The organism is Cribrihabitans pelagius (assembly GCF_048820915.1).
Taxonomy (GTDB): domain Bacteria; phylum Pseudomonadota; class Alphaproteobacteria; order Rhodobacterales; family Rhodobacteraceae; genus Cribrihabitans_A; species Cribrihabitans_A pelagius.
Map to the genome: position 1 here is coordinate 14,166 of NZ_JBMERR010000001.1, position 55,851 is coordinate 70,016.

The window sequence follows — 55,851 nt, forward strand, 5'->3', positions numbered from 1 at the left end:
CCCCCCCCCCCCCCCCCCCCCCCCCCCCCCCCCCCCCCCCCCCCCCCCCCCCCCCCAAGGCCGCACAAAGGCGCTCCGGCGCAGCCGGGGCACCTGCGGGCGCGGGAGGGTTCCGGCGGTTGAATGCGTCCGCGGCGGAGGCGGCAAGGAGGCGCGGCTGAGACCTGCGGGATGCAAGGTTTTGCCGAAAAGATACAGACAGCGGTGTCTGGCCGGCGCGTTGCAGCGAGACGCGAATTCCGCTGAGCATGGGCGGTTGCGCAAGCCGGGACCGTGCGCTTCGGCTTGCGCATTTGACAGGCGGGAGCTCCTGCAGGTGCGTCCGCCAACCTTGGGCAGCCTGAAGGCGACCGCCCGAAGCTTCGCTAAGTAAATGCTGTTCTGGCGGAGCGCATATGCCTTTGGGCAACCTTTGGCTGGCAGCCGTCTGTAGATGTCTGTGGCATTCGTCTCGCGCTGAATTTCCGCATGCATGGCACCGGGCGCATCCTCCAGCGGGCAAGCGCGTTCTAGCAGCGGGGTCGACCCTGTTTGCCCGTCGCCTGTTTCGGGGTGTCGCCAGTTAAGTTTCAATTCCGTGCCCGCAAGTCCGCGGCATCAGTACCGGGGCAGAGGTGTGACAGCTGCGCCGTGCGGAAGCGGCGGCCGGGGCGGCGATGGTCATGGAGCCGTGCAGCCTCGCGCGCTGTGCCTTCCCGTTCCGGCGGCATGCGCGGCGCGGCTCAACGCGGCCGAAGCCCCTTGCGTGAAGCGCTCGGCGTGAAGTTCCCTTAGCGAAGCCTTTGGCGTGAAGCGTCTTTGAGAGCAGCAGTCCGGCAGCTGCCGGCTTGTCTCTGCGGGCAGCCGGTAAGAGGCCTGTTTCTGGCCGGCGCGGCCTCTGACCGGACTGGCCCCAGCACCGGGGCCTTCAGATGAAACCCGGCGGAGTGGGGGCGCTGTCCCCAAGGCGCTTTGCGGTTCAGACTGCAGTGCATAGCGTCGGCATGTTTGAGGGGGCAGGTGCGTCAGGCGCGCCGCCGCCCGGGGCGCGGGGCCGCCGCATGGCACAATGCCCCGAACCGACGGTGCAAATCCGTGTCGGCGCGCAGCGCGTGCCTGCCGCCGCCCGGACTGCAAAGGCCAGCCAGGCTGCGCCACCGGCCCGCCGGTTTGCCGGAAGCCGGGCCAGCTTCGGCCTCGTTACTTTGCCGTGTACCGGGTGGAGAAAAGCCGGCTTTGGGTATGTGGCCGCACCAGGCGGTGCCATCGGCTGCATGCCGGTCCCGGCCGAACTGTACCGCAAGCCAGCGGCAGGCTGCTCTGCCCGCGGGTCCGAAGCCGCGCGGTGCCGACGGGTGAAATCGCACCCGCGCGGAGGGCGCGCGTATGCCCGGCGGCTTTGCGGCCGGGGTGCGGCCCGCCTGCTGCCAGTATCGCGGCACCGCGCGGGGGGCGGCAGGCCGCCTGGCGGCTGCGCCAAAGCCCGCGTCCCGGCTATGGGCCCGCCAACTGCTCCTGCTGCTCCGCCTTTTGTTCCCGTTGGCCCCCGTGCGGACCCGGGGCTGCGGTCAGGAAGCCTGCGCCGCGGCCGGGTCTTCGGGAAAAGGTTGGCGGGTGTCCGGCGGGGCGTGGTTGCTGATCTGCTCGTGGATAAGCGCTTTGCGCAGCGGCTTGGTCAGGTAATGGTCGAGCCCGGCGGCCAGGATGCCTTCGGAATCGCCGGTCATCGCGTGCGCTGTCAGAGCGACGATCGGCACATGGGCGCCGCTGCCAGCTTCGGCTTCGGCCTCCCGGATTTTCGCGGTGGCCTCCTTGCCGTCCATCACCGGCATGGAAATGTCCATGAACAAAAGGTCCGGCAGGAACTCGGACCAGGCAGAGACCGCCTCGATGCCGTTGTTGGCAAAGCGCAACTCGATGTCGAGATCCTTGACCATCTTGCGGAACACCAGCTGGTTGGTCTTGTTGTCCTCCGCCGCCAGCACCCGCATCCGGCGCAGCCCCGGGGCCGGGGCGGGCTTGGGCGGCGGCTTGGGCGCGGCGTGCGCGGCGCTGCCGGGGCCGGGCAGGGGCGGGTTGGGCGCGCCCGCGGCGGGCGCCGCCGGCGCGCCTGCGGTTTGCGGGCCGCCCAGCCGGGCCAGCTGGGAAAACAGATCCTCCCGCGGGACCGGGTTCTGCAGCACGCCCTGCACCAGCCCGCCAAGGGCCGCGTCGTGGGTGAGCTGCGGACTGGCGCTTTGCAAGAGCACCGGCACCTCGTGGAACGCGCCCTCCCGCAAAGCGCGCGCCAGCTGCACCCCGTCCAGCACGGGCGGGTTGTGGCCGCTGATCACCACATCGATGCTGCTGTCGATCCGCTCCAGTGCCTCGGCCGCGCTGCCGGCGGTGACAGCTTCGATTCCCAGCGTCAGCAGGTGTTTTTGCAGGATCTCGCAGTTCAGCGGCATATCGTCTGCGATCAGCACCCGGCGCAGGGTGGCGGGCAGCTGCGGCCGGGGCTTGCGGGCATCCTCAGCCAGCCGCAGCGGCAGGCGGAAGCCGAAACAGCTGCCGCGCCCTTCCTCGCTTTCGGCCCAGATCTCGCCGCCCATCAGCTCGATCAGCCGCTTGGAGATGGCAAGGCCAAGCCCGGTGCCCTCGAACTTGCGGTTGCGCTCGTCCTCGACTTGATTGAACTCGCCGAAGATATGACCGAGCTTTTCCGGAGGGATGCCGATACCGGTGTCCTCGATCGAGAAATGCACCGCGCATTGGTCATCCCCGGGCGAGGAAATGCCGGTCACGCGCAGTGTGACATGGCCCTCCCGCGTGAACTTCACCGCATTGCCCGCCAGGTTGGTCAGGACCTGGCGGATGCGGCCCGGGTCGCCGACAAAGCGGGTCGGCATGAACAGGTCGTAGTCCACCAGCAGCGCCACGCCCTTGTCGCGGGCGGTGGGCTGCAGCAGCATCACCACCTCGTGCAGGCTGCGTTCCAGGTCGAAAGGCTCAGGGTGCAGCTCCAGCTTGTCGGCTTCGATCTTGGAGTAGTCCAGAACGTCGTTGATGATCACCAGAAGCGCTTCGCCGGAGTTCTTGATGGTATTTGCATAAAGCCGCTGCTCGTCGCTCAGCTCGGTGTCGCTGAGCAGTTCGGCCATTCCGACCACGCCGTTCATCGGGGTGCGGATCTCGTGGCTCATGTTGGCGAGGAAGGCGGATTTGGCGCGGTTTGCCGCCTCCGCCCGCTCGCGCGCGGCGCGCAGCTCCTCCTCGTAGCGGACGGAGGAGGTGATATCGAGCGCCAGGCTCACCATATCGCCGCCGTGGCCGCGCTGGTCGAGCAGGCGCAGGAAGCGGCCGTCCCACAGCTCCAGCACCACCGGATCGGGCGAGGGCGACAGCCAGCGTTCGTTCATCATCGCGCGCCAGGCTTCCGGGCTCATGTCGCCCGTGTTGATCAGCCCCTCGTCGGTGAGCAGCTGCAGGATGCGCACGTAAGAAACCCCGGGGGTGACCTCTTCCAGCCCGTCGAAGATATTGAGATAGGCGGTATTGGCGCCGATCAGCTTGCTGTCGGCGTCGAAGAAGGCAAAGCCGTCCTGGAAGGCTTGGATCGAGTGCCACAGCCGCCGCTCTGCCGTCTCGATCTTCTCGTTTGCGGTGTGGAGGTCGGATTTGACCTTCTCGTTCTCGTCCCGGACGGTGGCAACTTCGGCCTGCTTCTGACCGATCTGTTTGGTCAGCGCCAGCGCGTGGCGGCCCAGCTTGCGGTTGGCGGCCGACAGCTCCGCCTGCTTGAGCTCAAGCAGGCGTTCCGCCGCCAGGCGGGCGCGCCGTTCCTCCGCTAACTTGCTGGCAAGGCTCATCCTTGCGACTCCAATATCAATCAAACAATCAGGTGCGCGGCCGGTGCCGCGCAGGGGCGGGCACCGGGGTTCCTGAGCCCTTGGTACGCAAGGGAATCTTGCTATGGCGTTAAGCGCCCGCCATCTGCGGAGCGGATCAAGCGGGGGCAAGGCCGCCGCGGGACCCGGGGTGTTTGACATTTTCCTCAAGTTTTCGGGCTTTTGTCTCTGCGGGTCCTGCGCGCGGGGCACTGTGGATATTCGTTGTCAATCCAATGCAAATACAGATTTCCCGGGGTCCGGCCCGCCAGTGCGGTTGCGGTTTCCGGCGAGCGCGCCCTGCGCCGCGCCGCAGGCGCGGCGCAGGGCCCAACGGGCGCGGTCTCCGTCAGGAGACCTGGCGCCGGGCGGGAGCGGCCGATTTGCAGTGCGGGCCGCGGGGGGCGTTCAGCGGCGGCCCTCGCGCAGCCAGCCGGTCACGATAAAGCCTGCCGCCAGCAGCAGCGCGAGCCAGGCCGGCAGCAGCGGCGCCTGGGCCACCGAAAGTGTCTCGTAAGCTTCGCGCGGGGTGAGGCCGATCCAGCCGCGGCCTGCGGCAGGCCGTCCGGCGCGCACGTTGCGCAAGGAGGGCAGGCCCTCCTCCAGCCGCAGGATGCCGCCGCGCAGCGGCGCGATCACCGGTTCAAGAATGGCGCCGGTGGCGATTGTTTCCTCAAACTCGCGCGGCGCCGCCGGGCCCAGCCCCGCCACCGCGCTGCGCCCGCCCTCGGCCAGCCGGTAGAGCCCGGGCTCCGGCCCCTTGTAACGGGTTTCCCACAGGCCGGGCGCGGTTTCGCGCAGCGCGAGCTCCACCGTGCTGCCATCCGGATTGGTGACGGTGACGGGCCCGGCGCGCTCGGAGAGGGTGCGGCGCTGGATGCGCATCTGCTGGCCCGTGGTTTCAGCCCAGAGCGCCTCTTCCTCCAGCTCCGGCTCCTTCATCATCCAATGCGCAAGCCGCCGCAGCAATTCCAGCTGCGGCCCGCCGCCCTCGTAGCCGCGGCTCCACAGCCAGGCGTGGTCCGAGGCCAGGAGCGCCACCCGCCCTTCGCCGGCCCGGTCGAGCACCAGGAGCGGCCGCTCGCCCGCGCCTGTCATCAGCACGTGGCCCTCGGGGCGGCGCAGCTCGATCTGGCGCAGCCAGCGGCCCCAGCTCCCGGCCCCCTCCAGCCCCGCGGTCACCGGATGGCGGCTGCCGAGATCGGAAATGCCGGGACGGAAGGCTTCCTCCAGCACCCGCGCAGAAGGTTCGGCCGGCAGGATCGCGGCGAGGGGCGACCGGTAGATGCTGTCGGCGCTGGCAAAATCCGGCCCCGCCGCCACCAGCACCGCGCCGCCGCCAAGCGCGTAGTTGGCCACGTTGTCGAGGTAGATCGCGGGCAGGATGCCGCGGCGCTTGTAGCGGTCGAAGATGATGAGATCGAAATCCTCGACCTTCTCCAGGAACAGTTCGCGGGTAGGGAAGGCGATCAGCGACAGCTCCTCCACCGGCACGCCGTCCTGCTTTTCCGGCGGCCGCAGGATGGTGAAATGCACGAGGTCCACGGCGCTGTCGGACTTCAGCAGGTTGCGCCAGGTGCGCCCGCCCGCATGCGGCTCTCCCGAAACCAGAAGCACCCGCAGCCGGTCGCGCACGCCGTTGATCTGCACCAGTGCTGCGTTGTTGCGGGTGGTGAGCTCGCCCTCCGCCTCCGGCACGCTGAAGCGGATCACGTTGCGGCCGCCGTGCTGCAGGGTGAGCGGCAGTTCAAAGGAGACGCCGACCGGCAGAGTGAAGCGCTGCGGTGCCGCGCCATCTACCGAGACGTCGAGATCGGCAAAGCCGCCTGGCGACGGCGCGGCGCCCTGGTCCTCGATGCGCAGCGTCAGCGTCACCGGCTCGCCGATGATGGCAAAGCCGGGGGCGTTCTTCACCACCAGGCGGCGGTCCCAGTCATCTGCGTGGCCCGTGAGCAGCAGGTGCAGCGGCGCGGGCAGGCCGGGGGCTCGGGCAGCGTCATGCACCTGGCCGTCCGACAGCGCAACGAGACCCGCCACGCGGGCCCGCGGCACATCGGCCAGCGCATCGGTGAGGGCGGACATCAGCCTTGTGCCCGCATCGTTCTCGCCATCCGGTACGGTGACCCAGCGCAGGTCGGTGCCGGGCCGGGCGGCGAGCTTCCGGCGCAGCTCGGCGCGGGCTGCCTCCAGCTGCTCCGGGCGGCCGCGCAGGCCTTGGCTGGCACTGCGGTCCTCGGCCACGATCACGATGTCGTTGAGCGGCGCGCGCTCTTCGCTCTGGTGCACCGGGCCTGCGAGCGCCGCCAGCAGCACCAGCGCCGCCAGCGCCCTGAGACCCCAGCCGGACAGCCCCTTCCACAGCGCCAGGACCAGTGCCGCAAGGGTCAGCGCGGCGGCGGCCCAGAGCACCGGCCAGGGCACCAGCGGGTCGAACAGGATGGTCTGGATCATCGCGCGTCCCCTCCTATTGGCCCAGCCGGTCGAGCAGGGCCGGCACATGCACCTGGTCGGACTTGTAGTTGCCGGTGAGCACATGCATCACCAGGTTGATGCCAAAACGGAACGCCAGCTCGCGCTGGCGTTCGCCCGCGTAGCCGCGGCCGACCGGCAGCAGGGGCCGCCCGTTTGCATCCACCGCCCAGGCCGCGGCCCAGTCGTTGCCGCCGATCACCACCGGCGTCACCCCGTCGTTGAGGTTGCGGAAGGGGATGCCCTCGGCCTGTTCGGCATCGGCGGGCGCGGCCTCGACCCAGATCGGGCCGCGGGCATGGCGGCCCGGGAAGTCCTGCAGCAGGTAGAAGGCGCGGGTCAGCACATGGTCAGAGGGCAGCGTTTCCAGCGGCGGAATGTCGAGCGGCCGCGCCAGCTGCTGCAGGCGGCGCGCCTCGGGGCTGCCGGCACCGGCCGCGGCGATGTCCGCATCGCGGGTGTCGAACAGGATCATGCCGCCCGCCCGCAGGTAGGCGTTGAGCCGCGCGTAGGCCTCGCCCGAGGGCTGCGGCTGGTCGCGGGTGACGGGCCAGTAAAGCAGCGGGAAGAAGGCAAGCTCGTCGCGCTCCAGATCCACCCCGGCCGGGGGCGCGGGCTCCACAGAGGTGCGGAAGAACAGCGTGTCCGAGAGGCCGCGCAGGCCTGCGGCGGCGATGCGGTCGGTCTCCGCATCGCCGGTCAGCACATGGGCAAGCACCAGCTCGGCGGCAAGCCTGGCCGGATCCGCCATGGGCTGCGCCTGGGCACGGGCGGCCTCCGGCGCGGCCACGGCCGCAAGGCCAAGCGCGAGCGCCAGCGCCGCCGCCCGGCCGCGCAGCAACAGGCCCGAGACGGCGAGCGTCGCCAGCACATCCAGAGCCAGAAGTCCCAGGGCCAGCGTCAGCAGCGCCCCGCCCAGCGGCCGCTCCCGCGGCTCCTCGTAGCCGCTGACCGGGATCGAGGCGGGCCAGCGCGCGGGTCGGAGCACATCGCCCGCGCGCAGCACGTTGCGTGCCAGCATCCGGCGGCCGCCGCTGTAGATACCGGGCCGCAGCTCCGGTCCTGCGGGGGCCGCGGCCAGGTCCGGACCCTTGACACCGGGCAGGGCTGTGGCTTCCTCCAGGCGGCCGAAGCCGTCCAGTATCTCGACCGGGGTCCAGGTTGTGCCCTCCAGATCCTCTGCCGACGGGGCCGCCGCGGCGGAGGAGACGGCGAGCCGCTCCAGCATCGCAACAAACAGGCCGGACAGCGGCAGGCTGCTCCACTCGGCGTTGGCGGTGACATGAACCAGCACCACCTGGCCCTGGCCCAGCGGCTTGCGGGTGACCAGCGGGGTGCCGTCGGCAAGTTCCGCGATGACCCGGCCTGCGAGGTCAGGATCGGGCTGCGCCACCACCTGCGAGCTGACAGTGACCTCGGACGGCACCGGGAGTCCGTGGAAGGGCGAGCCTTCCGCAAAGGGGGCCAGCGTCTTCGGCTCGCCCCAGCTCATCGCGCCGCCGATACTGCGCCCGCCCGCGCGCAGCCGCACCGGCATCAAGGGCTCCTCGCTGTCGCGGGCGGTGTCGCTGGCAGCGAGCCGCGGCCCGGCGAAGCGCAGAAGAAGCCCGCCGTTTTCCACCCAATCGATCACCGCCGCCTCCTGGTCCGGGGCCAGACGCGCCACATCGGCCAGCACGATCACGTCGGGGTTGGCGGGCAGGAGGTCTGCAAGAGGGCCTTCGAGCAGCTCCGCCGAGGGTTGCAGTGCCTGGCGCAGGTAGTGCAGCGGCGACAGGAGCGCGAGGCCCTCGTCAGCGCTGGCAGAGGAGATCAGCGCCACTTCGCGGCGGCGCAGGCTGTCGTCGGTGAGCGCCACGGCGCCGGCAGAGCGCTGGCCCTGCAACTCGAAGCGGGTCAGGCGGCCGCGCAGTTCGGCCGGGAGCGACAATCCGGCGCTGGCGCTGGTGGCGCCATCGGCCAGCCGCAGGGGCAGCGTGGCGAGGCTGCGCGGAGTGCCGCCGGGGTCGCGGCCCTGGGCCAGAACCGTGACTTCTTGCACCGGGCCTGCGCGGCTGCGCTGAATGGTGATCTCGATCAGCCCGTCCTTGTAGGTGGCAGGCATCAGCCCCAGCACCGGGGCGGGGCGTTCGTAGACCTCCACGTCGCCACGGCGGCTGAGCGCTTGCAGGATCTCCTGCCGTCCGGGGTAGGCGAGCGCGTCGCTGAACCACAGGGTGTCAAAGCCGCCCTCGGCTGCGTCGAGCACGGCCGTGGCTTCCTGCAGCTGCGCCGGCCCGGGCTGCCAGGGTTCCGGCACCAGCCCTGCAAGCTCCCGCTGCCAGTCGCTGGCGGCGCGGAATTGCAGCGGCTCCGGGGCGCTGAGCCGCAGCATCGCCACCGGGCGGCCCGCACGGCCGGCGTCTTCGAGCTGGGCGGCAATCTGGCCGCTGGTCTCGCGCCAGTCCGCAGCGCCGGCCCAGCTGGCATCCATCACCACCAGCAGCGGGCCGCTGCCTGTTTCTTCCCCGCGCGAGGGGTTCAGCACCGGGCCGGAGAGGCCGATGATCGCCGCCGCCACCGCCAGCATCCGCAGGAGCAGGAGCCACCATGGCGTGCGGTCGGAGAGGCTTTCGTCGTCCTTCAGCCCCAGGAGCAGCGTCACCGCCGGGAACGGCTGGCGCCGCGGCGCCGGCGGCACCGCGCGCAGCAGGAGCCACAGCACCGGCAGCGCCAGCAAACCCAGGAGCAGCCAGGGCGCGGTGAAGCCGATGCCCGCAAAGACGGTCATGGCGCGGTTCTTTCCAGGGCGTGATAGATCCACATCAGCGCGCTCTGCGCCGGGTGGCCGGTATGATGCTGCCCCATGCGCCAGCCCGCGCTCCGGCAGAGCCGCGCCAGCGCATCGCGGCGTTCCGCCAGCCGCTCCAGGTAGCGTGTTTGCAGGGCCGAGGCCTTCAGGGTTTCATGGGTGATGCTGCCCTCGATGCTTTCGAACCGGGTGCGGCCGGCAAAAGGGAAGGCCTCCTCCGCAGGGTCCAGCACCTGCAACAGAACGCCCCGCACGCCGCGCCCGGCGGCCTTGGAAAGCGCCTCTTCCAAAGGCTCAAAGGGGCCGAGGAAATCCGAGATGTAGAGCGCACGCGCATGCGGGATCAGCGCCCGGTGGCCGGGCGGGGCGTAATCGGCGTCTTCCTGCGCGGTCAGAGCCTCGGCCAGGCGCAGCACCTGAACATTGCCGCGCCGCGGCGGCAGCGCAGCTCCAGTGAGGCCCACCCGCTCGCCCGCGCGGATCATCAGCACCGCGGCGGAAAGCGCCAGCAGCCGCGCGTGATCGATCTTCTGCGGCAGGCTGGGGCTGGATGCAAACCGCATCGAGGCGCCGAGATCGGACCAGATGTGCACCGTCTGGGCGATCTGCCACTCGCGCTCGCGCACGTATTGCACGTCGCCGCGGGCGGAGCGGCGGTGGTCGATCATGCGGCGGCTGTCGCCGGGCTGGGCGGGACGGTATTGCCAGAAATCATCGCCGCTGCCCGCACGCCGCCGCCCGTGTTCGCCCATCAGCACCGACCCCGCCAGCTGGCGCGCCTGCACCAGCAGGGGCGGCAGCGCGCTGGCCTCCGCCTCGGCACGGTGACGCAGCCCTGCGGCAGCGCTGGAGGCGGCGGGCTGGTTCACGCGGCGGCCCCGCTCCGGGCCATGCCGTCAGCGGTCTCGGCAATCAGCGCAGGCAGGCTGTCGCCGCGCGCGCGGGCCGCGAAAGTGAGCTGCATCCGGTGGCTCAGCACCGGCTGCGCCATGTCGAGCACGTCTTCGGCGCTGGGCGCCAGCCGCCCTTGCAAAAGCGCCCGCGCCCGCACTGCGAGCATCAGGGCCTGCGCCGCCCGCGGCCCCGGCCCCCAGGCAACGGTTTGCGCCACCCGCTCGCCCGCCTCCGGCTCGTCCGGGCGGAAGGCGCGCACCAGGTCGAGGATCATCTCCACCACCGACTCGCCCACCGGCATCCGCCGCAGGAGCGTCTGCGCCGCGATCAGCTCCGCCGCCGAGAACACCGGATAGGCGGCGGCCTCCTCCACCCCGGTGGTCGCGATCAGGATGTCGCGCTCGGTGCTGCGGTCGGGGTAGTTCACGTCGATCTGCAACAGGAACCGGTCGAGCTGCGCCTCGGGCAGCGGATAGGTGCCTTCCTGCTCGATCGGGTTCTGGGTGGCGAGCACGTGGAAGGGCGCGTCCAGCTTCCGGTCCTCGCCCGCGACGGTCACCATGCGCTCCTGCATCGCCTGCAAGAGCGCCGACTGGGTGCGCGGGCTTGCGCGGTTGATCTCATCCGCCATCAAAAGCTGGCAGAACACCGGCCCCGGCACGAAGCGGAAGGCGCGGCTGCCGTCCGCCGCGGTCTCCAGAACCTCGGAGCCGAGGATGTCGGCGGGCATCAGGTCAGGGGTGAACTGTATGCGGTTGCCGTTGAGCCCCATCACCGTCGCCAGGGTCTCCACCAGCCGGGTCTTGCCCAGCCCCGGCAGGCCGATCAGCAGCCCATGGCCGCCGCACAGAAGCACCGAGAGGGTGAGGTCCACCACCCGCTCCTGGCCGATGAAGCGCCGCGTGATCGAATCGCGCGCCTGTTGCAGCTTGGCTTCCAGCGCTTCGATGCCGGCCAAGAGATCGTCGGGATCGGACATGACATTCCTCTTTCCGCGGATATATGGTGTTACTCTATCGCGCTGGAAGGAAATGGCAAAAGCAATGAGCGGACAAAACCCCGTGACACCTCCCGCCACACCCCCCGCCGCACCCGATGCCGAGGGGCTCGCCGCCGCGGCGAAACGTGCAGGCAGGGGCCGGGGCCTGCCGCCGGTGCACTTGTGGAACCCGCCGTTCAGCGGCGACCTCGACATGCGCATCGCCCGGGATGGCAGCTGGTACTACCTCGGCACACCGATCAACCGCTTTGCGCTGGTCAAGCTGTTCTCCTCGATCCTGAAGCTGGAAGAGGGCAAGTATTTCCTCGTCACCCCGGCCGAGAAGGCCGGCATCACGGTGGAGGATGCGCCCTTCGTCGCGGTGGATTTCAGCGCCGAAGGCGAGGGAGAGGCGCAGGTTCTGACCTTCACCACCCATGTCGGCGACAGCGTCGCGGCGGGGCCGGAGCATCCGATCCGCGTCGCCCACGATCAGCAGACCGGGGAGCCATCGCCTTACGTGATGGTGCGGGCCGGGCTGGAAGCGCTGATCGACCGCAAGAGCTTCTACCGGCTGGCCGATCTTGGCACCTGGCACGGCGGCCGCTTCGGGGTCTGGTCCTCGGGCGCGTTCTTTGCGCTGGAGGAGGGTTCCGGAAATGCCTGAGAACGCATCAGCCCGGCAGCATTCCGCCGGTTTGGGGCGTGCCGGCGCGCTGGGGTCCGGCGGCGGCTTCCCTTTGCCGCCGCCGCCGCCATGATACGCCCAGAGGCGTGGCGGAGGCAGGCGGATCAGGACCGGATTTCAGAGCGGGGTTAAGGAAAGTTTAATACGAACAATCCGCTGTTTTCCCGCCTTGGCGGCCTGCCGGCGCAGCGTTAGATCAGCGGAAAGAGGAGATGCCCCATGCCCAGGTTTGCGGCCAATATTTCCATGCTCTTCGCCGAACTGCCCTACCTGGACCGGTTCCCGGCCGCAGCGGCTGCCGGGTTTGAAGCGGTGGAAATCCTGTTTCCCTACGAGCTTGCGGCCAAGGAAACGCAGCGTGCCCTGCTGGCCAACGGGCTGGAGCTGCTGCTGATCAACGCGCCGCCCCCCAATTACACCGGCGGCTCTCCCGGATACGCCGCGCTGCCCGAAGGGGTGGAGCGCTTCCAGCGCGACATCCGCCGGGTGCTGCGCTATGCCGAGGTGCTGAAGGCGGGCCGCATCCACGTGATGGCGGGCTATGCCAAGGGCGCCGCGGCGCAGGAAACCTTCGTCCGGAACCTTCAATGGGCTGCCGATCTCGCGCCGCGCCAGCAGTTCAGCATCGAGCCGCTCAATGCGGGCGACCAGCCCGGCTATTTCCTCGACGACTACAACCTGGCGGTCGAGGTGCTGGAGGCAGTGGACCGGCCCAACGTGGGATTGCAATACGACGCCTACCACGCCCAGCTGATCCACGGCGATGCCGCCAAGGTGTGGGAAAGCTTCGGCCGCTTTGCCGTGCATGTGCAGATCGGCGCCGCGCCGGGCCGCTGCGAACCGGGAACCGGTCCGGTGGATTTCCAGGCGCTTTTCGCCGCCATCGACGCCAGCGGCTACGACGGCTGGATCAGCGCCGAATACACGCCCTCCACCAGGCGCACCGAGGACAGCCTCGGCTGGATGCGCACCGCCGCCTGAGCCGGTGCAGCGGGCGTGCGCAGGTGTGATTTGTCCTGCGGCTCCGGCGCGGATCAGGCTGGCGAGCGCCGTCGGAGTCCCCCTGACCATGCCGGTTGACCATGCGGCCTGCCCGGTTTGCCTCGTCCTGTCCAGCCTGATCTTAGGGGGTGATGTCCTGCCCCGTCACCGCGGTGGCAACGGCAAGGACGCGGGGCACTGTGCACGGAATTGCCGCTGCCTGGATCTGGACCTGGCTGACCGCCTGGCCCGTGGCCTTTGCCGCCGCCTTCACCGACGCGCCACTGGTGCGCCGCCTGGTTGCCCTGCTGGCGCGGCCCGCGGTTCCCGCATGACCGGCACGCTCCCGCCTGTTCCGCGCGCATTCCGGGAATGCGTCCTCGCGGTTGCGCCGCGCGCCGCTGGCGCGGCGCCAGGGGTTTGCAGAGAGGCCCATGAGTGGCGCACCCGCATTCAAGGTCGCGCGCTTTTGTCCCCGCTGCACGTCAGCGGCAATCCGAGCCCGCGGCGCGGAGGCTGCAGGGCTCCGCCTGTTCACAAGCGAAGCGCTCCCCCGGAGCGCTTCCAGCAGGCTTGGTCACCCTCTACGCGCGCAGCGTAGCCGAAAGCGGACCTTCCGTTGCAGTGTCGGGCAGAGGTCTCCCGCCCGTTCCGCCCGCATTCCGGGAATGCGTCCTCGCGGTTGCGCCGCGCGCCGCTGGCGCGGCGCAAAGGGGGGGCAGAGAAGCCCTTTACGGGCAGGACCGCCTTCAAGGGCGTCTGCCAGTGTATCGCGCTTCGCCGCGCGCCAAGGGCAAACCGCGCCTTTGCCGCGGTGGCTGGCGTCTCCCTCGACCCGCAACGATGCAGGGGCTGCGCTGCCGGTGCAACTGTGATCGGCCGCCGGCCGCGGGAAGGGCGCTCGGCCCGGAATAGGCGAACCTGGCCATCTGCCCCGCCCGCGCCGCGGCAGCGGCGCGCGGCCCAACGGCCGCTGCCGCATCTTTGATGCGGTGGGCGGCGGGCGGGAGGGCCCGGGTTGCGGCGGGCTGCCGGATCAGTGCGCTTCGGCCCAGTTGCGGCCCCGGCCTGCATCTACTGCCAGTTTCACGTCCAGGTGCACCGCCGGGTGTGCGGCGTCCTCCATCACGGCGCGGGCGGCGGCGATAGTCTCTTCTGCGGCTGTTTCCGGCACTTCGAACAGCAGTTCGTCGTGCACCTGCAAGAGCATCCGCGCGGGCAGGTGGGCGATGGCCTCCGGCATCCGCACCATGGCGCGGCGGATCACGTCGGCTGCCGTGCCCTGGATCGGCGCGTTGATTGCGGCGCGTTTGGCAAAGCCCGCCTTCGGCCCCTTGGCGCCGATCTCGGGCGTGTGGATCTTGCGCCCGAACAGGGTCTGCACGTGGCCGTGCTCCTTGGCGAACTCCACAGTCCTGTCCATGTACTTGCGGATGCCGGGGAAGCGCTCGAAGTAGCGGTCGATGAAGCCCTGCGCGTCCTTGCGCGGGATGCGCAGGTTGCGGGCAAGCCCGAAGCCGGAAATCCCGTAGATCACCCCGAAGTTGATCGCCTTGGCCTGGCGGCGGATCTCGGGCGTCATCTCTTCCAGGGGCACGCCGAACATCTCCGAGGCGGTCATCGCGTGAATGTCGAGCCCGTCGGCAAACGCCTGCTTCAGCGTGCCGATTTCCGCGATATGGGCGAGGATCCGAAGTTCGATCTGGCTGTAATCCAGCGCCAGCAGCACGTTGCCTTCCTCGGCCACGAAGGCCTCGCGGATGCGGCGGCCCTCCTCGGAGCGGATCGGGATGTTCTGCAGGTTCGGATCGGTGGAGGCCATCCGGCCGGTGCTGGCGCCGGTCTGGGCGTAGGAGGTATGCACCCGGCCGGTTTCAGGGTTGATATGGTCCTGCAGCGCGTCGGTATAGGTCGATTTCAGTTTGGAAAGCTGGCGCCAGTCCAGCACCCGTGCGGGCAGCTCGTGCTCGGTTGCGAGGTCTTCGAGTATATCGGCGCCAGTGGCATAAGCGCCGTTCTTGCCTTTTTTACCGCCCTCCAGCCCCATCTTGCCGAACAGGATCTCGCCTAGCTGCTTGGGGCTGCCCACGTTGAATGTCTCGCCCGCCAGCCCGTGGATCTCGGCTTCAAGGGCCGCCATCTTCTGGGCAAAGGCGTTCGACATGCGGCTGAGCGTGTCGCGGTCCACCTTGATGCCGTTGCGTTCCATGTCGGCGAGCACCGGCACCAGCGGCCGTTCGAGCGTCTCATAGACCGTGGTCACCCGCTCTTGGTGCAGTTGCGGCTTGAACAGCTGCCACAGGCGCAGGGTGATGTCGGCGTCCTCGGCCGCATAGGGCACCGCGTCGGCAATGGAGACCTTGTCGAAGGTGATTGCCGATTTGCCGCTGCCCAGCAGCGGCTTGATCGGGATCGGGCTGTGGCCGAGATAGCGTTCGGAGAGCGTGTCCATGCCGTGGCCGTGAAGCCCTGCGTGCAGAGCGTAGGACATCAGCATGGTGTCGTCGATCGGCGCTACCTCCACGCCGTAGCGGTGGAAAATCTTGGCGTCGTACTTCATGTTCTGGCCGATCTTGAGGACCGCCGGATCCTCCAGCACCGGGCGCAGCAGGGTGAGCGCCTCCTCGCGGTCCATCTGCCCCTCGGCCAGCGCGTCGGAAGCAAACAGACCGTCGCCGCCATCGGCCCGGTGGGCGAGAGGGATGTAGCAGGCCTCGCCCGGCTCGACTGAGAGCGAGATGCCGACCAGATCCGCCACCATCTCGTCCAGCCCGGTGGTCTCGGTGTCGACCGCCGCATAGCCGCGCTCGCGGATCGCAGCGATCCATTTCTCCAGCGCCGCGGCATCGCGGACGCATTCGTACTTCTCGGCGTCAAACGGCACCGCCTCGGGCGCCGCCGGAGCATCGCCTGCCTGGGCCTGCGCCGGGGCGGCGGGCTCGGGGATGGCCGGGGCCTCCGCGCCCAGCCGGTCCGCGATCCGTTTGGTCAGGGTGCGGAACTCCATCCGCGACAGGAACTCCAGGAGCTGATCGGGGTCAGGCTCCATCACCTCCAGATCGTCCAGCGTGAAGTCGAGCGTCATGTTGCAGTCGAGCTGCACCAGCGTCTTGCTCAGCTCGATCTGTTCGCGTTTCTCGATCAGGGTCTGGCGGCGCTTGGGCTGCTTGATCTCTCCGGCGCGGTCCAGAAGTTCCTCCAGCGAGCCGAATTCGTTGATCAGGAGCGCCGCGGTCTTGATGCCGATGCCGGGCGCGCCGGGCACATTGTCGACGCTGTCGCCGGCCAGCGCCTGCACGTCGACCACCCGGTCCGGCCCGACGCCGAATTTCTCGGCCACGCCCTCGGCGTCGATGCGCTTGTTCTTCATCGCGTCCAGCATTTCGACGCCGCCGCCGACCAGCTGCATCAGGTCCTTGTCGGAGGAGATGATGGTGACGCGGCCGCCCGCGTCGCGCGCCTGGCAGGCCAGCGTTGCGATGATGTCGTCGGCCTCGAAGCCCTCGATCTCCTTGCAGGCGATGTTGAAGGCGCGGGTGGCTTCGCGGGTCAGCGGGAACTGCGGCACCAGGTCCTCGGGCGCGGGCGGGCGGTTGGCCTTGTACTGATCGTAAAGCGTGTTGCGGAAGCTCTCGCCGGAGTGGTCGAAGATCACCGCCGCATGGGTGGGCGCCTCGGGGCCGGTGCTGTCCTCCACATATTTCTGCAGCATATTGCAGAAACCTGCGAGCGCCCCAACCGGCAGCCCGTCGGACTTGCGGGTGAGCGGCGGCAGCGCGTGGTAGGCGCGGAAGATGAAGGCCGAGCCGTCGATCAGATGCAGGTGGCAGCCCTTGCCGAATTGCGTATTGCTCATGGCCTTGCGCTCCTTGGGACCCGTTCGTGTTCTGTTTCCCGGGTTATCGGTGATCTGCCCGCCAAGGGCAATCCGAACCTCGCTGCCGGCAGGGCGGTGCCGCCGGGCGCGGGCGGCGATTTGCGCAAAGTTGCAGCTGTGTTAGGGAGACGGCCTCAATTCAGTGAAGGAGCGATATAATGCAGCTCAACGGCAAGACCGTGGTAGTGACCGGCGGCAGTGACGGGATCGGCAGGCACATCTGCCTGAAGCTGGCGGCCGAGGGCTGCCGGCTGGCCATCTTCGGCCGCAACCGGGAGCGGCTCGACGCTGTGGCGGAAGAGGTCCGCGCGCAAGGCGCGCCCGAGGCGCGCGCCTACGCTTTCGACCTCACCGATGCGGCGGCGCTGGAGCAGGCGGCCGCGGATGTCGTCGCGGATTTCGGCGGCATCGACATCCTGATCAACAACGCAGGGGTCTGGCACAAGGCGGGCCCGCTCGACAGTATTCCGGCGGAGATGCTGGTGCAGACGGTGCAGACCAACCTCACCGCGCTGATGCAGCTCACCCGCCACCTGCTGCCCAGCCTGCGCAACCGCGGCGAGGCGGCGGTCCTGAACGTGGCCTCGAAGTCCGGCGTCGTGGCGCAGGCGGGCCAGTCGGTCTATACTGCCACCAAATACGGCGTGCGCGGTTTCACCGATGTGCTGAAGGTGGATGAGGCGGAGACCGGCGTGCGGGTTGCGGGGCTCTACCAGAGCGGCACCAACACGGGCATGTTCGCCAAGGCGGGCGAAGAGGTGCCGAACGAGATTTTCACCGAGCCCGATGACCTTGCCGATGTGGTGGTCTTCATGCTGTCGCGCCCGCCCAAGCTGTGGATGCACGAGGTGCGGGTCGAACTCTGAGCGCGGCCGCCGCCTTCGGGCGGCGGCAAATTTCTTGCAAGAAATTTGGCCGGAAAATTTGAATTTTCCGGCCCCCGTGGCAGGCGGTGCGCGCCGTGGCCGGATCAGCCTTGCTTGGCCGCGAAGTCCCGGTGCACGAACTTGCAGTCGCAATAGGGACACTCCACGAAGCCCTCGTCTTCCGGGATGCGCAGGTAGACACGGGGGTGGCCCAGGGCGCCTTCGCTGCCGTCGCAGGCGACGCGGTAGCTGTCCACGATCTTGGTTTCCGGCGCGTCGATGGTCATCGCTGGCGATCCTCCGTGTTTTCGGTTAGGCGCTGTTATGAGCCAAGGCAAAACCGGGGGCAAGAGCGGCGATGAGTGATGAGGCGATCCGGATCAGGGCGTTGCGCAAAACCTATGCCGGCGGCAACGGCCAGCCCGAGAAACACGCGCTGAACGGGGTCGATCTGGACGTTCCGCGCGGCTCGGTCTTCGGTCTCCTGGGCCCCAATGGCGCGGGCAAGTCGACAATGATCAACATCCTCGCAGGCCTGGTGCGCAAGACCTCGGGCGAGGTGTCGATCTGGGGCTTCGACCAGGACCGCAATCCGCGCCAGAGCCGCGCCGCCATCGGGGTGATGCCGCAGGAGCTGAACCTCGATCCCTTCTTCACACCGCGCGGCGCGCTGGAAGTGCAGGCGGGGCTTTACGGCGTTGCAAAATCCGAGCGCTACAGCGACGAGATCCTTCGGATGATCGGGCTGGAGGACAAGGCCGGGGCCTATGCCCGCACCCTGTCGGGCGGCATGCGGCGGCGGCTCTTGCTGGGCAAGGCGCTGGTGCACCGGCCCAATATCCTGGTGCTGGACGAACCCACTGCGGGCGTCGACATCGAGCTGCGCCAGATGCTCTGGGACAACATCCGCAAGCTGAACGCGCAGGGCATGACCATCATCCTCACCACCCATTACCTGGAGGAGGCCGAGGAGATGTGCGACGAGATCGCCATCATCAACCAGGGCGAGCTGGTGGCGCGCGATACCACCGCGAACCTCCTGGGCCGGCTCGACACGCGGGCGATGGTGGTGCATCCGGCCGCGGCGGTCTGCGATCTGCCGGCGGGCAACGGCATCGAGGCCGAGCTGCGCGGCGACGGCGCCGTGGTGCTGCGCTACCACAGCCAGCAGACCAGCGCCGAGGAAGTTCTGGCAGCGGTGCGGTCGGCGGGGATTTCGATCCGCGACGTGAAGACGGAGGAGGCGGATCTGGAGGACGTCTTCCTGGCGCTGACCAAGTCACGCTGAACCGCGCCGACCAATTCGTACGGAGATCCCGGATGCGCATCCGTCCCTTCGAACCTCGCGACGCCGCCGATTGGGGGCGGATCTTCCACGATGCGGTGCACCGCATCGGCGCGCGCGACTACAGCCCGGAACAATGCGCCGCCTGGAGCCCTGAACCCGCGCCCTCTGAGGCGGTGCGGGCGCGGGCAGCCGACGGCCGCCGGATCTGGGTTGCCGCTGACGCGCAGGACGTGGCGCAGGGTTTCATCGAGCTGGAAGCGGACGGCCATATCGACTGCTTCTACCTCGCCCCCGACATTGCCGGCAGCGGCGTTGGGGCGGCCCTTTTGTGTGCAGCTGGAGGCAGAAGCCCGCATAAGCGGCATCCTGTCTCTTTACGTCGAAGCCAGCGAAGCCGCACGGCGGTTCTTTCTGCTCCAAGGGTTCACGGATGAGGGCCGCCGCGACTTCGAGCGCCGTGGCGTGATGATCCATAACTACGCGATGACGAAGCGGCTGTAACCCTGCCTCACCCCCGCCCGATCCGCGCCTGAAAGCAGTTGTTGCGGGCCGAGCGGACGTGGACATAGGCTACTTCCGGGTCCGCCAGGATCGCCTCTGCTGCGGCCATCATTGCGTCCTGTGCCACCACCTGCCCGGTGCCGTAGACGATGCGGTCATCCGTGCCATAACCCTTGATCAGATAGTCCGGCGCACGGCTGAAAACCTCGGGCAGGGCGCTGCCTTCGTGCCGCGCGCAGGGGTCTGCGCAGAGGAAGATGGGCCCGGTCTCCGCATAGGGCTGGAGCGCGGGGAAGGGCCGGTGGGCAAGCACCAGCATCTGGGCGCCTTCGGGGATATAGCGCAGGCAGTGGCGGCAGGGGTTGCCGCCGCCGTCCGAGAGCTTGCGCTCGGGCGGCTGGCCGTAGGCGTCGGCGCCGCCTGCCTGCAGGGCGCGGACGGTTTCGGTGGGCAGGGCGTGGATTGTCAGCATCGGAACCTCCTGTCTGTGCCGCGCCAGCCTGCCGCGGCGCCGCGCTTCAGGCGACCCGGAAGCTGCGCATACCGCTGGTGTGGGTTCGGAATACGCAGGCCGCAGCGCAAGGGCAGGCCGGAAGGGCTCCCGCCAGCCGCGCGCGCATCGGGGATGCGGCTTGCGCCCGTTGGGCCGGGCGCGGCCCTCACGGGCCGCGCGGGTCCCTGCCGGCAGGGACCGGGGGACGTTGGGGAGGGACTCGAAATGAGAACAAAACGAGAATATACTGCGGCCATGTTTGCCGAGTTCGCCTGCCTCTCCAATTTCACCTTCCTCACCGGGGCCTCCCACCCGGAGGAATACGTGACGCGCGCGCTGGAGCTGGGGCTGGGCGCGATCGCGATTGCAGACGAGAACTCGGTGGCGGGCATCGTGCGGGCGCATTCCGAATGCCGCGACATCGCGCGCCGGGTGCGGGAGCGGCAGGACTGGGACCGGGACAACAGCCCGATCGGCCCGCCGCGCCCCGAAGGTATCGCGCCGCCGCCGTCTTTCCCCCTCTATGATGTGCCGAGGCTGATCCCGGCAGCGCGGCTGATCTTCACCGATGCGCCGGAGGTGATCGCCGTGCCGGAGAGCCGCGCGGGGTGGCGCAGCCTGTGCCGGCTGATCTCCACCGGGCGGCTCCGGGCGGAGAAGGGCAGCTGCACCCTTCACCTCTCCGACCTGCTTGAATTCGCGGAGGGTCTCCACCTGCTGCTGGTGCCGCAGGCGGGCCGGCTGCCGGGCGGCGCGGGCGGATGGGGGCCGCATGTGAACGCGCTGACGCGCCGCTTTGCCGGGCGGATGCATCTGCTGATGACGCCCGCCTATGACGGCAGCGACGGCCCCCGGCTGGCGGCGCTGGCACAGCTGGCCGCGCGGCTGGGCCTGCCGCCGCTCGCCAGCGCCGCGCCGCGGATGCATCACGGCTCCCGCCGCCGCCTGGGCGACGTGCTGACCGCCATCCGCCTGCGCTGCAAGGTGGAGGCCTTAGGCCGCGCTGCCATGGCCAATGGCGAGCAGCGTCTGCGCTCGGAAGCGGAGATGCGCCGCCTGTTCCGCGGCCACGAGCACGCGGTAGGGAATGCCGCCCGCCTTGCCGCGCGGCTGACCTTTTCGCTGGACGAACTGCGCTATGACTACCCGGACGAGGCCGAGGGCGGCGAAACCCCGGCGCAGCGGTTGAGACGGCTGGCCGAGGAGGGCCTCAGTTGGCGCTATCCCGGCGGCGCGCCCGAACGGGTGCGGGGGATGCTGGAGCATGAGCTCGCCCTCATCGGCAAGCTGAAATACGAGCCCTACTTCCTCACCGTGCGCGACATCGTCGCCTTCGCCCGCTCCCGCGGGATCCTCTGCCAGGGCCGCGGTTCGGCGGCAAATTCGGTGGTCTGCTACTGCCTGGGCGTCACCTCAGTCAGCCCCGAGCTGGGCACCATGGTGTTCGAACGCTTCGTCTCCGAGGCCCGCGACGAGCCGCCCGACATCGATGTCGACTTCGAGCACGAGCGCCGCGAGGAGGTGATCCAGTGGATCTACGAGCGCTACGGCCGCCACCGGGCGGGCCTCTGTGCCACGGTGATCCACTACCGCGGCAAGCGCGCCATCCGCGAAGTGGGCCGCGCCATGGGCCTGACCGAGGACACGATCTCGGCGCTGTCCTCGCAGCTCTGGGGGTTTTTCGGCGGCAAGGGGCTGGAAGCGGAGCGGATGCGCGAGGTCGGGCTTGATCCCACCGCCCGCCGCCTGCAGCTGACGATGGAGCTGGTGGAGCAGATCATCGGCTTCCCGCGGCATCTGAGCCAGCATGTCGGCGGTTTCATCATCACCGAAGGCCGGCTGGACGCGCTGGTGCCGGTCGAGAACGCCACCATGGAGGGGCGCACGGTGATCTGCTGGGACAAGGACGACATCGACGCGCTCGGCATCCTCAAGGTCGACGTGCTGTCGCTCGGCATGCTCACCTGCATCCGCAAGGCGTTTGAGCTGATGCGCCAGCACCACCAGCAGGATTACACCCTGGCGACGCTGCCGCAGGAGGATCCGGAGGTCTACACCATGCTGTGCCGGGCCGACAGCATCGGCGTCTTCCAAGTCGAAAGCCGGGCGCAGATGAACTTCCTGCCGCGGATGCGGCCGCGCAACTTCTACGATCTGGTGATCGAGGTGGCGATCATCCGGCCCGGTCCGATCCAGGGCGACATGGTGCATCCCTACATCCGCCGCCGCAATGGCGAGGAAGCGGTGGAGTTCCCTTCGGATGCGCTGGGCGAGGTGCTGGGCAAGACGCTTGGTGTGCCGCTGTTTCAGGAGCAGGCGATGCAGATCGCCATCGTCGGCGCCGGCTTCACCCCCGAGCAGGCCGACCGCCTGCGCCGCTCGCTTGCCACCTTCAAGAAGCACGGCAACGTCAGCGAGTTCCGCAGCCTGTTCCTGCACGGCATGGCGAAGAACGGCTATGATGCGGAGTTTTCCGAGCGCTGCTTTTCCCAGATCGAGGGCTTCGGCTCCTACGGGTTTCCGGAAAGCCATGCCGCCAGTTTTGCCCTGCTGGTCTATGCCTCGGCCTGGATCAAGTGCCACTACCCCGGCATCTTTGCCTGCGCGCTGCTGAATGCGCAGCCGATGGGGTTTTATGCCCCGGCGCAGATCGTGCGGGACGCGCGCGAACACGGGGTGGAGGTGCGGCCCGCCTGCATCAACGCCAGTTACTGGGACAATGCGATGGAGCCGGACGGGCGCGGCGGGCTGGCGCTGCGGCTGGGGCTGCGCCAGATCCGCGGCTTGCGCGAGGAGGACGCCAGCTGGCTCACCGCGGCGCGCGGCAACGGCTACATGGAGGTGGAGGACGTCTGGCGAAAGGCGGGTCTGATGCCCGCGGTGATCGAGCGGCTGGCCGAGGCCGATGCCTTTGCCGCGCTTGGGCTCAGCCGGCGCGAGGCGCTCTGGGCCGCCAAGGCAATCACCGCCCGCAAGCCGCTGCCGCTGTTTGCCCGCGAGCTGGAGGGCGAGGGGATATACGAGCCGCAGGCGGATCTGCCGAAGATGGCGCTGGGTGAGGAAGTAGTGGAGGATTACGTCGCCATGCGGCTCAGCCTCAAGGCGCATCCGGTGGCGCTGATCCGGCATCTGCTGACGCCGCAGGACGCGGGCGCCAGCGCGGATGGCCGGGGCAGGTATTGAGTATTTGGGGCAAGATGACGGGGAGGGGGAGCGCTCTGCCCCCGGCCGCAATCCGCTACCCTCGACGCGGGCTGCAAGCCCGGGCCGCGCCCGGCCCTCCCCCCGGGAGGGCGCCTTGCGCCGTTCCGGCATATCCTTCGGTAGGAGAAGTGGTGTGCAGAGCGGTTCACCCGAGGGAGCGCGACGCCCTCCCAGGCTCGGGCGCGGCTCTCTGCGTGCCACCGCCTCCCCATGCGGCGCTATCGGCGGTTTCCCATCGCGGGGCGAGCCTGTAAAAGAGCCTCAATCACAGCAGTGCCGGAGCCCTCCCATGACCAGACCCAAACCTGTCGTCCTGTGTATCCTCGATGGCTGGGGCAGCGCCGAACCCGGACCCGCCAACGCGCCGTACCTCGCCCAGACACCTGCGTTCGACGCGATCATGGCCGAAGGCCCGACGGCCAAACTAATCACCCATGGGCCGGATGTGGGCCTGCCGAGCGGGCAGATGGGCAACTCCGAGGTGGGACACACCAACATCGGCGCGGGCCGGGTTGTGGCGATGGACCTGGGCCAGATCGACCTGGCGATCGAGGACGGCTCCTTCTTCGAGAATGGCGCGCTGCAAGCCTTCATCGCCAAGCTCAAGGACACCGGCGGCGCTGCGCATCTGATGGGGCTGGTCTCGGACGGGGGGGTGCACGGGCATATCACCCACATTCTCGCCGCGGTGAAGGCGATCACCGATGCCGGCGTGCCGGTCTGGCTGCACGCCATCACCGACGGGCGCGATGTGGCGCCGAGATCGGCCTACGGGTACTTCGGGGAGCTGAAGGACAAGCTGCCCAAGGGCGCCCGCATCGCCACCGTCACCGGGCGCTATTACGCGATGGACCGCGACAACCGCTGGGAACGCGTGCAGGAAGCCTATGACGCGATGGTCAAGGGTGAGGGGCGCAAGGTCCGCGACGCCCATGATGCCATCGACCACGCCTACAACCAGTCCGAAAACGACGAGTTCATCAGCGCCAGCGTGCTCGAAGGCTACGAGGGGCTGAAGGACGGCGACGGGTTCTTCTGCCTCAACTTCCGCGCCGACCGTGCCCGCGAGGTCCTGCGCGCCATCGGCGAGCCAGAGTTTGCGGAGTTCGAGACTGGGCCGCGCCCCGGCCTGGCGGGACTTCTGGGCATGGTGGAATATTCCGCCGCCCACAATGACTACATGACCACCTGCTACCCGAAGGCGGCACTGGTCAATACGCTGGGCGAATGGGTCGCGAAGCAGGGGCTGCGCCAGTTCCGCCTTGCCGAGACCGAGAAGTATCCGCATGTGACCTTCTTCCTCAACGGCGGCAAGGAAGAACCCGAGGAAGGCGAGGACCGGGCGATGCCGAAATCGCCCAAGGTGGCGACCTATGACCTCCAGCCCGAAATGAGCGCCCCCGAGGTGACGGAGAAATTCGTCGAGGCGATCGGGGCGGATTATGACCTGATCGTCACCAATTACGCCAACCCCGACATGGTCGGCCATACCGGCGATCTGAAGGCGGCGGTCAAGGCCTGCGAGGCGGTGGATCAGGGGCTGGCCAAGGTGGTCGCGGCGCTGGAAAAGGCAGGCGGTGCGATGCTGGTGACGGCCGACCATGGCAACTGCGAGGTGATGGTGGACCCGGAGACAGGCGGCGCCCATACCGCGCACACGCTGAACCTGGTGCCGGTGGCGCTGGTCGGCGGGCCCGAGGGCGCGCATTTGCGCGACGGGCGGCTGGCCGATCTGGCGCCCACCCTGCTGGACCTGATGGGGCTGGAAAAACCCGCCGAGATGACCGGGGAGAGCCTGCTGTCATGAAATTGCGGGCGGCACTTGCAGGCCTGTGGCTGGTGCTGGCGCCGCTGGCCGCGGCGGCGGAGCCTGCGGCGGCCGCCAAGGAGGCCGCGGCAGAGCTGGAGGCGGCCTCGGTCCGTTTGCAGAAGGCCGATGGCGCGCGCGACCGGGTGAAGGCGCTGACCGGCGCGGTGCAGGCCTATGAAGCCGGGCTTGCGGCAATGCGCGACGGCTTGCGCCGGGTGGCCCGGCGCGAAGCGCAGCTGTCGGCACAGCTTGCCGCCCGCAAGCGCGAGACCGCGGGCCTTCTGGGCGCGATCCAGGCCATCGAGACGGCGCCGCCACCGGTGCTGCTGTCGCACCCCGCCGGCCCGCTGGGGGCGGCGCGCTCGGCGATGATGCTGGCCGAGGTGACCCCGGCGCTGCATGCCCGCGCGCAGGCATTGAAGGATGATCTGGAGGAGGTTCGCGCGTTGCGCATTCTGCAGCAGAGCGCCGCCCGCACACTGGAGGAGGGGCTTCTGGGCGTGCAGCAGGCCCGGGTACAGCTTTCGGCCGCCATTGCCGACCGCACCAGCCTGCCGCGCCGCTTCACCGAAGACCCGGTGCGCACCGCCATCCTGATTTCCTCGACCGAGACGCTGTCGGGCTTTGCCGACGGGCTATCCGAGATCGCGGGCGGTGCGATTCAGCCGTCAGAGGCCGACATCAGCGCCAAGCGCGGCAGCCTGCCGCTGCCGGTCGAAGGCCTGGTGCTGCGCGGCTACGGCGAGCGCGACGCCGCGGGGGTGGCCCGTGCAGGGCTCTTGGTGGCGGCGCGCCCGCGCGCCCTGGTCACTGCCCCAACTGCGGCCACTATCCGCTACCGCGGCCCGCTGCTGGATCTCGGCAATGTCGTGATTCTGGAGCCGCAGCCCGGCACGCTGTTCGTGCTGTCGGGGCTGGCCGAGGTCTATGGCGAGGCGGGCCAGGTGATCCCCGCGGGCAGCCCGGTCGGGCTGATGGGCGGCGGCGACCCCGCACCGCAGGCAATTCTGTCAACAAGCGGTGAAGGGGGTGGAACTGGCCGGACAGAAACGATCTATATAGAAGTGAGAATGGACAACAGCCCGGTGGATCCCGAAACGTGGTTCCGCACTGGAAAAAGTGGATGAAGGCTACATGAGAAAATTTGCGATGGCCGCCATCGGCGGCACGCTGGCAGGCATTCTGGCGACAACCCATGTGGCTGGCCCCCTGCTGGCCCAGGAGGGCGCGCGCGAGGCAAACGTCTACGAGCAGCTCGACCTGTTTGGTGACATCTTCGAACGCATCCGCGCCCAATACGTGGAAGAGGTCGACGAGAAGGAGCTGATCGAGGCTGCCATCGGCGGCATGCTCTCCTCGCTCGATCCGCATTCCAGCTATCTCTCGCCGGATGACGCGCTCAAGATGCGGGTGCAGACCCGGGGCGAATTCGGCGGCCTCGGCATTGAGGTCACCCAGGAAGAAGGCTTCGTCAAGGTGGTCTCCCCCATCGACGGCACCCCGGCCGATGCCGCGGGCATGGAAGCGGGCGATTTCATCACCCATGTCGATGGCGAAAGTGTGCTGGGTCTGTCGCTGGACGAGGCTGTGGACCTGATGCGCGGGCCGGTCGGCTCGGAGATCGTGATCACCGTGGTGCGTGAGGGCGAAGCCGAGCCGTTCGACGTCTCCATCATCCGAGACACCATCAAGCTCACCGCCGTGCGCGCCCGCACCGAGGGCGACACCGTGGTAATGCGGATCACCACCTTCAACGACCAGACCATGCCGAACCTGGAAGAGAACCTGAAGGAGCAGATCGAGGACGCCGGCGGCATCGACGCGATCAACGGCATCGTGCTGGATCTGCGCAACAACCCCGGCGGCCTTTTGACCCAAGCGATCAAGGTGGCGGACGGCTTCCTGGAGTCGGGTGAGATCGTCTCCACCCGCGGCCGCAACCCGGAGGACGGCGAGCGCTTCAACGCCACTCCCGGCGACCTGGCGGAGGGCAAGCCGATCGTGGTGCTGATCAACGGCGGCTCGGCCTCGGCGTCCGAAATCGTCGCGGGCGCTCTGCAGGACCACCGCCGCGCCATCGTGGTGGGCACCAAGTCCTTCGGCAAGGGCTCGGTGCAGACGGTGATGCCGCTCAAGGGCGAGGGCGCGATGCGCCTGACCACGGCGCGCTACTACACGCCGTCGGGCCGCTCGATCCAGGCGCTGGGCGTCAGCCCCGACATCGTGGTGGCACAGCCCCGCCGCACCCCGAACGCCGAGGAGGAGGAGGAGCAGGGACCGACCCGCCGCTCGCGCTCCGAAGCGGACCTGCGCGGCAGCCTCAACAACGACAGCCTTTCCGAGGATGAAATCCGCCAGATCGAGGCCGAACGCGAGAAGGCCGATAAGGCGGCCGAACTCCGCGAGGAGGACTACCAGCTCGCCTATGCGATCGACATCTTGAAAGGTCTGGTGGCGCTGGGGCCGCATTAAGTCTCTGGTGGTAAGGGAATTCAGGGGCTGCGCCGTGCAAGGCGCGGCCCCTTTTCCATGCCGGCGCGGGCAGGGTGCCGCGCCGGCGCAAAATAGACGCCCGATCTCCGGCGCACAGTCCGCACGGCTTGCGCTAAGGTGGCGGCATTATGTTCGACCTTCCCGATTCCGAAACCCTCTACCAGGCCCTTCTGGCGCGCGATGCGTCTTACGAGGGGCGCGCCTATGTAGGGGTCAGTTCCACCGGCATCTTCTGCCGGCTGATCTGCCCGGCCCGCAAGCCCAAGTTTGCGAATTGCCAATTCTTTGAGACTCCAGCCGCCTGCATCGAGGCAGGCTTCCGCGCCTGCAAACGCTGCACGCCGCTGCAAGCGGCGGCCGGCAGCGACCCGGCGGTGCAGCGGCTGCTGGCGCTTCTGGAAGACCGCCCCGCGCACCGCTGGGGCGAGGGTGATCTCACTGCGCTGGGCTTTGATCCCTCTACCGTGCGGCGCGCCTTCAAGCGGCAGTTCGGGATGACTTTCCTCGCGATGGCGCGGCAGCGGCGGCTGCGCGAGGGCTTCACCGCGCTGAAGGCGGGCGAGCCGGTGATTGCGGCGCAGCTGGAGGCTGGTTTTGAATCGGCGAGCGCCTTCCGCGCCGCCTTTGCCCGGCTGGCGGGGCAGGCGCCGGGCAGCTTTCGCAAGGACGCGCTGTTGCTGGCAGACTGGATCGACACGCCGCTTGGCGCCATGATCGCGGTCAGCTGCAAACACCGGCTGCACCTGCTGGAATTTGCCGACCGCAAGGCGCTGCCGCGAGGTTGCCCGGCTGCAAGCGGCGCAACCCGGCGGGCTGGGATTCGGCACACCGCCCCCGACAGCGCAGGTCGCCGGGGAGCTGAGCCGCTATTTCGCAGGCGAGGGCGCGGGTTTCGAGACACCGCTGGCGCTGCATGGCACCCCGTTTGAGCAGGAAGTCTGGCGTGGCCTGCAGCGGATCCCGGCGGGGGAGACGCGCAGCTATGCGCAGCTTGCGCAGGCCATCGGGCGGCCCACGGCGGTGCGGGCGGTGGCGCGCGCCAATGGCGCCAACCAGCTGGCGCTGATCGTTCCCTGCCACCGGGTGATCGGCGCGGACGGATCGCTCACCGGCTATGGCGGCGGGCTGTGGCGCAAGGAGCGGCTGATAGGGATCGAGGCGCAGTACCGGGGCCGGCTGACCGCCTGAGCGGGAGGGTCTTGCAGCGGAGGCGCTCAGCCGCCGTCCCGGCAGTGGCGGCGGAAGGCGCGTTTCAGCATGTCCAGCTCGGCCCTGAGCAGTTCTACCTCGGCGCGCAGCCCGGCGTCCTCGGCGCTGCTGCCGGTCACGGTGAAATCGCCCAGCCGGGCTTGGCGCTCCGCGTCGAAGATCACGAAGCTCTGCACCCCGTCCCCCAGCGCCTCCGCCGGCACCGGCACCGACAGGTGCCAGGCGCCGCTGCCCTCTCCCTCTGCCACGGTGACGCCCTCCAACGGGCGGTCGCGGTGCATCACGGTTATTTCGGGCCGGCTCCGGGCATTGCTGAGCAGGCCCTCCCAGATGCCGTTGCTAAACCGGATCTTGGTCAGCGTCAGGTCACGCATCCCGGCCTCCATCAGATTGCCGCACGGCGCAGCCGCGCGAGGGTCAGGTCCCGCAGGACGATCTGGTTCATCTCCGGCGCCTCGAAGATCAGGTCCAGCCAGATCTTGCCGGTGCGCTTCTCGTTCAGCTGCGAATAGGCGAGATCGAATTCCACCAGGGCCGCGTGCGCCTGCCCCTGCTGCGGCAGCTCGCGCACCAGCTGTTCGGTGTTGGGCCCGTGCTCGATGTTGAGCCGGGCGAAGATGTCCAGCGGGTGCTCGGCCTCCACCGTGCAGCTCAGCTGCACCAGGTGGCCGCGGGTCAGTCCATTGGCGGCGTCGGCGGGCAGGTCGATGGTCAGCGACAGGAAGGAGCCATCGAATTCGAACACGTCCATGCGCAGGCCGAAGGGGGCAAGGTCCTCAAGGCGGCTGTTGCGCAGCTGGCGCAGGCACAGTTCGGCGCGGGGGCAGTCGTGGAACAGCTGCACGCCGCCGTTCAGCCGGGTGCCCGGCGCGGCCGAGGCGATGCCGCGTTCCGCCAGCGGCCGGCACCAGAGATCCGGCCGCCAGGCCCAGTCGGTGCCCTGCGCGCGCGGGAAGGCCTGCGAGCCCATCCTTGGCCGCGCCAGCCGGGTCTCGGCGCCGCGCAGGAACTCGTCGAGCTGATTGCGCAGTGCGCGGGCCTGGCTGCGCTGGCGGCGCAGCTCCCCCAGCGGTGCCGAGGCGGCCCCGGTCTCGGCTCTGCGCCAGCGCTGCAGGCATCGCGCATGCAGCAGCTGCTCAAATATCCCGCTCATGGTGTTCTGTCCTGCATTCAGTTCCTGCCTGCCCGGCCCCGTTTGCGGCAGTCTAGCGGCGAGGGGTTACCGAAACCAACCAGCAATCCGCGCGGCAAAGTTTGTTGTTGGGCCGGAGGCGAAGGATGTTGCTGCGGGCGAGGGCGCGCGCCGCCGTGGATGCGCCCGCGGCCGCAGCAGGTAGGCGGTCTGCTCCGGGGCTTCCGCAGGCGCCGCGGCTTCGGGGGCTTCGCCTTGCGGCGCCGGTTCCGCGCTGGCCGCCAGCGTGGCGCGGGTGAGTTCCTCCAGCAATTCCGCACCGCGCGGACCCAGCGCCCGGCTGCCCTCCGGCGCATAGAGCGCCAGCGCCACCAGATACCCCTCCATCACAAAGGCACCGCGCCAATGCACGGGGCTGGCCCCCTTGGCGGTATAAGCCGGGTGTTTCAGCCGCACCAGCGGCAGCGGTCCCCTGGTGCGGCTCGCCTGCAGCTCGGCGCCGGGGAACATGGCGGCGATGTCACGGGCCGAGGGCGCCTCGGTGCCCGGCGCGGCGGGTCCCGCGGCGGCGGTCAGCACCGCGCCCTTGCGGCCCGGCTGCCAGTTGCGCCCGCAGGGAACCAGGAGCGCAAATCCGCCGCTCGCGGTGGCGCTGCTGCTGCGCGGTTCGACGCAGAACCCCTGCGGCGGCGCCAGCCGCAGGCTGCCGCCGGCCATCTGCATCACCTGCGCACCACCCGGCCCGCCAACCCCCAGCGGGCCGCAGCCGGCCAGGGACAGCAGCAGCCCCAGCGCCGCCGCGCCGGGCAGCGTGCGGCCCAGGGAATGCGGCCGGATCTTGCCGGTTTTGAGAAAAACCCCGGAATTGCGGGTATTTGTCTTGCTCACGCCTGCCCCCTCCCGGCAGATGTTCCTATATTGGCAGCAGGAATAAAAGCGCCCCGCCGGCAGGACAAGCCCGCATTCCCCGGCTCGGGACAGCCCGGAGGCGGCGTTGCAGCGATGCCTGCTCCGGGCCGGGAAAGTAAACTGGTCTGGGCCAAGAGCAGCAGCCACTGGGAGGCACATATGCAGCCAACGCACAGCTATAGAGCCCACGAAGCGCTGGTGAGCGCCGCCCGGGAAAGGCCGCAGTTGTGGCGTCTGATGCTCGGCCTGCTGCTGGTGGCGCTGATCAGTTTCGGGCTGACGGTTGTGTTGCAGGCCGCGGTGACGGAGCTGTTCCCCGGCCCCTGGCTCGACGGTCTTGCGGATGGCAGCAACCCGGCCGCGATGCTGGTGCTGCTTGGCAGCTTCGGCTTTCTGGCGCTGGGCGTGGCGGCAGCGGCGCGGCTGCTGCACCGGCGCAGCTTTGCGTCGGTGACCGGCAGGCTCAGGCCGCTGGCGGTGCAGTTCGGCAGGGTCAGCCTTTTCCTCCTGGGCCTGGGGGCGGTGCTGATGCTGCTGCCGCCCTACGGCATAGGCGCGCCGATGACGCCGAACCTGCCGCTGCCGCTTTGGCTGGGGCTGCTGCCGCTGTCGGTGCTGGCGGTGCTGGTGCAGACCGGCGCCGAGGAGATCCTGTTCCGCGGCTATGCCCAGCAGGCGCTGGCCGCCCGCTTCCGCAGCCGTGCGGTGTGGCTCCTGGGGCCGTCGGCGCTGTTTGCGCTGGGCCACTACCTGCCCGCCGAAGCGGGGGAGAACGCGCTGCTGATCGCGGCCTGGGCCGGCGCCTTTGGCGTGCTGATGGCCGACCTTACCGCCCGGGCGGGCACTCTGGGCCCGGCCATGGCTGTGCATTTCTTCAACAACGCCGCGGCGCTCCTGCTGTTTGCCTCCCCCACCAGCCTGAACGGCCTGGCACTTTACCTCGTGCCCTTCGGCATGGCCGACAGCGAAGGCCTCAGACCCTGGATGGCGGTGGATTTCGCGCTGATGCTGATCAGCTGGCTGGCGGCCCGGCTGGCCATCAGGCGTTGATTGCATTTGGGCGCGGAGGGCCTTATCTGGAGGCAAACCGCCCCCTGGAGAGGCATCACTGATGAACTGGATCACCAACTACGTGCGGCCGCGGATCAACTCGATCTTCTCGCGCCGCGAAGTCCCCGAGAACCTGTGGCGCAAATGCGATGAATGCGGCACCATGCTGTTTCACCGCGAGCTGAGCGACAATCTGAACGTCTGCACCAATTGCGGCCACCACATGCAGATTTCCCCGCGCGACCGCTTCAAGGCGCTGTTCGACGGCGGCGTCTTCACCGACGTTGCGGTGCCCGAGCCGCTGGCCGATCCGCTGAAGTTCCGCGACCAGAAGAAATACCCCGACCGCATGAAGGATGCCAAGCGCAAGGCGGGCGAGAAGGAGGCCATGCTGGTGGCCGCCGGTGAAATCGGCCGCACGCCGATCATCGCCGCGGCGCAGGACTTCTCCTTCATGGGCGGCTCCATGGGCATGTATGTGGGCAACGCCATCATCGCCGCCGCTGAGGAAGCGGTGAAGCTGAAGCGGCCGCTGGTGCTGTTCTCGGCCGCGGGCGGTGCGCGCATGCAGGAAGGCATCCTGTCGCTGATGCAGATGCCGCGCACCACCGTGGCGGTGGAGATGCTGAAGGAAGCCGGTCTGCCATATATCGTGGTGCTGACCCATCCGACCACCGGCGGTGTCACCGCGTCTTATGCGATGCTGGGCGACGTCCATATCGCCGAACCCAACGCGTTGATCTGCTTTGCCGGCCCGCGGGTGATCGAGCAGACCATCCGGGAAAAGCTGCCGGAGGGCTTCCAGCGCGCCGAGTACCTCCTGGACCACGGCATGCTGGACCGCGTCACCCCGCGCACCGAAATGCGGGCCGAGCTGATCACCATCACCCGCATGCTGATGGGGCTGCCGCCGCAGGTGGTGGGCGAGCTGCCCGCCCCCGAAGCAAAGGCGCAGGAACAAGCGCCCGAAGCCGCAAATGCGCAAGGCGATGACGCTGCCCGCGAAGAAGCCGCGCAGTAAGCCGGTCTAGATACCCCTGTCCGGCCTCTTGGGCCGGGCGGCGCCCCGTGCCCGCGGCCCGGGGTAAACTGCACTTTCCTCCCGGACCGGACGCTGCGCCTCACGTCAGCTTGGACAGCCCCCGGACCGGCCGGCCAACAGGACCAGGCTGATGCCCCAGACCGCCTCCCAGACCTCCGCCAAAAACTCCGACGCGATCCTCGCCCGCATGATGGCGCTGCATCCCAAGATCATCGACCTGACGCTGGACCGGGTCTGGCGCCTGCTGGAGGCGCTCGGCAATCCGCAGGGCGCGCTGCCGCCGGTGGTCCACCTGGCGGGCACCAACGGCAAGGGCTCGACCCAGGCGATGATCCGCGCCGGGCTCGAAGGCGCGGGCAAGTCCGTCCACGCCTACACCTCGCCGCATCTCGCGCGCTTCCACGAGCGGATCCGGGTTGCCGGCAGGCTGATCTCCGAGGCGCAGCTCACTGAAATCCTCGACGAGTGCTACGCGGCCAACGGCGGCGAAAACATCACCTATTTCGAGATCACCACCTGCGCCGCTCTCCTCGCCTTTGCCCGCACGCCTGCCGACTACACGCTCTTGGAAGTGGGTCTGGGCGGGCGGCTGGATGCCACCAACGTGGTGGCCGCGCCGGTCTTGAGCGTCATCACCCCGATCTCGATCGACCACGAGCAATTCCTCGGCAACACGCTCGCCAAGATCGCCGGTGAGAAGGCGGGCATCATCAAACGCGGCGTGCCCGTGGTCGTCGGCCCGCAGCCTGACGAAGCCATGGCGGTGATCGAGGCCGCCGCCGCCCGGCTCGGCGCGCCGCTCATTGCCCATGGCCAGCACTGGCACGTGCACGAGGAACGCGGCCGCCTGGTGTTCCAGGACGAAACCGGCCTCCTGGACCTGCCCATGCCCGCGCTGCTGGGCGCGCATCAGGTCCAGAACGCGGGCGCAGCCCTGGCCGCGCTGCGCCACCTCGGCGCGGATGAGGCCGCTTGTGAGGCGGCAATGGTCAATGCGCAATGGCCCGCCCGCATGCAGCGGCTGAAGACCGGGCCGCTGCTGGAGGCGGCGCCCGAGGCCGAGCTGTGGCTCGACGGCGGCCACAACGCCGCCGCGGGCATCGCGCTGGCCGATGTGCTCGCAAAGCTCCCCGCCCGCCCGACGCATCTGATCTGCGGCATGCTCAACACCAAGGACGTGGGCGGCTACATGCGCCCGCTCGCGGTCCATTGCGACAGCCTCACCGCGATCTCGATCCCGGATGAGGTAAACACGCTCCCCGCTGAAACCACAGCCGCCGCGGCCCAATCCGCGGGCATCCCCGCCAGCACCGCGGAGAGCACGCTGGCGGCGCTGAAGGAAATCACCGCCCGCGAGCCGCAGGCGCGGGTGCTGATCTGCGGCTCGCTCTACCTCGCCGGCCACATCCTGCGCGAGCAACTCTAGAATTCCCAAGTGGGCTAGCTTCGCCTGTGACGTACTTTGAGAAAGGCGATTAAAGATAAGATCGGAACGGCCAATTCACCCAATGTAAAATCATCCCAATACCTGCCGGGGAAGTCGAAAGCGAAAACTACTTCAGCAAATGGTTCGTTCGTTAGCCATTGGGGGAAAATTTCGCGCGTATCGAATACTGAAAGTGCGAAGTAAAATAAGTAACTGGCAGAATAGAAAATTGAAAAGCTGCCAGAGACTCCCATATTCGCGGAAATAAGCACCCTCTCGTAGAAGTCAGAGTGCCCAAGCTTGAAGGTTTCAATGGCGAATATTAGGCAGAGAAAAGAGATGGCAGCATCCCAAGCATCGTACTGCAATGGATCGTTTACAACGATCAATTGCATGGAGATCACGGTTATTATAGCAGCATGCCGAGCAAAAATTAGATCCTGTGACATCAATAAACCCTAGCTCCGCCCCCAATCCTTGTCCTGCATCTCCCGCAGCCTGGATGCTGTGCGCTCGAATTCGAAGGCGCCGTCGCCCTCGACGTAGAGATATTCCGGCGCCGCCGCGGCCGAGCAAATCAGCCGCACCCGCGCCTCATAGAGCGCGTCGATCAGGGTGACGAACCGCTTGGCCTCGTTGAAGTTACTGCGCGACAGCCGCGGAATGTCCTCCAGCACCAGCACCTTCACCTCCTGGGCAATCGCCAGGTAGTCGCCGGGCCCCAGCATCTTGCCGCACAGGTCATAGAAGCTCGCCCGCGCCACGCCATTGCGGAAGGCGGGCAGGATCACCTCGCGGCCCTTCACCTCCAGGACCAGCGGCTGCGCGGGGCCGCCCGCAAGATCCTCCCAGATGGCGCGGATCTGCGTGCGGGCCTCGGCATCCGCAGGCGAGAAATAGACCTGCGCCCCGGTCAGCCGGTCCTGCCGGTAGTCGGTGGCGCTTTCCATCTCCCAGACCACCATCTTCTCCTTGATGAGGTCGATGAAGGGCAGGAACAGCTGCCGGTTCAGCCCGTCCTTGTAGAGCTCATCCGGGTGCCGGTTCGAGGTGGCGACAACGGTGACGCCCGCGGCAAACAGCGCCTCGAACAGGCGGCCGACAATCATCGCGTCGGTGATGTCGGTAATCTGCATCTCGTCAAAGGCTAGAAGCCGCACGCTCCCGGCGACCTCCTCCGCGGCCGGGGCCAGCGCGTCCTCGACGCCGTTCTGGCGCGCGTCATGCATCTTGGCGTGGATTTCCTGCATGAAAGCGTGGAAATGCACCCGCCGCGACGGCGCGCCGTCGAGGCTGTCGGCGAAGAGATCCATCAGCATCGACTTGCCGCGCCCGACCCCGCCCCAGAGGTAGAGCCCGCGCACCTCCTGGTAGGCCGCCTTGCGGAACAGCCCGCGTTTCACCGGCGGTGCCATGAGCCCTGCGGCAATCCGGTCGAACTCCGGCAGCACGGCCTCCTGGGCCGGGTCCGGGCGCAGGCCGCCTGCGCTGATCTTCTGCTGATAAAGCGTGCTGAGATGGGTCATGGGACCAGCCATAGCGCGGCGGAATCGCGAAGAAAAGCGCCGCTTGCGGCAGGGCCCGGGCGAGGCCGCGGCGATGGATCAAATTCTCTTAACCCGCGCGGCAATAATCCTGATTTGACGGAAGCCGGATTATCCGTAGGGTCGCAGGGCGCCGGGACTGGCCCGGCTGGGAGACACGACATGGACCGCCAGGCGCCGCTTTTCACCCCCGTTCTGATCGTCGGCTGCATCATCATCATGGTGAGCTTTGCGGTGCGCGCCTCCTTCGGGGTGTTCCAGATCCCGATTGCCGAGGAGTTCCACTGGCTGCGCTCGGAGTTCTCGCTTGCCATCGCGATCCAGAACCTTGCCTGGGGCATCGGCCAGCCGGTCTTTGGCGCCATTGCCGAGAAGGCCGGCGACCACAAGGCGATCATCCTGGGCGCGCTGACCTATGCCCTGGGGCTGGTGCTGAGCGCGGGTGCCACCACGCCGTTCGAGATGCAGTCCTACGAGTGGCTGGTAGGCTTCGGCATCGCGGGCACCGGCTTTGGCGTGGTGCTGGCGGTGGTGGGGCGGGCGAGCTCGGACGGAAACCGCTCTATGTCCCTGGCGGTGGTCACTGCAGCGGGCTCCGCCGGCCAGGTCTTTGGCGCGCCTGCGGCGGAGTGGATGCTCTCCTTCCTCAGCTGGCAGAGCGTGTTCCTGGTCTTTGCCGGCGTTGTCCTGTCGCTGCTGCTGACCCTGCCGCTGATGCGCGCGCCGGAACCTGCCACCCGCAGCGAACTGGAGGAGAGCATGGGGGCGATCCTGATGAAGGCCTTCCGCGATCCGTCTTATGCGCTGATCTTCCTTGGGTTTTTCAGCTGCGGCTATCAGCTCGCCTTCGTTACCGCGCACTTTCCCGCGTTCGTCACCGAGATGTGCGGCCCGATCATGCCGGGCGGAGTTCTCTACAATATCGGCATCACCTCGACCTCGGCGCTGGGTGCGGTGGCGATTTCGCTGATCGGTCTGGCCAATATCGGCGGCACGCTGCTCGCGGGGTGGCTCGGCAAGCGCTATTCCAAGAAATACCTGCTGGCGGCGATCTATACCGGCCGGACGCTGGCGGCGGCGGCGTTCATCCTGGTGCCGATCACCCCGCTGAGCGTGATCGTGTTCTCGGTTGTGATGGGGGCGCTGTGGCTGGCAACGGTACCGCTCACCTCCGGGCTGGTCGCCCATATCTATGGCCTGCGTTACATGGGCACGCTTTATGGCATCGTCTTCTTCAGCCACCAGTTGGGCAGCTTCCTGGGCGTCTGGCTCGGCGGGCGGATGTATGACATCTACGGCGACTACACCTTTGTGTGGTGGATCGGCGTCGCCGTGGGGGCCTTCAGCGCCATCGTGCATCTGCCGGTGCGGGAGCGCCCGTTGCAGGCCGCGGCGGCCTGAACCGGTGCGGGACGCGGAGTCGCGCCCGTGGCTTTCCGGGTATTTGGGGTCAGAAAGTGGCAGCGGGGTATCTGACCTTGCGTGCCTTGCGCCTGGGCGGGCGGTTTACTGCTGCGCTTTCCAGAGGTCGAGGATGTGGCGGCTGGCGATCAGGTCCAGATGCGCGCCGCCGCCGTTCTTGAACAGGGTGATCTGTCCGGGGTCGTAGGCGGGGAAGCGGTCGAGCCCGTAAAAGTCCGCCAGCACATCGCTGCGGCGGAGGGTGCCTGCCTCCAGCGGGATCTTGAATTCGCCGATGTGGTCGAGCGTGGTGGCGAAGCTGTCGCAGTAGATCCGCGCGCGCGTGAGCGCGGTGTCGTCCGTCTCGCGCATGTCCGGCCGGTAGGCGCCGATCAGGTTCAGGTGCTGGCCGGGCTTGAGCCACGCGCCCGTGATCACCGGGGCGGAGGACATGGTGCAGGTGACGATGATGTCCGCCGTGCGCACCGCCGGCTCTAGGTTCGGCGCATGTTCGGCTCCGGGGTATTGCGCGGTGAGTGCTTCGGCTTTGGCGGCAGTGCGGTTCCAGACCCGGATCTGCGCCTTGGGGTAGGCGGCGCCGAAGGCTTCGATCAGCGAGGCGGCCACAGTGCCGGCGCCTGCGATCAGGATCTCGCGGGAATTTGGGTTGGCGAGACGCAGCGCGCCGAGCAGGCTGTCTCCCGCGGTTTTCCACTTGGTGACGAGGTGGAAGTCCACCAGCGCCTCCGGTGTGCCGTCTTCATCGGAATAGAGGCACACCGCGCCGTTCACCATCGGCTTGCCCCGGTCCGGGTTTCCGGGGAAGACGGTGGCGGATTTCACCGCGAGCCCCAGCCCGTCGATCCAGGCGGCGCGGCTCAGCAGCGTGTCCCCGCCGCGGTAGAGGAAGGTATCGCCGATCTCCGCCTTCGGCAGCTTGTGGCCGCTGGCCAGAGCCTCGGCAAAGCGGGTCCAGTCCAGGAGTGCTTCGCCTTGTTCGAAGGTGATGTAGGGAATGGTCATGGGTGCCTCGTACGGTCTGGGTTGCGGGCCGTCTCAGGCGGCCTCCTCTTCGCTCAGCAGCCCCTCCTGCACCAGCCGCGCGGCAAAGGGTCCGGGGGTGGTGAACAGATGGGTCTGCCAGCCGCGCGCCTGCGCGGCCTCGATGTTTTCGGGACGGTCGTCGGTGAACAGGAGCCGCTCCGGCGCCACCCCGGTTTCGCGCTCCAGGATGCCATAGATCTCGGGTTCCGGCTTGATGGACTTCAGATGCGCCGAGACAAACGTGCGGTCGAATCCTTGCAGGAAGGGATAGGTCCGGCAGGCGATTTCGAAACTTTCCGCACCGAAGTTGCTGAGCGCGAAGACCGGAACGCCGCGGGCCTGCAGTGCCTGCTTCAGGCGGACGGTATGGGGGATCGCGCTCGGGACCATCTGCAGCCAGCAGTCGTGCCACCAGCGGATTTCCCGCTGCCAGGCGGGGTGCCGTTCGGCCAGATTGTAGACCGTGTCCCGGAACGGCGCGCCGCGGTCCATTTCGAGGTTCACGTCGTGCAGGGGGACCTCCTCGAACAGCTGTTTGCGGCGCTGCGCGCCGATGCGGCCGTCGTAGAAACGCTCCGGCTCCCAGGTGATCAGCACACGGCCAATGTCGAACACTACGGCGTCTGCGGGCATGGGGCGGGTCCTTGTGTCTATCCTGCGTCTCTACCCCGCGGCGCGCGGACGCGGGCGGGAGGGGGCGCGGTTGCGGCGGGTTTCGCGCCACACTGAAACAAGGCCTGCACCGATGATCAAGCTGCTTCCGGCCCAGACCGGCAGATCGGGCCATTCGCTGAACACCAGAACGCCCCAGAACACCGACATCGGCATCGCGATGTACTCGAAGGGCGCGGCGAGGGCGGCCTCGTTCAGCCGGTAGGCCTGGCTGACCAGATAGCCGCCCAGCGAGCCTGCGATGCCCGCGCCCGCCAGGAGCGGCCAGTCTTCCGGCGCGGGCCAGATCCAGGCGCGCAGCAGGAAGCCGAGCGCGGGGCTGTCCCCGGTGTCGAAGCGGCCGTCGCCGAAGGCGAGCCCGGCGAGGGCGCTGACGATCAGGAAGCCCAGCATCGGGTAGAAGGCCAGGGTGGCGGCGCGCTCGCTGCCGCCTGCGCGGCGGGTCAGCACATGCAGCGTGGCGTAGCCGCAGGCGCCGAGGAACGGCAGGATGGCAGCGGGCTGGAAGCTGCCGGGTCCGGGGCGCATGATGATCAGCACGCCGAGGAAACCCGCAAAGACCGCGCCCCAGCGCCAGGGGCCGGGGCGTTCTTTCAGGAACAGCGCCGACAGGGTGGTGACGATCAGCGGGGTGGCAAAGGCGATGGCCACTGCCTCGGCCAGCGGCAGGATGGCGAGGCCGGTGAAGAAGCAGATATTGGCAAAGAGCACGGCCAGGCAGCGCAGCGCGTGCAGCCGCGGCTGGTGGGTGCGCAGCAGGTGGTAGCCGCCCTCGAGCGGCACGATGATGGCGAGCAGCAGCACAAGGCCAGTGATCGAGCGGAACAGCACCACCTCGTAAAGCGGGTAGCCGCTGGAGAGGAACTTGAAGATCACGTCGATGATGGAGAAGGCGACCGCGGCCCCGGCGGCGGCCAGCAGGCCGGGAATGCTGACCTGCGTTTCGGTGCTCATGGGCGCTCCTGTGGCTTGCCTTTTGCGGGAGGGTGCGGGACCCGCCAATCAGTGGCGCGGATGCGGGCGGGGGGCAATGGGGCGGTGCACGGAAAATTGCAAATTTTCCGGCCAAAATTCCGCGCCGGAATTTTGCGCCGCAGAACGGAGGACGGGAGTTTGGGAGGGCGTTGAAGGTTTGCCGGTAAGCGGTTCAGGGACAGTTTGCCCTGAACGCGCCTCAACCAGTGCGTGGCGGCCTGATCCTGCCTCAAGACCTGCTCGCGCTTTGACGCAGAGCCATGGCCCGCTATCAGGCCTGTTTCGCCGCCCGCAGCTCGCGCTCCAGCGCGTCGAGGAAGCGGGAGCGGTCGGCCTTGGTGAAGCCCTTGCCGCTGCCGCCTGCGCCCAGCGGGTTGGCGGCGCGCAGGTCGGCCATCAGGTCGCGCATCGCCAGCTGCTGGCCGATGTTTCCTTCCGTGAAGCGCTCGCCGTTGTGGCGCAGCACGCGGGCGCCGGCCGCGATGCACTTGGCCGCCAGCGGGATGTCGCCCGTCACCACCACATCGCCCGGCCCGCAGCGTTCGGCGATCCACATGTCGGCCTCATCCGCCCCCGCCGCCACGATCACCGTCTCCACCAGCGGGTTCTGCGACGGGCGCAAGCCCCCGTTGGAGACCACGAACATGCGCAAACCGTGGCGGGAGGCCACGCGCTCGGCCTCCTGCTTCACCGGGCAGGCGTCGGCGTCGATGTAGAGCGCGCTCACTCTGCCGCCTTCTTGGGCGCCGCGGGTTTTGCGGCGGGCGCATCCGAACCAGCATCCGCCCGCGCCTCCTCCTTGGGCTTCTGGCCCGCCTTCTTCACCTTGAACTCTTCCGGGATCGGCATCCGGTTGAACGCATCAAGGCCTGCAATCTTGTAGGCTTCGGCCAGGGTCGGGTAGTTGAAGGTGTTCTGCACGAAGTAATCTACCGTGCCTTTGAGGTTCAGCACCGCCTGCGCGATGTGGATGAGCTCGGTCGCGCCCTCGCCGACGATCTGCACGCCCAGCACCCGGCGGGTCTTGAGCGAGAACAGCATCTTCAGCATGCCATGTTCCAGCCCCATGATGTGCCCGCGCGAAGTTTCGCGGAACCGGGCGACGCCGACCTCGTAGGGAATGCCGCGCTCTTGCAGCTCCTCCTCGGACATGCCGCAGGTGGAGATTTCCGGCACCGAGTAGATGCCGTAAGGATACCACGGGCTTTCCGGCAGGGTCGGTGTTTCCAGCGCGTGGCAGGCCGCGACACGGCCCTGCTGCAGCGAGGTGGAGGCCAGCGACGGGTGGCCGATCACGTCGCCTGCGGCGTAGATATGCGGCACCGCGGTCTGGTAGGTCTTGCGGTCCACGCTGAGGCGGCCGCGGTGGTCAGTCTCGAGCCCCACCGCTTGGAGGTTGAGCGCCGAGGTCGCCCCCATGCGCCCGGCCGCAAACAGCAGCATCTCGGCGCGCACGTGGCGGCCGTTGGCCATGCTCACCTCGACATGCCCGCCGCGGTCCTCGATGCTGTCCACCGCGGAGCCGAGCCGCAGGTCGACGCCGTTCTCGCGGATCTGATGGGTGAAATCCTGGATCAGGGTCTTGTCGATGAAGTCGAGGAAGGTCTCGCGCGGCTCGATCAAGGTGACGCGCACGTCGAGGGCCGAGAACATGGTGGCATATTCCACCCCGATCACCCCGGCGCCGATTACGATCAGCGAGCGCGGGATCTCGGCCATCTCCAGGAACTCGTCGCCGTCGACCACGGTCTTGCCGTTGAAGGGCACGTATTCCGGGCGGTAGGTCTTGGTGCCGGTGGAGATCAGGAACTTCTCGGCGGTGAGCCGGGTGGTCTCGCCCGCCTCGGTCGCGACTTCGATTTCATGCGGGCCGGTGAATTTCGCCAGCCCGTTCAGCGTGTCGACATGGTTGCGGTTGAACTGATGTTCCAGCACATCGACCTCGTGATCGAGCGTCATGTGCAGGCGCGCCTTCAGGTCTTCGGCGCCGATCTGGTCCTTTACCCGGTAGGAGCGGCCATAGAACGAACGCTCGCGCCAGCCGGAGAGGTTCAACACCGTCTCGCGCAGGGTCTTTGACGGGATCGTGCCGGTATGCACCGATACCCCGCCCAGCCGGTCCTTGCGGTCGATCACCAGCACCCGGCGGTGCAGCTTGCCGGCCTGGATGGCGGCAGAGCGCCCCGAGGGGCCGGAGCCGATGATGATCAGATCGTAGTCATATGCGTCGCTCATGGCCATGTCCCCGGTTTCAGTCCTGGTAGAGCGCATCGGCGTGGAAGGCGACATGCTCCTCCATGAAGGTCGACACGAAGAAATAGCTGTGATCATAGCCCTTCTGCAGCCGCAGGGTGGCCTGTTGGCGGCGTTCCGCCACGGCGTGGGCCAGGGCCTCGGGCTTCAGCAGGTCGATGAACTGGTCGGCGGTGCCGGTGTCGGTGAGGATCGGGCCGTCGAAGCCCTTCTCGCGCATCAGGAGGGTGGCGTCGTGCTTGGCCCAGGCGGCTTCATCCTCGCCCAGGTAGGCGGTGAGCTGCTTGCGGCCCCAGTCGGAGGCGGTGGGGTTGGCGATCGGTGCGAAGGCGGAGACCGACTTGAAGCGGCCGGGCAGGTTCATCGCCAGCGTCAGCGCGCCGTGGCCGCCCATGGAATGGCCGGTGATCGCCTGGCGCTCCAGGTCGACGGCGAATTTGTCGCCCAGCAGTGCCGGCAGTTCCTCGGCCACGTAGTCCCACATGCGGAAATGCGGCGCCCAGGGGGATTGGGTGGCGTTCACGTAGAAGCCTGCGCCCTGGCCCAGGTCGTAAGCTGCATCGTCCGCCACGCCTTCACCGCGGGGCGATGTGTCGGGGAAAACGATGGCAATGCCCTGCTCGGCGCACCAGCTCTGCGCGCCCGCCTTGGTCATCGCGTTCTCATGGGTGCAGGTCAGCCCCGAGAGATACCACAGCAGCGGCACCGGACCGTCCCTCGCCTCTTCCGGCAGGAACAGGCCGAAGGTCATGTCGCCTGCGGTGGCGCTGCTGGCGTGGCGGTAGACGCCCTGCACGCCGCCGAATGCTCTGTTTTCCGAGACGGTTTCCATTATGTGGCTCCTTGTTCTGCTGCCCTATCGCTAGCCGCTGGCGGGCGCAGGGTCCAGTGAGCGGGCGGCGGCGGCGGCGGTTTTTGCGGCAAATCCGTCGGCTGGGGGCTGCGGGCCGCCGGCTCCGCCCAGTTCACGCGGCAGAGATCCAGGCGATCGCCGCCGGAACCGTCAGGATCGACAGCATCGTGGAGATGAAGATCGCGGCGGAGGCGCGGTGCGGTGCCACGCCGTAGTGCTGCGCCAGCATGTAGACATTGCCCGCCACCGGCAGCGCCGCGGCCGAGATCGCGATGCTCGCGGCAAAGGGCTCCGCGGGGATCAGCCACAGCACGGCGATGGCGACAAAGGCCGGGTGCAGCACCAGCTTGGCGAAGCTGAGCCAGCCCGCGATCTGCACCCGCTCGGCCGATTTCGTTGCCAGCGAAGCGCCGATGGCAAACAGCGCGCCGGGGGTGGCGGCGCCGCCGAGGACCGAGAGGAAGTCATTCACCGGCACCGGGATCGGCAGCGCCGAGGCCGACCAGGCGAGCCCCGCGCAGATCGACAGGATCATCGGGTTCTTCAACAGGCCCAGCCCGGCGAGCTTGAAGGTCGCAAGGCTCAAACCCTCGCCGCGGCCCGCGTTGATCAGGATTACAATCATCGAGGAGAACACCACGAGGTCGACGCTGAGAACCAGCATCATCGGCCCGGCCGAGGCCTCGCCGAACAGCACCGCCATCATCGGCAGGCCGAGGAAACCGACATTGCCGATCGCCGCGCATTGCGCCTCCACCGCCGCGGTCTGCATGTCGAGCCGCCGCAGCACCGCCACCAGCGTCGCCAAGAGGTAGACCGCCATTGTGCCCGCCAGATAGCCAAGCGCCAGCTGCGGATCGAAGATTTCGGCAAAGGAGAGATTGGCGGCAAAGCGGAAGATCATCGCCGAGAGCGGGAAGAAGAAGACGAACTTGGTGAGGTAGGCGGTGGCCTCTTCGGTGAAGAACCGGCTGCGCCCGGCGCCATAGCCAAGCGCGATGATCGCAAAGAACGGGAGGGTGCGGAAAAAGATCTCGGCCATCCGCGGATTGGTAACCTGATTTGACCAATTGGCAAAGGGGTTTGTGGAGTGCGGACTGTCGCTGGTGCGGTCGGGGCAGTACCTTGGCGGCTTTGGGCTTTTGCTTGGGTCTAGGGGCACTCCCGCCTGCTCCGGCGCATTCACAGAATGCGCGCCCGCAGTTGGGCGTGGCGCCGCGCTCGCGCGCGGCGGGGCGGGTCCGGAGAGACCGGGGTCCGGGGCGGATGGAGAGCAGGGTTGCGGCGGAAGCTGGACCTGAGCCGGGGGATGCCTCCGGCGCGGAAAGGGCAGACGGCGCCCTGCTGGGATCGGTGCGGTGCAGCGCCGGCATGGGCTGGCGGCACAGGACTCCTGCCGCGGGCGCCTCCAGCGCGGCAGCGCTGCGCGGCCCAACCGGGAAGACGCATTCTTTGAATGCGCCGGAGCGGGCGGGAGGGCGCCCCGTGCCGCGGGTTCCGGCTCCCGCCGCTTCGGAGCCGTGCCTTAGCCGCTGCCGATCAGCATGCCGGCCGCCAGCACCAGGCTGCCGCCCAGCACCACCTGCAGGGTGGCGCGCCAGAAGGGTGTCTCCATGAAGCGGTTCTGGATCCAGGCAATCGCCCAGAGCTCCAGGAACACGACGACCAGCGCCACCACAGTTGCCGTCCAGAACTCCGGGATCAGATAGGGCAGCGCGTGGCCCAGACCGCCCAGCGTGGTCATCACCCCGGAGGCAATGCCGCGTTTCACCGGCGAGCCGCGGCCTGACAGCTGGCCATCGTCCGAGGCGGCCTCGGTGAACCCCATCGAGATTCCGGCCCCGACCGAGGCCGCCAGGCCGACCAGGAAGGTGGTCCAGGTGTCCTGGGTCGCAAAGGCGGCGGCAAAGATCGGAGCCAGAGTGGAGACCGACCCGTCCATCAGCCCGGCCAGCCCCGGCTGCACCCATGTCAGCAGGAACTGGCGGTGCGCGGCGGCGGCCTCATCCGTGCGCCGGTCAGCAGGCAGATGCGTGTCCTCCAGATCCCCGGCAAGGGCCTCGTGCCGGCCTTCGGCGGCAGCGAGATCGCCGAGGAGCTTGCGGGTGGCGGCATCGCGGCTGCGGGCGGCGGCGGCGGTATAGAAGCGCTCGGCCTGGCGTTCCATCGCCTTCGCCTCCTCCCGTATGCGCTCGGGCCCGAGATTGCGCGTCAGCCAGACCGGGCGGCGGGCGTAGTAGCCCGCCACATGCTCGCGCCGGATCAGCGGGATCGCCGGGCCGAACCGCGCCTCATGCAAGCCGATCAGCCCGGCCCGGTGTTCATCCTCCTCCGCGGCCATGCCGTCGAGCATGGCGGCGCTGTCCGGGTAGTCCGGCCGCAGCTGCGCAGCAAAACTGCGGTAAATCCGTGCATCGTCTTCTTCGGAGGAAATCGCCAGGGCCAGGATCTCCTGCTCGGTGAGATCGGAAAATTGCTTGCGAAAGGACAGGAAACGCATATTCGGGCCTCAAATTAGAATAATTCTAATATACCGTCCTGTCCGGCCGCTGCAAGACGCCCGCTGCCTAACCGCTCTGCAATTCCGTTCCGGGCAGCGCCGCAGAAACCCGGGCGGGAGTTGTTGCCCGCGGTCCGGGCAACTACATTGGATACACGTCCCCGCAGCCCGACCCCGAGGAGCCCCCATGAACCAGCAAGCCGGCGTTCTGCGCACAGGCCGGAAATTCGATCAGGTGATCGAGGGCGCGCGCCAGGTCTTCATGGCGGACGGCTTCGAAGGCGCGAGTGTCGACAGCATCGCAAAGGCGGCCGGCGTCTCCAAGGCGACGCTCTACAGCTATTTCCCCGATAAGCGGCTCCTGTTCATGGAGGTGGTGCGCGGGGTCTGCATGCAGCAGGCGGATTCGGCGCTGGACATGGCGGCGCCTTCCTGCGGGCCGCGCCAGGTGCTGCGCGCGGCGGCGGAGCATATCCTGGCGGTGATCCTGTCGGACTTCAGCCTGCGCATGTTCCGCATCTGCGTGGCCGAGGCCGACCGCTTCCCCGAGTTGGGCCCGCAGTTCTTCGAAAGCGGCCCCAAGGTCGTGCAGGAGCAGATCCGCAGCTACCTCCAGGAGGCGGCGGCGCGGGGCGAGTTGAAGATCGAGGATTTCGACCTTGCCGCCGACCAGTTCATCGAGCTGTGCCACGCCGACCTCTTCGTGCGCTTCCTGTTCAACATCGACACCGAGTTCTCCGCGGCCGAGCGCGAGCGGGTGATCGCGGGTGCGGTGGAGACCTTCATGGCGCGCTACGGGTCCTGAGGAGCCCCTGCCGCCGCGCTCTCTGGTTCCCCGCTCCGGCCTCCCCGTTCGTTGGTCATTTCCCTGTTGCCCGGCCGGCTCCGGCCCGTTCCCGGGTGGGCGCGGCAAGCTGCTGGCTGGCCGGGGGGCCTCGGGCTGCCAGCGCCCTCCGCCTCAATGGGTGATGAAGGTGTTGGGTATGTCTCGGTAGGTTTCGTGGCAGCTCTGGCAGCGCTGCATCAGCCCCGGAAGCGTCCGCCGCAGGCCCTTGAGGTTGCGGATGTTGAGCGCCTTGGCCGCGGTCTCTGCGGCGGCGGCGCGACCCTTGAAGTCATCCCAGGACTGCCAGATCAGCACACGCGCATGCGAGCGCCGGTCCAGTCTTGGCTTCCTGAATGCTTTGCGGATGCCGCGGGTGGAGCGGACCAGGTGTTTGCGCGCGGCCTTGGCCCGGGCCCGGTCGAAGCCGGTGCGGCCGGAGGTCATGGCGATCAGCACATCCATTTCGGCCTTCTGGCCGGTCATCAGCGCGAGGCGGCTGGAGACATGTTTGCTGGTGACATCGTCCCCGGGATTGAGGCCGGTGCCGCCGCAAGCCACCGCAAGGAGCAGCAGGGCCAGCGCGGCGCTGTGGCGGAGCGCGTGGCGCGTCCGGGAGAGCGCGGGCCGGCTCATCGCGCGGGTGCCGTGGCGATGACGGCCTCCTGCTGGCCCGGTCTGGCGCGGCGGAGGCGAATCGGTTTACCGGAACAAAATAAGAACATATAGTCTGACTCCCCATGGCCCGCCCCGGTCGGCCCCCGTGACCTTGCTGCGGCTCTGCCGTGACCCTGCTCTGACATTTCTGCGATCCACCTGCTGCCCATGCCCCGCCGACGCATCTTATCGCTGTGGTTTCCGCGCCTTGGCGCGGAGCGTCTGATGCGCGGGCGGGAGGGCGGCCTGGCCGGGCCGCTTGCCGTTGTGGAGGAAGTCTCCAACACACAGGTTATTTCCGCGTTAAACGCCGCCGCCGCGGCGGAGGGGCTGCAGGCGGGCCAGCCGCTGCGGGATGCCTATGCGATGTGCGGCCACCTGGCCGTGCGCCCCCGGAACCCGGCAGCAGAGGCCGCCTTTCTGGCGGTGCTCAGGCGCTGGGCGGGCAAGTTCAGCCCCTGGGTGGCGGAGGCGGGCCGCGACGGGCTGACGCTGGACCTGACCGGCTGCGCGCATCTCTTCGGCGGCGAGGAGGCGCTGCTGGAGCGCGCCGCCGCCGATTGCGCGCAGATGGGGCTGAGTGTGCAGATCGGGCTGGCCGATACCCTCGGCGCGGCCTGGGCGCTGGCGCGCTACGGCGGGGCAGAGGCGGCATCGGACCGCTCCGGCGATGCCATCGACCAAGAGGCCCGCGCCACCCGCTCGCGGGCGGGCAAGCGGCGTCTTGCCGCCGCCGCCGCCCTGCCGCCGCTGCCGCCCGCGGGGGCGGGGCGGATCGCGCCGCCCGGCCAGGCCTTCGGCGCGCTCAGCCCCCTGCCGGTGGCGGCGCTGCGGCTCGACGCCGCCACGGTGGCGCAGCTGAACCGGCTTGGCCTGCGCCGCATCGGCGACCTTCTGGGCCAGCCCCGGGCCAGCCTGGCGCGCCGCTTCGGCCGCGGCCTGGTGGAGCGGCTGGATCAGGCGATGGGCAGCGCTCCCGAGCCGGTCTCGCCCGCGCGCAGCCCGGATCACTTCGCGGTGCGGCTGACCCTGCCCGAGCCGATCGGCCTGATGGAGGACCTGCTGGCGGCGCTGGACCGGATGCTGCCGCGGCTCTGCGCCCGGCTGGAGGCGCGCGGCAAGGGGCTGCGCGCCCTTCGGCTGGAGGCGCACCGCTGCGATCAGGAGATGGAGGCGGTGACGGTGGGGCTGGCGCGGGCCAGCCGCGAGCCCGCCCGCATCCGCCCGCTGCTGGAATTGAAGCTGGAACAGATCGACGCGGGCTTCGGCATCGACATGCTGCGGCTGGAGGCGCTGCAGGTGGAGGCCCTGCACGCGGGCACCGCGGCGGGCCATCTGGAGGCGGGCGCCGCGGCGCGCGCGCGGCGTCAGGCGGCGGCCGTTTCAGGCGCCGGTGTGGAGGTCCTGATCGGCCGGCTGGGCGCGCGGCTGGGGCTGGAGGCGATCATCCGCTGCCACCCCGCCGAAAGCCACATCCCCGAGAAGACCGCCACGCTGCTGGCCGCGGCCTGGTCGGACCCTGCCGCCGGGGATTGGCCGCCGCCGCCCCGGCCGCGCCCGCTGCTGATCTGGCCGCCCGAGCTGGTTTCGGCACCGGAGCTGCCGGCGGTGCCGGGGCAGTTCCGCTGGCGCGGACGCGACTGGCAGCTGGCGGCGGCGGAGGGGCCCGAGCGCATCGCCCCGGAATGGTGGCTGGAAGATCCCGGCTGGCGCAGCGGCGTGCGCGACTACTGGGTGGTAACGGCGCAGAGCGGCGAGCGGCTGTGGCTGTTCTACGCCCATGGCGGCGCGCTGTCGCCAGGCTGGTTCTGCCAGGGCAGCTTTGACTGAAAACCGGGCCTGGCCCGGCCCTCGGAAAGCGGTGCAGGAGGCGCAAAAGACAGGGGAAGGCGCAGCTCCGGCGCAGGGCCGGAAATGCGAATAAGCTTGATTTATGGCGCGTTTGCCGCAACCTTTTATGCATGAGCTTTGATCAGGTGCAGCCCTTTCCCGGTTCTTTCCATCCCCAGCAAGTCGCTTTCGACCGGCGCGAACTGTCGGTCATCCTGTCGCTTTACGGGCGCATGGTCGCCGCCGGAGAGTGGCGCGACTACGGCATTTCCTCGCTGCACGAGCTGGCGGTTTTTGCGGTATTCCGGCGCACCGCGGAAAATCCGCTCTACCGGATCGAAAAGCGCCCCAAGCTGCGCAACCGCCAGGGCCAGTATTCGGTGGTGGGCATGGACGGGCAGATCCTGAAACGCGGCACTGATCTGAAGACGGTGCTGCGGGTGCTGGAGCGCAAGCTGATCCGCCCGATAGACTGAACCGCGGGCTGTCCTGGGGGGACGCGGGGCTGGAGGGCACTGTCCTGCAAACAGATTTGGGTGCTTGGCAGTGGCGGCGCGGGCTGGCCGCAGGCAAGGCGCCTGCGGCGGGCGCCGGAAAATTCGAATTTTCCGGGCGCTCCCCTCTGAGGGAGAAGAAAATCTGCAAGCCTTGATGCGGCCCTGCGCCCGGAGAGAGGAGGCTTTAGGCGTGTTCGGCGGCCATCATGCTGCGAAACTGGGCCACGGTGGCCTCCGCAAGGCCCGCTGCCGCAGATGCAGCCGCGGCAAGGCTGGCGGGTGCGGTGCCGGGCGCGGTGATCACGCGCCTGTCCGATACGGCATTGGCGCTTTCGCAATACCGCGATGCGCCGTCATAGCCCGTTGCATTGTCCGTAAGAAAGGACGGGTGGTTCGAGGTGTGGCGCGCCTGGCCCAGCAGCCCGGCGCGGGCAAGGGCAAGCGTCCCGCCGCAAATGCCGGCCATGGCGGCGCCGCGCGCGTGCAGCCCGGCCAGCAGGCCGCGCAGATCCGGGGCTTCACTGCTTTCCCAGATCGTGCCGCCCGCCACGGCCGCAACATCAGGCTGCCAGCTGCGAAGGTCATCAAACCCTTGCGGGATGGATGCGGCCAGCCCGCCTTGCGACACGGGCGTCCCGGGCGCCGGGTCGAAGAACCGGACATCGAGACCGAAGAACGGCCTTCCGGTGCCTGCGATCAACCCGTATTCCCAATCCGCAAATCCCGGTGCCAGCAGGAGGGCAATCTTCGCCATACCGGATGTTCCTTCTGATGTGCCTGCAGAAGAACGCAGCGGGAACTTCCGGTTATCGCAATGCCCCCGGATGAAGCGCAGGCTGCAGCCTACTCCAGCCGCTTGTGTGCAGTGACCGGCCCGTCGCCCTGGGCCTGGATGCGTGCGATGGCTGCCTCGATGGGTTCCAGCGCCACCGCCATGTGATGGGCATTGGCGTGGATCAGCGTCCCGCTGTCCCGCACCAGCGCCACGTGGCCTTGCCAGAACAGAAGATCACCGCGCTGCCAGTCCGCCCCGCGCGGCAGCACGCGGCCCAGGGCCGCTTCCTGCGGGCCGCTGTCGCCCGGGCAAGGCAGGCCGCAGGCCACCAGCGCCGCCTGCACCAGACCCGAGCAATCGATGCCAAAGCGGCTGTTGCCGCCCCAGAGGTAGGGGGTGCCGAGGAATAGCCCGGCCACCGCAACAGGGTCCGCGGCCCAGCTGCCGAGAGGCGAGAGATGGCCGGCCGGGATGTACCCCTGATCGGTGGCCAGGAACCGCCCCAGGCTGCCGTTTACCTGCACCCGGGCGCCGTGGCTCAGCCCGCAGCGTTCGGGGGATTTGAAATCCGCCTCGCTGTAGGCATGGGTCGCGGCGGCGCTGACCCAATGGCTGGCGGGCAGGGCAGGGGCGAGATCGGCCGCGCGCAGATACCCGATATAGCCGTCCTTGGCCGCCCGTATGCGGCGCCAGTCTGCGTCTTCCTCGAGGATCTCCACCCGTTCGCCGCAGAGCACCTGCCGTGCGCGCGCGCCGCCGGGGGTGCCGCGCAGGTCGGCCACGGGCGGGGCCACGCGGGCCTGCTCACCGGTTTTCAAACCCGCGCCGCTCACAGCTTCAGCATCCCGGGAAGGGCTGCAAACAGCGCCCGCGCGCCCTGGCCTGCGCCGCCCTTGGCGCGGCCGGGCGCGCTGCTGGGGGTCCAGCCGTAGATATCGAAATGCATGTAGCGCGCTGTGCCTGTGAAGCGGCGCAGGAACAATGCCGCGGTGATCGAGCCGGCAAAGCCGCCCGCGGGCGCATTGTCGAGATCCGCAATACCCGGCTCGATCATCGCCTCGTAAGGCGCATGGAAAGGCAGGCGCCAGACCGGGTCGGCGGCAGCCGGTGCCGCGGCGGCGAGTGCGGCGGCGTCTGCCTCGTGATCGGTGTAGAACGGCGAAAGGTCCGGCCCCAGCGCCACCCGCGCGGCGCCAGTGAGCGTCGCCATGGAGATCAGCAGGTCCGGCGCCTCTTCGGCGGCCAGCGCCAGCGCGTCGGCCAGCACCAGACGGCCCTCGGCGTCGGTGTTGTTCACCTCCACCGTCAGCCCGTTGCGCGCGGTCAGCACGTCGCCGGGGCGGAAAGCAGGGCCGGAGACGGCATTCTCCACCGCCGGGATCAGCACCCTCAGCTGCACATTGAGACCAGCGGCCATGATCATCCGCGCCAGCCCCAGCACATTGGCCGCTCCGCCCATGTCCTTCTTCATCAGCCCCATGCTGTTGCCCGGCTTGAGGTTCAGCCCGCCGGTATCGAAGCAGACGCCCTTGCCCACCAGGGTGAGCCGCGGGCCCGAATCGCCCCAGCGCATGCTGACGAGCCGCGGCGCGCGGTCCGAGGCGCGGCCGACCGCGTGAATCATCGGGAAGTTCTGCGCGAGCAGTTCCTCGCCTGCGGTCACCGAAAGCGCCGCGCCGAACTCCGCGGCAAGCGCCGCGCAGGCCTCCTGCAGCTCCTGAGGCCCGAGGTCGCTTGCGGGCGTGTTGATCAGGTCGCGGGTCAGCACCTCTGCCGCGGCCAGCGACTCCACGGCGGCAGCGTCGACGCCTTCGGGGGCCACCAGCGCAGCGCCGCCGCCCGGTTTGGCGGGCTTGTAACGGTCGAAACGGTAGCTTTCGAGCAGCCAGCCGAGGCATTCGGAGTGGGCGTTTTCCGGCAGGCCGGAGGCGATCCCATAGGTGCCCTGCGGCAGTTTCGCAGCCGCCTCGGCCAGCACGAAACGGCGGCGCACACGCTCTGCCGGGGTGCCGTAGCCGGCCAGCGCCAGGCTGATCCGGCCGGCCTCATCCGGCACCGCAAGCGCCTGGCCGCAGGCGCCGGTGAAGCCCTGCGCTTCGGCCCAGGTCTGCACCCGGGCAGGCTGGGTCTCAAGCCAGCTGCGGCATTGATCCTTGTCGAGGATATGCAGAGGGCGGGCGTCCGGGCTGGGCGCGGCAAAGACAGGCGGCATCATGAAAACTCCGGTGGCAAGGCGGTCCGAGCCGCCAGAGTAGCTGCCAGAGCGCGGCCTGCAAGCCCCGCCTGCCGGGCGCTGCTCAGAGCGAGAGGTCCTGCTGGTCCCAGACCGCGGTCAGCGAGCGCTCCCCCACCCGCATCAGCCGGAATAGTGTCGCGGCGATGGCCGGGAAATCATCGGCGTCGACCGCCTGCATCACGTCGCGGGCGATGGCGGCCATGGCCGTCATTCCGATCTGGTCGGAAATCGCGATCAGCGAGCGCGCGCTCTTGCGCAGGTTCGTCATGTCGTTCTGCCGCCAGAGCCGTTCGCAATGCGTCAGCCGCACCGCCATTTCCTCGATCGCACGGCAGACCACGTCTTCGGCGCCGGTTTCCCCCAGCTGGTCGTAAAGTTCGGCCAGTTTGCCAGGATCCAGGCGCACCTTTTCAGAGTGCATTACTGTTAGTATATTTGCCACCACGTTCACCCAAGTTCTTCATGCCCCCACGGCACGTCTGCCAATTTGAGCCCCACAAGTTTTCAAAAGGTTTCCGCGCCCCCGTTCAAATTGCTCGAATTTGCAGTGAATGCAGGGTAACAGGGCTGAAAAGCTCACGTTCGGAGGATCAGACACGTGGAATATGCCAAACCTCTGCCCGGCTATCTGGTGACCCGCTATCATGGCTGGAAGGCCACGTCCTATGAGGAAAACCAGGGCTGGTACCGCCGCCTGGCCAGCGAAGGGCAGCGCCCCCGCGCGATGGTGATATCCTGCTGCGACAGCCGGGTGCATGTGACCTCGATCTTCGGCGCCGACCAGGGCGAGTTCTTCATCCACCGCAACATCGCGAATCTGGTGCCGCCCTTTGCGCCGGACGGCGACCATCACGGCACTTCGGCGGCGGTGGAATACGCGGTAACCGCGCTGAAGGTGGCGCATCTGATCGTGCTGGGGCATTCGCAATGCGGCGGCGTGCAAGGCTGCATCGACATGTGCAAGGGCCAGGCGCCGCATCTGGAGGAGAAGACCAGCTTTGTCGGCCGCTGGATGGAGATCCTGAAGCCCAAGTTCGAGCAAGTGGAGGCGATCGAGGACGCCGATGCCCAAGCCCGCCAGTTCGAGCGCCAGGCCGTGGTGGCGTCGCTGGAAAACCTGATGACCTTCCCCTTCGTCGCAGATGCGGTGAAGGCCGGATCGCTCAGCCTGCACGGCCTGTGGACCGACATCGGCGAGGGCGGGCTGGAGTGTTACGACCCCAAGACCGGGAAGTTCGCCGAGGTCTGAGCCCCGGGCGGCGGCAAAAGGCCTGTCCCGCAGGCGGGTCTACTTGGCATTTTCGCGTTCAGCGCAGGCGGCGGCCAGATTGGCGGCCGCCTGCGTGTATCCGCCCGCGGCGCCATCGACGAAGTGCACATGCCCGTCCTCCAGCACCGAGGGCACGATGCAGGTCACCAGCACCGCCTCCTGTGCGTGCATCCCGTAGCGGACCTGCCCCGCTTCTGCCGCCTCGTCGAGCGCCTGGCGAATCTGCTCCTGCACTCCGGGCGTGCAGTCGAGCGTCATTTTCAGCCCGTCGTCGAACTTGCGGAAATCGCTGTTTCTGCTCAGCACGGACAGGTAATGCACCGGGTCGAAACGGCCTGCGGGCTTCTTCCGCATGAGGATCAGGGCGGCAAAGGCGGTTTCGGCAAGCAGGGAGATCTTGCGTAAAAACAGCGGCAAATTGCTGTTCCAGCTGCGCGCCTCCGCATCCAGACCGGCGGGCGGGAATCGCATGCGCGGGCCGGATTCGGGCACCGGGTGGCCATCCCGGTGCAGCGCCGCTGACAAGCCGGTAAGGCTGGCGGCGAGGGTGGCAAAGGTCTCGGGGGTGGCCTTTGGCCCGGGACGCACCACGAGGGAGAGTATCAGCCCGTTCCGCGCCGGGGTGCTGCTCCAGCGGCAGGAGAGGCCAGTGAGGTCCGGCGGCAAGTGATCCGGATCCGGCGGCACTGCGAAGGCGCCATCCTTCATCTGCGCTTCGGCCCAGGCGAGCCCGCCGCCCGAGAACATCGCGTAATCGGCATGCTCGGATACTGCGTGGCGCGCGACCCGCACATCCAGCCGCTCGGCCCGGATCCAGGCCACTGGCAGCATCGCGGCGCGCAGGGTGACGCCGAATTCCTCCTCGGCCCAGATGCGCAGTCCGGCAAGCACCCGCTGCGCGGCCTCCCGGTGCCGTTCCGCCACTGCAAAGGCGGCGCCGTCGCCGCCGAAGACATAAGGGAAGGCCGCGCCTTCGAGCGCGTTGCGCATCGCCGCGATCACCGAGGCGCCGATCATGTTCACGGTCTTGTAGCGGCCCGCTGCGATCAGGGAAGTGGAATCGACGATATCGGTGCAGCACAGGTGCCAGTCCTGCGGCAGCGGCGTGAAGGCCTCCGGCGCGGCAAGGTCGCGAAAGCTGTGCAGCTTGGGGAGGCTGTCGTAGAAATCATCCGTGCTCATGCTGTCTCGCGCCTTGACTGGATTATGCCTGCACCCTGTCTGCCCCCGGCTGCCTGCACCGGTCACGTTAAACAAATTGTGCCGCCGGGCCAAACATGCAACCTGTGCGGCAAGGCCGCGGAGGCGGCCGCAGGGTCCAAACAGGGGCGCCGCCCGCAAACCGGGGCCCGCAGCAGAAGGGGGCGGCATGCAGGCCGGACTGATCGTTTTATGCCTGGCGTATGTGCTGAGCCAGTTCTTCCGGGCCTTTCTGGCGGTGCTGACCGCGGCGCTTGGCCGCGACATCGGCGCCGCCCCCGATGACCTCGCCTTTGCGTCGGGCATGTGGTTCCTGTCCTTTGCCGCGATGCAGCTGCCAGTGGGCTGGGCGCTGGACCATGCCGGGCCGCGGCGCACGGCCGGGCTGCTGCTGCTTTTGGGCGGCGGCGGCGGGGCTGCGCTTTTTGCCGCCGCCGCCTCGCCCTTGCATGTCAGCATCGCGATGTTCCTGATTGGCATCGGCTGCTCGCCGGTGCTGATGGCCTCCTACTACATCTTTGCACGCCAGTACCCGCCCGCGCGTTTCGCCACATTGGCAGCGCTGATGCTGGGGGTGGGCTCGGCCGGGAACCTCGTGGCCTCCTATCCGACCGCGCTGGCGGTGGAACTGTTCGGCTGGCGCGGCACGCTGGCGGGCCTGGCGGCGGTGTCTGCCGTGGTGGCGGCGGGGATCTTTCTCACCGTCTCCGACCCCGCAAAACCGGACGGAGAGCACAAGGGTTCGGTCCTGGACCTGCTGCGGATGCCGGCCCTGTGGGCGATCTTCCCGCTGATGCTTGTGGCCTATGCGCCTTCGGGGGCGCTCAGGGGGCTGTGGATCGGCCCTTACCTCAGCGATCTATACGGTCTCAGCACGCGAGGGGTGGGCCTGGCGACGCTGGCGATGGGAGTGGCGATGATCGCGGGCACTTTCGCCTACGGGCCGCTGGACCGGGTGCTGGGCACGCGCAAATGGGTGATCTTCACCGGCAATGCGCTGGCCTGCCTCGCGCTGGCCGGCCTGATTATGGCGGCGGGCGCGCCGGTCTGGGTGCCGGTGGCGCTGATGGCGGCGGTGGGTTTCTTCGGCGCCTCCTTCCCGGTGATCATCGCCCATGGCCGCGCCTTCGTGCCGCCGCATCTGGCGGGCCGGGGCGTGACGCTTTTAAACTTCTTTGGCATTGGCGGTGTGGGTCTCATGCAATTTGCCACCGGCCGCCTGCACGCGGGTCTCTCCGACGGGCCGGCGCCTGCCTCGCCCTACACCGGCATCTTTGCCTTCTTCTTCGCCACTCTGGCGCTGGGCTGCGCGCTCTATCTGTTCAGCCGCGACAGCATGGACTGAGCCGGCCCCTTTAATCTTGGCCCCGAAAC

Annotated in this window: 46 protein-coding genes and 1 pseudogene; 20 read left to right on the top strand and 27 right to left on the bottom strand. The window is 68.5% G+C overall.

The annotated features are described in order from the left end of the window. Positions 1–1,547: 1,547 nt before the first annotated feature. The 5 genes from ACOHX0_RS00080 to ACOHX0_RS00100 all read right to left on the bottom strand — a co-directional run bounded on the left by ACOHX0_RS00080 (position 1,548) and on the right by ACOHX0_RS00100 (position 10,978). The gene (locus tag ACOHX0_RS00080; protein ID WP_420674576.1) at positions 1,548–3,827 is read right to left on the bottom strand and encodes an ATP-binding protein; all 2,280 of its coding nucleotides are present in this window, start codon (positions 3,825–3,827) and stop codon (positions 1,548–1,550) included. Between the two features lie 426 nt (positions 3,828–4,253). Then, positions 4,254–6,296 carry a hypothetical protein gene (locus ACOHX0_RS00085; RefSeq protein WP_420674577.1) on the bottom strand — a complete coding sequence of 681 codons (2,043 nt, stop codon included), beginning with the start codon at positions 6,294–6,296 and terminating at the stop codon, positions 4,254–4,256. 13 nt (positions 6,297–6,309) lie between these two features. Further along, positions 6,310–9,084 carry a DUF4159 domain-containing protein gene (locus ACOHX0_RS00090; protein ID WP_420674578.1) on the bottom strand — a complete coding sequence of 925 codons (2,775 nt, stop codon included), beginning with the start codon at positions 9,082–9,084 and terminating at the stop codon, positions 6,310–6,312. After that, positions 9,081–9,974 (bottom strand): DUF58 domain-containing protein, encoded by an 894-nt coding sequence (locus ACOHX0_RS00095; RefSeq protein ID WP_420674579.1) that lies wholly within the window; start codon positions 9,972–9,974, stop codon positions 9,081–9,083. Before ACOHX0_RS00095 ends, ACOHX0_RS00090 begins: the two co-directional genes overlap by 4 nt. Next, positions 9,971–10,978 carry an AAA family ATPase gene (locus tag ACOHX0_RS00100; protein WP_420674580.1) on the bottom strand — a complete coding sequence of 336 codons (1,008 nt, stop codon included), beginning with the start codon at positions 10,976–10,978 and terminating at the stop codon, positions 9,971–9,973. The genes ACOHX0_RS00095 and ACOHX0_RS00100 overlap by 4 nt, the downstream gene beginning before the upstream one ends. Before the next feature lie 64 nt (positions 10,979–11,042). Here ACOHX0_RS00100 and ACOHX0_RS00105 point away from each other — a divergent pair, with 64 nt between their 5' ends. The 3 genes from ACOHX0_RS00105 (at position 11,043) to ACOHX0_RS00115 (ending at position 12,982) form a co-directional block, all read left to right on the top strand. Continuing rightward, positions 11,043–11,645 carry a DUF1285 domain-containing protein gene (locus ACOHX0_RS00105; RefSeq protein WP_420674581.1) on the top strand — a complete coding sequence of 201 codons (603 nt, stop codon included), beginning with the start codon at positions 11,043–11,045 and terminating at the stop codon, positions 11,643–11,645. A gap of 240 nt (positions 11,646–11,885) precedes the next feature. Further along, a complete protein-coding gene (locus ACOHX0_RS00110; protein WP_420674582.1) occupies positions 11,886–12,647 on the top strand; it encodes a hydroxypyruvate isomerase family protein in 762 nt (253 codons plus the stop codon). Positions 12,648–12,799: 152 nt separating this feature from the next. Further along, positions 12,800–12,982: a DUF2798 domain-containing protein gene (locus ACOHX0_RS00115; protein ID WP_420674583.1), complete on the top strand. Its 183-nt coding sequence runs from the start codon at positions 12,800–12,802 to the stop codon at positions 12,980–12,982. Between the two features lie 701 nt (positions 12,983–13,683). On the opposite strand, the gene polA is transcribed toward ACOHX0_RS00115, so the two are convergent. Next, positions 13,684–16,503, bottom strand: coding sequence for a DNA polymerase I (gene polA / locus ACOHX0_RS00120; protein ID WP_420674584.1), 2,820 nt, complete (start codon positions 16,501–16,503; stop codon positions 13,684–13,686). A gap of 179 nt (positions 16,504–16,682) precedes the next feature. On the opposite strand from polA, the gene ACOHX0_RS00125 reads away from it, so the two are divergent. Beyond that, positions 16,683–17,390, top strand: a complete 708-nt coding sequence (locus ACOHX0_RS00125) for an SDR family NAD(P)-dependent oxidoreductase (protein WP_420674585.1) — start codon at positions 16,683–16,685, stop codon at positions 17,388–17,390. A 104-nt stretch (positions 17,391–17,494) separates the two neighbouring features. Here ACOHX0_RS00125 and ACOHX0_RS00130 read toward each other — a convergent pair whose 3' ends face one another. Continuing rightward, positions 17,495–17,677 (bottom strand): zinc-finger domain-containing protein, encoded by a 183-nt coding sequence (locus tag ACOHX0_RS00130; RefSeq protein ID WP_420674586.1) that lies wholly within the window; start codon positions 17,675–17,677, stop codon positions 17,495–17,497. A 71-nt stretch (positions 17,678–17,748) separates the two neighbouring features. On the opposite strand from ACOHX0_RS00130, the gene ACOHX0_RS00135 reads away from it, so the two are divergent. Next, positions 17,749–18,678 (top strand): ATP-binding cassette domain-containing protein, encoded by a 930-nt coding sequence (locus ACOHX0_RS00135; RefSeq protein ID WP_420674587.1) that lies wholly within the window; start codon positions 17,749–17,751, stop codon positions 18,676–18,678. A 32-nt stretch (positions 18,679–18,710) separates the two neighbouring features. Further along, positions 18,711–19,112, top strand: a complete 402-nt coding sequence (locus ACOHX0_RS00140; RefSeq protein ID WP_420674588.1) for a GNAT family N-acetyltransferase — start codon at positions 18,711–18,713, stop codon at positions 19,110–19,112. A 74-nt stretch (positions 19,113–19,186) separates the two neighbouring features. On the opposite strand, the gene ACOHX0_RS00145 is transcribed toward ACOHX0_RS00140, so the two are convergent. After that, positions 19,187–19,651 carry a DUF1203 domain-containing protein gene (locus tag ACOHX0_RS00145; protein ID WP_420674589.1) on the bottom strand — a complete coding sequence of 155 codons (465 nt, stop codon included), beginning with the start codon at positions 19,649–19,651 and terminating at the stop codon, positions 19,187–19,189. Positions 19,652–19,927: 276 nt separating this feature from the next. On the opposite strand from ACOHX0_RS00145, the gene ACOHX0_RS00150 reads away from it, so the two are divergent. The 5 genes and pseudogenes from ACOHX0_RS00150 to ACOHX0_RS00170 all read left to right on the top strand — a co-directional run bounded on the left by ACOHX0_RS00150 (position 19,928) and on the right by ACOHX0_RS00170 (position 28,367). Continuing rightward, a complete protein-coding gene (locus tag ACOHX0_RS00150; RefSeq protein ID WP_420674898.1) occupies positions 19,928–22,855 on the top strand; it encodes an error-prone DNA polymerase in 2,928 nt (975 codons plus the stop codon). 310 nt (positions 22,856–23,165) lie between these two features. Beyond that, complete coding sequence (gpmI, locus tag ACOHX0_RS00155) at positions 23,166–24,683, top strand: 2,3-bisphosphoglycerate-independent phosphoglycerate mutase (protein WP_420674590.1); 1,518 nt, start codon at positions 23,166–23,168, stop codon at positions 24,681–24,683. After that, the gene (locus ACOHX0_RS00160; RefSeq protein WP_420674591.1) at positions 24,680–25,813 is read left to right on the top strand and encodes a murein hydrolase activator EnvC family protein; all 1,134 of its coding nucleotides are present in this window, start codon (positions 24,680–24,682) and stop codon (positions 25,811–25,813) included. Before gpmI ends, ACOHX0_RS00160 begins: the two co-directional genes overlap by 4 nt. A gap of 7 nt (positions 25,814–25,820) precedes the next feature. Next, positions 25,821–27,158, top strand: coding sequence for a S41 family peptidase (locus ACOHX0_RS00165; RefSeq protein WP_420674592.1), 1,338 nt, complete (start codon positions 25,821–25,823; stop codon positions 27,156–27,158). A gap of 146 nt (positions 27,159–27,304) precedes the next feature. Further along, positions 27,305–28,367: pseudogene (locus ACOHX0_RS00170) on the top strand (bifunctional transcriptional activator/DNA repair enzyme AdaA). 26 nt (positions 28,368–28,393) lie between these two features. Here the strand turns inward: ACOHX0_RS00170 and ACOHX0_RS00175 are convergent. From ACOHX0_RS00175 to ACOHX0_RS00185, 3 genes are all read right to left on the bottom strand, one after another. Continuing rightward, positions 28,394–28,762, bottom strand: coding sequence for a hypothetical protein (locus ACOHX0_RS00175; RefSeq protein WP_420674593.1), 369 nt, complete (start codon positions 28,760–28,762; stop codon positions 28,394–28,396). 11 nt (positions 28,763–28,773) lie between these two features. Then, entirely contained in the window at positions 28,774–29,541 is a 768-nt protein-coding gene (locus tag ACOHX0_RS00180) for a DUF6478 family protein (protein ID WP_420674594.1), read from the bottom strand. A 66-nt stretch (positions 29,542–29,607) separates the two neighbouring features. Continuing rightward, positions 29,608–30,408, bottom strand: coding sequence for a hypothetical protein (locus tag ACOHX0_RS00185; RefSeq protein WP_420674595.1), 801 nt, complete (start codon positions 30,406–30,408; stop codon positions 29,608–29,610). 180 nt (positions 30,409–30,588) lie between these two features. Here ACOHX0_RS00185 and ACOHX0_RS00190 point away from each other — a divergent pair, with 180 nt between their 5' ends. The 3 genes from ACOHX0_RS00190 to ACOHX0_RS00200 all read left to right on the top strand — a co-directional run bounded on the left by ACOHX0_RS00190 (position 30,589) and on the right by ACOHX0_RS00200 (position 33,947). Next, complete coding sequence (locus ACOHX0_RS00190) at positions 30,589–31,479, top strand: CPBP family intramembrane glutamic endopeptidase (RefSeq protein ID WP_420674596.1); 891 nt, start codon at positions 30,589–30,591, stop codon at positions 31,477–31,479. Between the two features lie 61 nt (positions 31,480–31,540). Beyond that, complete coding sequence (accD, locus tag ACOHX0_RS00195; protein WP_420674597.1) at positions 31,541–32,500, top strand: acetyl-CoA carboxylase, carboxyltransferase subunit beta; 960 nt, start codon at positions 31,541–31,543, stop codon at positions 32,498–32,500. A gap of 151 nt (positions 32,501–32,651) precedes the next feature. Next, positions 32,652–33,947 (top strand): bifunctional folylpolyglutamate synthase/dihydrofolate synthase, encoded by a 1,296-nt coding sequence (locus ACOHX0_RS00200; protein WP_420674598.1) that lies wholly within the window; start codon positions 32,652–32,654, stop codon positions 33,945–33,947. Positions 33,948–33,961: 14 nt separating this feature from the next. Here ACOHX0_RS00200 and ACOHX0_RS00205 read toward each other — a convergent pair whose 3' ends face one another. Then, entirely contained in the window at positions 33,962–34,396 is a 435-nt protein-coding gene (locus ACOHX0_RS00205) for a hypothetical protein (protein ID WP_420674599.1), read from the bottom strand. Positions 34,397–34,405: 9 nt separating this feature from the next. Further along, positions 34,406–35,473: a cell division protein ZapE gene (gene zapE / locus ACOHX0_RS00210; RefSeq protein ID WP_420674600.1), complete on the bottom strand. Its 1,068-nt coding sequence runs from the start codon at positions 35,471–35,473 to the stop codon at positions 34,406–34,408. Positions 35,474–35,653: 180 nt separating this feature from the next. On the opposite strand from zapE, the gene ACOHX0_RS00215 reads away from it, so the two are divergent. Next, positions 35,654–36,892, top strand: a complete 1,239-nt coding sequence (locus tag ACOHX0_RS00215; RefSeq protein ID WP_420674601.1) for an MFS transporter — start codon at positions 35,654–35,656, stop codon at positions 36,890–36,892. A 105-nt stretch (positions 36,893–36,997) separates the two neighbouring features. Here the strand turns inward: ACOHX0_RS00215 and ACOHX0_RS00220 are convergent, their stop codons facing one another. The 8 genes from ACOHX0_RS00220 to mbfA all read right to left on the bottom strand — a co-directional run bounded on the left by ACOHX0_RS00220 (position 36,998) and on the right by mbfA (position 45,189). Further along, positions 36,998–37,915: an ornithine cyclodeaminase family protein gene (locus tag ACOHX0_RS00220; RefSeq protein WP_420674602.1), complete on the bottom strand. Its 918-nt coding sequence runs from the start codon at positions 37,913–37,915 to the stop codon at positions 36,998–37,000. Positions 37,916–37,948: 33 nt separating this feature from the next. Continuing rightward, complete coding sequence (locus tag ACOHX0_RS00225) at positions 37,949–38,569, bottom strand: HAD family hydrolase (protein WP_420674603.1); 621 nt, start codon at positions 38,567–38,569, stop codon at positions 37,949–37,951. Between the two features lie 30 nt (positions 38,570–38,599). Further along, positions 38,600–39,562 (bottom strand): DMT family transporter, encoded by a 963-nt coding sequence (locus tag ACOHX0_RS00230; protein ID WP_420674604.1) that lies wholly within the window; start codon positions 39,560–39,562, stop codon positions 38,600–38,602. Between the two features lie 292 nt (positions 39,563–39,854). Further along, a complete protein-coding gene (locus tag ACOHX0_RS00235; protein WP_420674605.1) occupies positions 39,855–40,310 on the bottom strand; it encodes a YaiI/YqxD family protein in 456 nt (151 codons plus the stop codon). Further along, on the bottom strand, positions 40,307–41,818 hold the full coding sequence (gene sthA / locus ACOHX0_RS00240) for a Si-specific NAD(P)(+) transhydrogenase (protein WP_420674606.1): 1,512 nt from the start codon (positions 41,816–41,818) through the stop codon (positions 40,307–40,309). Before sthA ends, ACOHX0_RS00235 begins: the two co-directional genes overlap by 4 nt. Positions 41,819–41,834: 16 nt before the next feature. Continuing rightward, positions 41,835–42,668: an S-formylglutathione hydrolase gene (gene fghA / locus ACOHX0_RS00245; protein WP_420674607.1), complete on the bottom strand. Its 834-nt coding sequence runs from the start codon at positions 42,666–42,668 to the stop codon at positions 41,835–41,837. Positions 42,669–42,801: 133 nt separating this feature from the next. Continuing rightward, a complete protein-coding gene (locus ACOHX0_RS00250) occupies positions 42,802–43,731 on the bottom strand; it encodes an AEC family transporter (RefSeq protein WP_420674608.1) in 930 nt (309 codons plus the stop codon). A gap of 483 nt (positions 43,732–44,214) precedes the next feature. Further along, positions 44,215–45,189: an iron exporter MbfA gene (gene mbfA / locus ACOHX0_RS00255; RefSeq protein WP_420674609.1), complete on the bottom strand. Its 975-nt coding sequence runs from the start codon at positions 45,187–45,189 to the stop codon at positions 44,215–44,217. Between the two features lie 187 nt (positions 45,190–45,376). Here mbfA and ACOHX0_RS00260 point away from each other — a divergent pair, with 187 nt between their 5' ends. Then, positions 45,377–45,994: a TetR/AcrR family transcriptional regulator gene (locus tag ACOHX0_RS00260; RefSeq protein ID WP_420674610.1), complete on the top strand. Its 618-nt coding sequence runs from the start codon at positions 45,377–45,379 to the stop codon at positions 45,992–45,994. 153 nt (positions 45,995–46,147) lie between these two features. Here ACOHX0_RS00260 and ACOHX0_RS00265 read toward each other — a convergent pair whose 3' ends face one another. Beyond that, positions 46,148–46,648 (bottom strand): cytochrome c, encoded by a 501-nt coding sequence (locus ACOHX0_RS00265; RefSeq protein WP_420674611.1) that lies wholly within the window; start codon positions 46,646–46,648, stop codon positions 46,148–46,150. A gap of 189 nt (positions 46,649–46,837) precedes the next feature. Here ACOHX0_RS00265 and ACOHX0_RS00270 point away from each other — a divergent pair, with 189 nt between their 5' ends. Together ACOHX0_RS00270 and ACOHX0_RS00275 are read left to right on the top strand one after the other, a co-directional pair. Continuing rightward, positions 46,838–48,499 (top strand): Y-family DNA polymerase, encoded by a 1,662-nt coding sequence (locus ACOHX0_RS00270; protein WP_420674612.1) that lies wholly within the window; start codon positions 46,838–46,840, stop codon positions 48,497–48,499. A 131-nt stretch (positions 48,500–48,630) separates the two neighbouring features. Next, positions 48,631–48,975, top strand: coding sequence for a DUF2794 domain-containing protein (locus ACOHX0_RS00275; RefSeq protein WP_420674613.1), 345 nt, complete (start codon positions 48,631–48,633; stop codon positions 48,973–48,975). A 205-nt stretch (positions 48,976–49,180) separates the two neighbouring features. Here the strand turns inward: ACOHX0_RS00275 and ACOHX0_RS00280 are convergent, their stop codons facing one another. The 4 genes from ACOHX0_RS00280 to ACOHX0_RS00295 form a co-directional block, all read right to left on the bottom strand. Continuing rightward, a complete protein-coding gene (locus ACOHX0_RS00280; protein ID WP_420674614.1) occupies positions 49,181–49,750 on the bottom strand; it encodes a DJ-1/PfpI family protein in 570 nt (189 codons plus the stop codon). Positions 49,751–49,839: 89 nt separating this feature from the next. After that, a complete protein-coding gene (locus ACOHX0_RS00285; protein ID WP_420674615.1) occupies positions 49,840–50,565 on the bottom strand; it encodes a C40 family peptidase in 726 nt (241 codons plus the stop codon). Between the two features lie 35 nt (positions 50,566–50,600). Further along, positions 50,601–51,983 (bottom strand): leucyl aminopeptidase family protein, encoded by a 1,383-nt coding sequence (locus ACOHX0_RS00290; RefSeq protein ID WP_420674899.1) that lies wholly within the window; start codon positions 51,981–51,983, stop codon positions 50,601–50,603. A gap of 85 nt (positions 51,984–52,068) precedes the next feature. Next, the gene (locus ACOHX0_RS00295; protein WP_420674616.1) at positions 52,069–52,428 is read right to left on the bottom strand and encodes a hypothetical protein; all 360 of its coding nucleotides are present in this window, start codon (positions 52,426–52,428) and stop codon (positions 52,069–52,071) included. A 177-nt stretch (positions 52,429–52,605) separates the two neighbouring features. Between ACOHX0_RS00295 and ACOHX0_RS00300 the strand changes: the two genes are divergently transcribed. After that, complete coding sequence (locus ACOHX0_RS00300; RefSeq protein ID WP_420674617.1) at positions 52,606–53,256, top strand: carbonic anhydrase; 651 nt, start codon at positions 52,606–52,608, stop codon at positions 53,254–53,256. A 39-nt stretch (positions 53,257–53,295) separates the two neighbouring features. On the opposite strand, the gene ACOHX0_RS00305 is transcribed toward ACOHX0_RS00300, so the two are convergent. Further along, entirely contained in the window at positions 53,296–54,459 is a 1,164-nt protein-coding gene (locus ACOHX0_RS00305; RefSeq protein WP_420674618.1) for a DUF3095 domain-containing protein, read from the bottom strand. Positions 54,460–54,646: 187 nt separating this feature from the next. Here ACOHX0_RS00305 and ACOHX0_RS00310 point away from each other — a divergent pair, with 187 nt between their 5' ends. Then, entirely contained in the window at positions 54,647–55,822 is a 1,176-nt protein-coding gene (locus tag ACOHX0_RS00310; RefSeq protein ID WP_420674619.1) for an MFS transporter, read from the top strand. Positions 55,823–55,851: the final 29 nt, after the last annotated feature.

What these genes read in the sequence shown, in the direction of transcription:
- ACOHX0_RS00220 (WP_420674602.1), bottom strand. Translation starts at nt 37,915, where the DNA reads ATGACCATTCCCTACATCACCTTCGAACAAGGCGAAGCACTCCTGGAC.
- ACOHX0_RS00150 (WP_420674898.1), top strand. Translation starts at nt 19,928, where the DNA reads ATGTTTGCCGAGTTCGCCTGCCTCTCCAATTTCACCTTCCTCACCGGG.
- mbfA (WP_420674609.1), bottom strand. Translation starts at nt 45,189, where the DNA reads ATGCGTTTCCTGTCCTTTCGCAAGCAATTTTCCGATCTCACCGAGCAG.
- ACOHX0_RS00280 (WP_420674614.1), bottom strand. Translation starts at nt 49,750, where the DNA reads ATGGCGAAGATTGCCCTCCTGCTGGCACCGGGATTTGCGGATTGGGAA.
- ACOHX0_RS00130 (WP_420674586.1), bottom strand. Translation starts at nt 17,677, where the DNA reads ATGACCATCGACGCGCCGGAAACCAAGATCGTGGACAGCTACCGCGTC.
- ACOHX0_RS00090 (WP_420674578.1), bottom strand. Translation starts at nt 9,084, where the DNA reads ATGACCGTCTTTGCGGGCATCGGCTTCACCGCGCCCTGGCTGCTCCTG.
- ACOHX0_RS00115 (WP_420674583.1), top strand. Translation starts at nt 12,800, where the DNA reads ATGTCCTGCCCCGTCACCGCGGTGGCAACGGCAAGGACGCGGGGCACT.
- ACOHX0_RS00290 (WP_420674899.1), bottom strand. Translation starts at nt 51,983, where the DNA reads ATGCCGCCTGTCTTTGCCGCGCCCAGCCCGGACGCCCGCCCTCTGCAT.
- ACOHX0_RS00100 (WP_420674580.1), bottom strand. Translation starts at nt 10,978, where the DNA reads ATGTCCGATCCCGACGATCTCTTGGCCGGCATCGAAGCGCTGGAAGCC.
- ACOHX0_RS00225 (WP_420674603.1), bottom strand. Translation starts at nt 38,569, where the DNA reads ATGCCCGCAGACGCCGTAGTGTTCGACATTGGCCGTGTGCTGATCACC.
- ACOHX0_RS00080 (WP_420674576.1), bottom strand. Translation starts at nt 3,827, where the DNA reads ATGAGCCTTGCCAGCAAGTTAGCGGAGGAACGGCGCGCCCGCCTGGCG.
- ACOHX0_RS00190 (WP_420674596.1), top strand. Translation starts at nt 30,589, where the DNA reads ATGCAGCCAACGCACAGCTATAGAGCCCACGAAGCGCTGGTGAGCGCC.
- ACOHX0_RS00160 (WP_420674591.1), top strand. Translation starts at nt 24,680, where the DNA reads ATGAAATTGCGGGCGGCACTTGCAGGCCTGTGGCTGGTGCTGGCGCCG.
- ACOHX0_RS00265 (WP_420674611.1), bottom strand. Translation starts at nt 46,648, where the DNA reads ATGAGCCGGCCCGCGCTCTCCCGGACGCGCCACGCGCTCCGCCACAGC.
- ACOHX0_RS00110 (WP_420674582.1), top strand. Translation starts at nt 11,886, where the DNA reads ATGCCCAGGTTTGCGGCCAATATTTCCATGCTCTTCGCCGAACTGCCC.
- ACOHX0_RS00145 (WP_420674589.1), bottom strand. Translation starts at nt 19,651, where the DNA reads ATGCTGACAATCCACGCCCTGCCCACCGAAACCGTCCGCGCCCTGCAG.
- ACOHX0_RS00205 (WP_420674599.1), bottom strand. Translation starts at nt 34,396, where the DNA reads ATGTCACAGGATCTAATTTTTGCTCGGCATGCTGCTATAATAACCGTG.
- zapE (WP_420674600.1), bottom strand. Translation starts at nt 35,473, where the DNA reads ATGACCCATCTCAGCACGCTTTATCAGCAGAAGATCAGCGCAGGCGGC.
- ACOHX0_RS00270 (WP_420674612.1), top strand. Translation starts at nt 46,838, where the DNA reads ATGCCCCGCCGACGCATCTTATCGCTGTGGTTTCCGCGCCTTGGCGCG.
- polA (WP_420674584.1), bottom strand. Translation starts at nt 16,503, where the DNA reads ATGAGCAATACGCAATTCGGCAAGGGCTGCCACCTGCATCTGATCGAC.
- ACOHX0_RS00135 (WP_420674587.1), top strand. Translation starts at nt 17,749, where the DNA reads ATGAGTGATGAGGCGATCCGGATCAGGGCGTTGCGCAAAACCTATGCC.
- ACOHX0_RS00140 (WP_420674588.1), top strand. Translation starts at nt 18,711, where the DNA reads ATGCGCATCCGTCCCTTCGAACCTCGCGACGCCGCCGATTGGGGGCGG.
- ACOHX0_RS00275 (WP_420674613.1), top strand. Translation starts at nt 48,631, where the DNA reads ATGAGCTTTGATCAGGTGCAGCCCTTTCCCGGTTCTTTCCATCCCCAG.
- ACOHX0_RS00230 (WP_420674604.1), bottom strand. Translation starts at nt 39,562, where the DNA reads ATGAGCACCGAAACGCAGGTCAGCATTCCCGGCCTGCTGGCCGCCGCC.
- ACOHX0_RS00125 (WP_420674585.1), top strand. Translation starts at nt 16,683, where the DNA reads ATGCAGCTCAACGGCAAGACCGTGGTAGTGACCGGCGGCAGTGACGGG.
- gpmI (WP_420674590.1), top strand. Translation starts at nt 23,166, where the DNA reads ATGACCAGACCCAAACCTGTCGTCCTGTGTATCCTCGATGGCTGGGGC.
- ACOHX0_RS00295 (WP_420674616.1), bottom strand. Translation starts at nt 52,428, where the DNA reads ATGCACTCTGAAAAGGTGCGCCTGGATCCTGGCAAACTGGCCGAACTT.
- ACOHX0_RS00105 (WP_420674581.1), top strand. Translation starts at nt 11,043, where the DNA reads ATGAGCGGACAAAACCCCGTGACACCTCCCGCCACACCCCCCGCCGCA.
- ACOHX0_RS00310 (WP_420674619.1), top strand. Translation starts at nt 54,647, where the DNA reads ATGCAGGCCGGACTGATCGTTTTATGCCTGGCGTATGTGCTGAGCCAG.
- ACOHX0_RS00305 (WP_420674618.1), bottom strand. Translation starts at nt 54,459, where the DNA reads ATGAGCACGGATGATTTCTACGACAGCCTCCCCAAGCTGCACAGCTTT.
- ACOHX0_RS00200 (WP_420674598.1), top strand. Translation starts at nt 32,652, where the DNA reads ATGCCCCAGACCGCCTCCCAGACCTCCGCCAAAAACTCCGACGCGATC.
- sthA (WP_420674606.1), bottom strand. Translation starts at nt 41,818, where the DNA reads ATGAGCGACGCATATGACTACGATCTGATCATCATCGGCTCCGGCCCC.
- ACOHX0_RS00260 (WP_420674610.1), top strand. Translation starts at nt 45,377, where the DNA reads ATGAACCAGCAAGCCGGCGTTCTGCGCACAGGCCGGAAATTCGATCAG.
- ACOHX0_RS00215 (WP_420674601.1), top strand. Translation starts at nt 35,654, where the DNA reads ATGGACCGCCAGGCGCCGCTTTTCACCCCCGTTCTGATCGTCGGCTGC.
- ACOHX0_RS00165 (WP_420674592.1), top strand. Translation starts at nt 25,821, where the DNA reads ATGAGAAAATTTGCGATGGCCGCCATCGGCGGCACGCTGGCAGGCATT.
- ACOHX0_RS00250 (WP_420674608.1), bottom strand. Translation starts at nt 43,731, where the DNA reads ATGGCCGAGATCTTTTTCCGCACCCTCCCGTTCTTTGCGATCATCGCG.
- ACOHX0_RS00085 (WP_420674577.1), bottom strand. Translation starts at nt 6,296, where the DNA reads ATGATCCAGACCATCCTGTTCGACCCGCTGGTGCCCTGGCCGGTGCTC.
- accD (WP_420674597.1), top strand. Translation starts at nt 31,541, where the DNA reads ATGAACTGGATCACCAACTACGTGCGGCCGCGGATCAACTCGATCTTC.
- fghA (WP_420674607.1), bottom strand. Translation starts at nt 42,668, where the DNA reads ATGGAAACCGTCTCGGAAAACAGAGCATTCGGCGGCGTGCAGGGCGTC.
- ACOHX0_RS00175 (WP_420674593.1), bottom strand. Translation starts at nt 28,762, where the DNA reads ATGCGTGACCTGACGCTGACCAAGATCCGGTTTAGCAACGGCATCTGG.
- ACOHX0_RS00180 (WP_420674594.1), bottom strand. Translation starts at nt 29,541, where the DNA reads ATGAGCGGGATATTTGAGCAGCTGCTGCATGCGCGATGCCTGCAGCGC.